A 55,149-nucleotide genomic window follows, 5' to 3' on the forward strand; every position below is an offset into this window, starting at 1 on the left:
AATCCAGCCTCGCCGGCGTTTGAGGCGCGGGGCGTGGGGCGGAGCCCCGATCTTTCAGCCCCGCCGGCGTTTGAGGCGCGGGGGTCCGGGGGCGGAGCCCCCGTCGCCGGAGCCCCCGGGCTGCTCGCACGCCTGCTCCGCCGCGCCAAGCCGAGCCCCGCCCCCGGCACGGCCCCCGGCTCGGCCCCGGCCGAGGTCCGCGACCTCAGCGTCCGCCGCGGCCGCGTCCAGGCCCTGCACGGCATCACCCTCACCGTGGCCCCCGGCGAGACCATCGCCCTCATGGGCCGCAACGGCGCCGGCAAGTCCACCCTCCTGTCCACCCTCGTCGGTACGGTCGCCCCCACCACCGGCGAGGTGACCGTCGGCGGCCGCACCCCCCACCGCACGGCACCACCCGAGATGGTGCGCCGCGTCGGCCTCGTCCCGCAGGAACCCCGCGACCTCCTCTACGCCGACACGGTCGCCGCCGAGTGCGCCGCCGCCGACTCCGACGCCGGCGCGCTCCCCGGCACCTGCCGGGACCTCGTCTCAGCGCTGCTTCCGGACGTCCCCGACGACGTCCACCCGCGTGATCTCTCCGAGGGCCAGCGTCTGGCCCTCGCCCTGGCGCTGGTCCTCACCGGTCGCCCCGCCCTGCTGCTCCTCGACGAGCCCACCCGTGGCCTGGACTACGCCGCCAAGGTCCGCCTGATCGAGATCCTGCGCGGGCTGGCCGCCGACGGCCACGCCATCGTCCTGGCCACCCATGACGTGGAGCTGGCCGCCGAGCTGGCCCACCGCGTCGTGATCCTGGCCGGCGGGGAGGTCGTCGCGGACGGTCCGACCGCCGAGGTCGTCGTCTCCTCGCCCGCCTTCGCGCCGCAGGTCGCGAAGGTCCTGGCCCCGGACCCCTGGCTCACCGTGCGCCAGGTCGCCGAGGCCCTCGACGCGGCGGAGGCTCGGTGAACAGGCCCGCCCGCCCCGCCGGCCCCGTACGCCCCGTACGCCCCGTACGCCCCGCCCGCCCCGTACGCATCGGCCCCCGTGCCGCCGTCGCCCTGGTCCTCGTCACCCTCATCGGCATCGCCGCCTTCGGCTGGCCGCTGCTCGCCGACCGCCAGTCGGGCCTCGCCCACTCGCAGGACGCCCCCTGGCTCTTCGCCGCGCTCCTCCCGCTGCTGGTGGCGGTGGTCGTCGCGACCATCGCCGACAACGGCATGGACGCGAAGGCGGTGGCGATGCTCGGTGTGCTCGCCGCCGTCGGGGCGGCGCTGAGACCGCTGGGCGCGGGTACGGCCGGGCTGGAGCCGATGTTCTTCCTGCTGGTGCTCAGCGGGCGCGTCCTCGGCCCCGGCTTCGGCTTCGTCCTGGGCTCGGTGACGATGTTCGCCTCCGCCCTGCTGACGGGCGGGGTCGGGCCGTGGATGCCGTTCCAGATGCTGGCGATGGGCTGGTTCGCGCTGGGGGCCGGGTTGCTGCCGGGCCCGGAGCGGATCCGGGGCCGGGCGGAGCTGCTGATGCTGGCGGCGTACGGCTTCGCGGGCGCGTTCGCGTACGGCACGATCATGAATCTGCAGGGCTGGGTGCTGCTGCAGGGCATGGGGCAGGGCATCTCCTTCCATCCGGGGGAGCCGGTGACCGCGAACCTGGCACGGTTCGCCGCGTACTGCCTGGCGACCTCGGTGGGCTGGGACCTGGGCCGGGCCGTGCTGACGGTCGTACTGACCCTCACGCTCGGGGCGACCCTACTGAAGGCTCTGCGCCGGGCGACCCGTAGAGCCGCCTTCGACGCCGCCGTCTCCTTCGATCCAGGGACCGGAACGGAGCCCGAACCCGCCCTCGAAAGGGGTACGAACGGCAGCGGAGGGTGACATTCGGGCCCTCCCCCGGTGACCCGCCCCATAGGGCCCAGGTCACATACGAGGGCGGCTAGTAGGCCCCCGGCCCGGTCCGCTGCGGGGGTGCGGCGCGCACGGCAGGCCCCTTGCTGCGAGGAGCGCTAGTAGGAGCGACCTTTGCCAGGTCGTCGGGACGTCGGTAGAACTGGATGAGTCGCAAGGCGGCAGGGGTACTTCAGGTACTTCATCCGCCGCCGACGAACCCCTCTCCTTTGCGTGAGTGGCTCACGCATGTCTTCGGCATGCGTGCGACCGCCCTTGTCCCCGTCGAAAGGTCAATCCGTGTCCAACACCGTCATCCGCCGCATCGCCGCTTCCAAGAAGGCCCTCGCGGGCACCGTCGTCGCCCTGGGTGTCGCCGGTTCCATGCTCGCCACGGTTCCCGCCCAGGCGGCCCCGACGAGCGCCAAGGCGATCGCGCAGCAGATGATCAAGGACCCGGCCCAGTTCGCCGCCTTCGACAAGATCATCTCGCACGAGAGCGGCTGGGACCACACCGCGACGAACGCCTCCTCCGGCGCGTACGGCCTGGCCCAGGCCCTGCCGGCGTCGAAGATGGCCTCCGCCGGCGCGGACTGGAAGACCAACCCCGCCACCCAGATCAAGTGGGGCCTGGACTACATGAACGACCGCTACGGCAGCCCGGTCGGCGCCTGGAACTTCTGGTCCGCCAACCACTGGTACTGAGCCACCACCAGCAGACGCGCGCAGACGCACGCACACGCTCGGCAGCGGCACGGCGCAGCAGACATACGAAGGCCCCGGTGGCCGGCCTCCCCAGGTCCGGCCCCCGGGGCCTTCCGCATCCCATCCCACGGGTCTCAGTGGCGCCTCACAGGCGCTGGATGATCGTGCCGGTCGCCAGCGCGCCTCCCGCGCACATGGTGATCAGCGCGAACTCCTTGTCGCGGCGCTCCAGCTCGTGCAGCGCGGTGGTGATCAGCCGGGCGCCGGTGGCGCCGACGGGGTGGCCGAGCGCGATCCCTCCGCCGTTGACGTTGACCTTCTCCAGGTCCTGGTCGAAGACCTGCGCCCAGGACAGGACCACGGAGGCGAAGGCCTCGTTGATCTCGACGAGGTCGATGTCCCGCAGTGACATCCCGGCCTTGCCGAGCACGGCCCGCGTCGCGTCGATGGGCCCGTCCAGGTGGTAGTGGGGGTCGGCGCCGACGAGGGTCTGGGCGACGATCCGGGCGCGCGGCTTGAGCTTGAGGGCGCGGGCCATCTTGCGCGAGGCCCACATCACCGCGGCGGCGCCGTCGGATATCTGCGAGGAGTTCCCGGCGGTGTGCACGGCGGTGGGCATGACCGGCTTGAGCCGGGCCAGCGCCTCCATGCTGGTGTCGCGCAGGCCCTCGTCCCGGTCGACCAGGCGCCACATGCCCTGCCCGGCGGCCTGCTCCTCCTCGGTCGTCGGGACCTGCACGGCGAAGGTCTCGCGCTTGAACCGCTCCTCGGCCCATGCGGCCGCGGCCCGCTCCTGGGAGAGGAGTCCGAGCCGGTCGACGTCCTCGCGGGACAGGCCCCGGTGGCGGGCGATCCGCTCGGCGGCCTCGAACTGGTTGGGGAGGTCGACGTTCCACTCGTCCGGGAAGGGCTTCCCGGGGCCGTGCTTGGATCCGGAGCCGAGCGGCACACGGCTCATGGCCTCGACGCCGCAGGCGATGCCGATGTCCATGACCCCGCCGGAGATCATGTTGGCGACCATGTGGTTGGCCTGCTGCGAGCTGCCGCACTGACAGTCCACGGTCGTCGCGGCGGTCTCGTACGGGAGCCCCATGGCGAGCCAGGCGTTGCGGGCGGGGTTCATCGACTGCTCGCCGGCGTGCGTCACGGTGCCGCCGACGATCTGTTCCACGCAGTCGGGCTGGATTCCGGTACGGGCCAGCAGTTCGCGGTAGGTCTCACCGAGCAGGTAGGCGGGATGGAGGTTGGCGAGAGCGCCCCCGCGCTTACCGATGGGGGTGCGTACGGCTTCGACAATGACGGGTTCCGCGGCCATGAGCTCGTCCTCTCCTGCACTGCGTCAGCACGGCGGGCCGTCCCGGCGCCCCGCCCCGAACTAGTACGCGTTCTAGTTCTCCCCGCAGTCTTATGACCTGAGGCCCCGGCACGCAAGGGTCTTGCACGCGCCCTGCACGGATTCCACACGCAACAGTTGGCGCCACGGCCCTTGTCACTTCTGGAACTCGTTACTACCTTCAAGCCAACTTCTGATGGTCCGTCAGACTTTGGAGTTGCCCGATGTCCTGCCCCGCACTGCCCGAAGGCTTCGACGCCACCGACCCAGACCTGCTCCAAAGCCGCGTCCCCTTCCCGGAGTTCGCGCAGCTGCGGCAGACCGCACCCGTGTGGTGGTGCCCGCAGCGGCGGGGCGTCACCGGCTTCGACGACGAGGGCTACTGGGCCGTGACCCGGCACGCGGACGTCAAGTACGTCTCCACGCACCCGGAACTGTTCTCCTCGACGACCAACACCGCGATCATCCGCTTCAACGAGCACATTCCGCGTGATGCGATAGATGCCCAGCGCCTGATCATGCTGAACATGGATCCGCCGGAACACACGCGCGTACGCCAGATCGTGCAGCGCGGCTTCACCCCGCGAGCCATCCGCGGCCTGGAGCAGGCCCTGCGCGACCGCGCCCGGAAGATCGTCGAGGAGGCGTCGGCCGCGGCCGATGACGGCAGCTTCGACTTCGTGACGCAGGTGGCGTGCGAGCTCCCGCTGCAGGCCATCGCCGAACTGATCGGCGTACCGCAGAAGGACCGCGCGAAGATCTTCGACTGGTCGAACAAGATGATCGCCTACGACGACCCGGAGTACGCGATCACCGAGGAGGTCGGCTCCAACGCGGCCATGGAGCTCATCGGTTACGCGATGAACCTCTCCGCCCAGCGCAAGGAATGCCCGGCCAAGGACATCGTCACCCAGCTGGTGGCGGCCGAGGGCCAGGGCAACCTCGGCTCCGACGAGTTCGGCTTCTTCGTCCTGCTGCTGGCGGTCGCGGGCAACGAGACCACGCGCAACGCCATCAGCCACGGCATGCACGCCTTCCTCACCCACCCCGAGCAGTGGGAGCTCTACAAGGCGACCCGGCCGTCGACCGCCGCCGAGGAGATCGTGCGCTGGGCCACCCCGGTGGTGTCCTTCCAGCGCACCGCTACGCAGGACACCGAACTGGGCGGCGCGAAGATCAAGGCGGGCGACCGGGTGGGGATGTTCTACTCCTCCGCCAACCACGACCCCGAGGTCTTCACGAACCCGGACGTCTTCGACATCACCCGCGACCCCAACCCCCACCTGGGCTTCGGCGGCGGCGGGCCGCACTTCTGCCTCGGCAAGTCCCTCGCCGTGATGGAGATCGACCTGATCTTCAACGCCCTGGCCGACACCCTCCCGAACCTCCACCTCACGGACGCTCCCCCGCGCCGCCTCCGCGCGGCCTGGCTCAACGGCATCAAGGAACTCCGCGTCACCCACCCCTGACCGCCGGACCCCAGCCCCGAGCCGCCCATGCCGGCCCGGGGCGAACCCCCGCTCTTCCAGCCTCGCCGGCGTTTGAGGCGCGGGGTCCGGGGCGGCGCCCCCGGCAACGGCGCCGCACCCGTTCGAGTGGCGGCCCGGCCCGAACGGAGTGATCCTGGCAAGCAGCGGCGATCCAGCCGAAGGGGCGCCGGGGCAGCGTATACCCCGGCGCCCCTTCGGCCTCCCCCGACCCGGCCAGGGCTACGGAAACGCAAACGGCCCGGCCAGGGCTACGGCTGGGACGGCCGCCCCGCAACCGCGTCGTACACCCGCACCCGCACCCGCCGCTGCCACCCCTCCCTCTCCTCCCGCACCCGCGCCCGCCGCTCCTTCCGCCCCCCGGCGGGATACCGCGCCCGCGCCCACGGCGACCCCGGCCGGGCCAGCCGCACCGCCCCCACCAGCGCGAAGACCGGTACGAGGATCCCCAGCAGCCCCGTGAACACCTTCCCCTTGGCCAGCGTCACCAGCGCGAAGCCCGCGTTCACCGCGACCACCACCACGTACGTCCAGCCTGAGGCCTTCGCTCCGCTCTCCGCGGCGTCGTCGACGCCGAAGGGCGACGCCCCCAGCAACAGCAGCCCGCACGCCGCGGCCCCGACCACCACCGCGTCCACGGAGAGCCGCCCCTCCTCGGACCAGTACACGTCCTTCAGGTGCAGGATCAGCGCGAACTCGTCGAGCACCAGCGCCGTCCCGATGCCGAACACCGCCGCGTCGATCTCGGCCCACGGAGACCTGTTCCCGGTCGGGGAGGCCAGCCCCAACCCACCCACGATCATCAGGACCACGCCGAACACCACGTGGTGGATGTGCAGCCCGCCCGGCGTGACGTTCTTCGGCCACCAGGAGACCTGCGCCCGGATCAACCGCACGCTGATCCGGATGAAGAGGAACGCGCCGAGGAAGCCCAGCAGCAGGCAGAGCAGCGGCTGCTTGCCCGGCTCGACGATCTGACGCTGGTACCAGTCGCCCACGTCTCAGCCCGCCCGCGTCCGGGCACGCCCGTCGGGTCCGGCACCGTACGCGCCCCCCGGCGGCCGCATCGGCTTCGCAGTCATGACCCGATGCTGGCACCGGCCCGGCCGCCGCGCCCGGCGGAAACGGACCGGGACGGGACCGCGACCGGCCCCGGCGCGCCGCTACGAGGAGGCCCGCGCCCCGGCCCGCAGCTTCCTCTCCCCCTCGCTCGGCTCCCCCTCGCTCGACTCGTCCTCGCTCGACTCCGCCCCGGCGCCCTGCCGCTGCCCCGGCAGGTCCAGCTGCAGCCCCCGCGGCCCGGACAACACGTACACGAGCCCGAAGCCGGCGGACACGACCGCGGCCCCGCCCACGGCGTCCAGGACCCAGTGGTTGGCGGTGGCCACGATCGCGCACACCGTGATCAGCGGGTGCAGCGCCCCGAGCAGCTTCTGCCAGCCCTTCGGAGCCAGCACCACGATCACGATCCCGCACCACAGCGACCAGCCGAAGTGCAGCGAGGGCATCGCCGCGTACTGGTTGGAGATCGCGGTCATGGCCCCGTACGAGGGGTTGGCCAGGTCCTGCGGCCCGTGCACGGTGTCGATGAAGCCGAGGCCCGGCATCAGGCGCGGCGGCGCGAGCGGGTAGAGCCAGAAACCGACGAGCGCCAGGACGGTGGCCAGGCCCAGGGAGGCTCGGGCCCAGCGGTAGTCGCCGGGGCGCCGCCAGTACAGGACCGCCAGGATCGTCAGCGGGACGACGAAGTGGAAGGAGGTGTAGTAGAAGTTGAAGAACGCCTCCAGCCAGGGCGTGTTCACCACGGCGTGGTTCACGGCGTGCTCGATGTCGATGCCGAGCGCCTTCTCGATGCCGTGGATCTGGCTGCCGTTGCCCTCGGCGAGGCTGCGGCTGGTGGGCGCGGCGGCCCGGATGTGCGAGTAGAGCGAGTAGCCGACCCGTATCAGCAGGAGTTCCAGCAGGAGGTTCGGGCGGGACAGCACGCGCCGCCAGAACGGCAGCAGCGGCACCCGCGCCCAGCGGGCCGCCGCGGGCTGCCCGTAGTCGGTGGGTACGGGCTCGCGCCAGTACGCCGACGAGCGCTGCAGGAACGGTACCGCGCAGGCCGCGGCCACGGCGGTGAGCAGCGGCACGTTGTCGCGTACGGGGGCCAGCGCGGCCAGGTTCGGCAGCAGCATCGTGCTCGGCAGGGTCATGGCGAGGACCACGGCCACCGGCCACACGCTCCGGTCGGCGGCCCGCTTGCCCACCTTGCCGGCAACGGCGAGCAGCACCCAGAGCAGCTGGTGGCGCCAGCCGGTCGGGGACACGGCGACGGCCACGCAGCCGGTGACGGCGACGGCGAGCAGCAACTGGCCGTCGCGGGCGTAGCGGACCGCGCGGCGCAGGCCGATCCAGACGATGGCGGCCGCGAGGGCGCCGTAGAGCAGGATCTCGGCGGGCCCGGTCAGGCCGAGGCGCAGCAGCGCGCCGTGCACGGACTGGTTGACGAGGCCGTCGGGGGCGCCGCCGAGGCCGGTACCGGCCAGGTGCTCGACCCAGTACGTCCACGAGTCGCGCGGCATGGCCGCCCAGGACAGCGCGGTGGCTCCGGCGAAGGTCACGGCGGCGGTGCGCGCGGTGGGGCGGCGTCCGGTCAGCCACAGCAGCGGGGCGAACAGCAGCAGTGCGGGCTGGAGCGCGGCGGCGAGGCCGACGAGGAAACCGGCGGGCCGGTCGCCGGGCACACGGAACACGGCGAGCAGCACCAACAGCACGGGCAGGACGGCGGTCCGGCCGGGCGAGGCGGCCTCGCGGACGGGCAGCGAGACCATCATCAGCGCCGTGAGGACGGGCGCGGCGAGCAGCGCGGTGCGCCGCGGCACCGGGTCGGGCAGGCCGCGGGCGGCGACGAGTCCGATGGCGGCGACGCACAGCAGCGTCACGCAGGTCCAGGCGATCTCCAGCGACGGGGCGGCGAGGCCGACCAGCGGCTTGAGGACGAGCCCGGCGAAGGGGGTGTCGGAGAACCGGCCGGTGTCGTAGACCGATCCGGGCAGGCTGCCGGGGAGGTGGAAGCCGCTCAGCCACTCGCCCGGTGGCATCCGTAGCACTGCGGCGGCCTGTCTGACGGCGAGAGCACCGGCCAGCGCCCACAGGAGGAGCCGGGCCGCCCCGAGCCTGCCGTGATCGCTTATGACTCCGGCATGTCCGTTCGCACCGCTGTGCTCTGCCGCGTTAGCCACGCCTCGCCGGCCTCCCGCCATGTTGACCGCAACCCTGACTTCGCCTGGCTGCCGCGCTCCATTACCCGCACGACGATATCCCCCACGGGATGCGTTGGACGGCTCTCACGGGCATCGCGCGGACCGACGGGCCCGCCGACCTGCAGAGCCCGCTCCTCGACCCGGGCCCCGGGGTGGAGCCGGGGACCGACGGGCTCTCCAGGTGCGGACACCGGACTTCGTGGCGAAGCTGAGGTGGACAGACATTCCGTGGAGAGGACGGCTCATGTCCATGCTCGACAAGCTCAAGGACCTCATGAAGGGACACCCTGACCAGGCCCGTCAAGGCGTCGAGAAGGCCGGAGACGCCTTCGACGCGAAGACTCAGAACAAGTACCAGAGCCAGGTCGACACGGCACAGCAGAAGCTCAACGAGCAGATCGGCAAGGAGCCGCCCACGCCCGGGCAGACCCGTCCGCCGCAGCCCTGAATCGGGCTTCCGGACCGGTAGGGCGCAAGGACCACGGCGCAGGGACCGCACCACGGTGCGGTCCCTGCGGGCGGATGTGCGGGCGGATGTGCGGGCGGATGTAGGAAACTGCACGCATGTCGTCGAGGCCGGGCATACCGCCCGGCCTGTGTTCCATGAGAGGTGTCCTGTGCCCAGCGTCGTAAAGATCAACGCACTGACGGTTCCCGCCGAGCAGCGGGAGATCCTGGAGAAGCGCTTCGCCTCCCGGGCCGGGGCGGTGGAGAGCTCGGACGGCTTCGAGTGGTTCGAGCTGCTGCGCCCGGTGGAGGGCACGGACCAGTACCTGGTCTACACGCGCTGGCGTTCGGAGGAGGACTTCCAGGCGTGGATGGAGGGCCCGATGAAGGCCGCCCACCAGGGCGGCGGTGAGGGTGGCGGCGAGCGGCCGAAGCCGGCGGCTTCCGCGTCCACGGTGTGGTCGTTCGAGGTCGTGCAGCAGGCGGCGCCGAAGCAGGCCTGACGCGATTCGGGCCCGGGTCGGGGCCCGGCCCGACACCCGGGCCGGGCCCCGACTCGGGCCCGTCGCGCGGCGGCCCCACGAGGGCCGGACGCACGAAGGCCTGACGCACGAAGGCCTGACGCACGAGGGCCGGACCCGGACGCATCGGATTCCAGGAAGGTCGGACGTCGGACAGGTCAGCTCCAGAAGACGTCTTCCTCGTCGATGTCCGCGGTGCACTGGTCGATATCGGTGATCTTGTTGCCGATGATCGTGAAGAAGAGCCCCTGGCGGATCTCGATGCCGCGGTCACCGCGGTCGGCGCGCACCGTGTGGAAACTCATCACGTGCCCGCGCCCGTCCGCCAACACCGATTCCAGATCCACCTGGAAGGTGCCGTCCGTCTCCGTGCCGAGGCGACGGAAGAGGTCCAGGACGTTCTCCCGCCCCTTGTGGTGCCCGGACAACGGGTTGCTGCCCGGCACGTGGTGGATGACATCGGCCGTCAGCAACGTGCTCATCGTCTCCATGTCGCCTTTGCCGAAGGCCTCGTAGCCGCGGCGGACCAGGGCACAGTCGGGATGCTCTGACATGGCGTTCCCACCCTCCGGGTACGCAGGGAAGTCCTTTTTCCTATCATCAGCCCGGCCTTGTGGATATTCCACGCGGGACCTCCCCCGCGAGCTCCACAATGACGCCATGACCACTCACAGCGAACACCACACCCCCACCCTGTCGTGGACCGTGATCCCCGAACCGTTCACCACCGGGGACGCCACCGCCCTGCGCCGCGCGTACTACGCCGAGGTCGCCGGCCGGTACTGGAAACGGCAGGTCACCGAGACCGAGATCGACCAAGGGCTGCTGGACTTCCCGGACGACGGGCTCGTCCCGCCGACGGGGCAGTTCGTCGTCGGCAGACTCGACGGCGAGCCCCTGGCGTGCGGCGGGATCCGGCTGCTCGACCCCCTGACCGCCGAGCTCACCAGGGTGTACGTCGACCGGCGCGCCCGCGGCACCGGCGGCGGGGCGGCTCTGCTGAAGGTCCTCGAAGCGGAGGCCCGAGCGCTCGGCGCCGACCGGGTCCGCCTGGACACCCGGTCGGACCTCGTCGAGGCCCGGGCGTTGTACGCGCGGCACGGGTATGCGGAAATACCGGCCTACAGCTCCGGCCCGTACGCACAGCACTGGTTCGAGAAGCGCCTGACCTAGGGGCGGCCAGGGGGCGGCTAGGGGGCGGCGTGGTCGCGCCGCGGCAAGGCGTCGTAGGGCTCCTCGGCGTCGGACCCGCACAACTCCGTGTTGATCTGCTTCACCAGCTTCACCAGGTCGGTCGGCCGGTCCGGGCCCCACCAGTCGCCGAGCAGCTCGGCGAGCGACTCCTCCCGGGCCTCGGCCAGCTTCGCGGCGCTCACGCGCCCCTGGTCCGTCAGGACCAACGGCAGCCCGTCCCGGACGGCGAGCCCACGCTCCTCGATCTGGCGCGCGGCGTCCGTGACGACCTTCAGCGGCACATTGGTGCGCTCGGCGAGCATCGCGGGCTCCACGGAGCCGTACCTCTTGATCCGCAGCAGCAGCCAGCTGGAGGCGGGCAGCAGGTCGTAGCCCGCCTTCTCGGTGATCTTCTCGTAGACGTGCCGGCGGCCCTCACGGGTTCCGAGGACCGACAGCGCACGGGCGACCTCGTCGTGGGAGGAGCGTTGGACGGGGTTGGAGGCCAGGGTCTCCGTCACATCGGGGGCGGTGACCGAGCCGCGGAGCTTGTCCTCCTTCAGGAACCAGGCGATCACGAAGGCGATCAGCACGATCGGCACCGCGTAGAGGAACACGTCGGTGATGGCGGTGGCGTAGGCGTCGAGCACCCGGGGTTGGATATCGGCGGGAAGCTCGGCGATGGCCCGCGGGTCCGCCTCCAGCTGCGCGACGCTCGCACCGGCCGGCAGCGTGACGCCCGCGAGGGAGGCGGCCAGCTTGTCGTCGAGCTGATGGGTGAAGACCGTACCGAAGATGGCGACGCCGAAGGAGGCGCCGATGGAGCGGAAGAAGGTGGCACCGGAGGTGGCGACACCGAGGTCGGCGTAGCTGACCGCGTTCTGCACCACCAGGACGAGCACCTGCATGACCAGGCCGAGTCCGGCACCGAAGACGAAGAAGTAGACGCTCATCTCCCAGGTGGAGCTGGTGCGGTGCAATTGGTGCAGGAGGAGCAGGCCGAGCGCGGTCACCGCCGTGCCCAAGATCGGGAAGACCTTCCAGCGCCCGGTCCGGCTGACGATCTGACCGGAGACGGTGGAGGTGATCAGCATGCCGATCACCATCGGCAGCATGTGGACGCCCGACATGGTCGGTGAGACGCCCTGGACGACCTGGAGGAAGGTCGGCAGGTAGACCATCGCGCCGAACATCGCGAAGCCGACGACGAAGCTGATCGCCGAACAGAGGGTGAAGGTGCGGATGCGGAACAGACCGAGCGGCAGGACGGGTTCGGGGGCCTTGCGCTCCACGAGGAGGAAGGCCGCGAGCAGGACGGCGCCGAGGACGGCGACGCCGATGATCCGGGCCGAGCCCCAGCCCCAGGTACCGCCGAGGGAGGCGATGAGCACGAGACAGGTGGCGACGCAGGCGATGAGGAAGGTGCCGAGGTAGTCGATGGTGTGCTTCGAGGAGCGCGCCGGGATGTGCAGGACGGCGGCGATCACGACGAGCGCGACGAGACCGATGGGGAGGTTGATGTAGAAGACCCAGCGCCACGACAGGTTGTCCACGAACAGGCCGCCCAACAGTGGGCCCAGCACGCTGGTCGCACCGAAGACTCCACCGAAGAGGCCCTGGTACTTGCCTCGTTCGCGCGGCGGGACGATGTCGCCGACGATCGCCATCGACAGGACGATCAGCCCTCCGCCACCCAGGCCCTGCAGGGCGCGGAAGCCGATGAGCTGGGGCATGTCCTGGGCGATCCCGCACAGTGCCGACCCGATGAGGAAGAGGACGATGGCGTACTGGAAGAGCTTCTTGCGTCCGTACTGGTCGCCGAGCTTGCCCCACAGGGGGGTGGCGGCGGTGGAGGCGAGCATGTAGGCGGTGACGACCCAGGACAGGTGCGCCATGCCGCCGAGGTCGCTGACGATGGTCGGCAGGGCGGTGGAGACGATGGTCTGGTCGAGCGCGGCGATCAGCAGGCCCAGCAGCAGTGCTCCGATGGAGACGAGTACCTCGCGGGAGGCGTGCTCGGTGGCGGGGCCGGTCTTGTCCGGGTCGGGAACGGGGCCCGGGCCCTTCGCGGTCACATCCTGAGCCATCGATACCTCCTCAGGCCGGATCAACATCTCCATCCTGAGCGGTGTGTCCGGTTATGGCCTCTCGGGCGGTTGGGAGGGCTCCTGCGGGTCTGCATAATCGCAGGCAATAGCCAGGGAGGGAGTCCAGTGAGCCGTCAGCACTGTCCAGAATGCGGCGCCGCCGGCGCAGGCTGCGGGTGCGTGCCGGGTGTGGGTTTCAACCCCCTGCGCATCCGCCCGTACGTGACGTTGCCCGACCCTGGCGAGCCGGACACGCCCGTGCCCCCTCAGCCGGTGTCCGGCGTGGTGACCCCGGACCCGCACCCGGCGCCCGTGCCGGCGCCTGCGCCGGCTCAGGACGACACCCCGGCCTACGGGATACCCGTGCCGCCGCAGGACGGGCCGTGGCCTGCGGAGCCCGCCGGGCCCGCGTACGCGGGCAACCGGGCCGAGACGGTCCAGCTCCGGGCGATCCCGGCAGCGGAGCACACGTACGGCAGCCAAACGGGAGGGGGTGGGGGCGGGGGCGGGGGCCCGGAGAAGCGAACCGGCCCGGCCTCCCGAAAGCCGCTCGCGCTGCTGATCGGCGCCGCGGCGGCGGTCGCCCTCAGTGGGACGGCGGTGGCGGTGTGGGCGCTCCCGAGTTCCGCCGAGAGCGACACCACGCTGGTGGAGGCGAAGGCCTCGGCGCCCGTGACGAGCGCCGCCCCGGCCGCGCCCTCCGCGAGCGCGTCCCCGACCAAGGGCAGCCCGTCCCGCTCGGCCTCCCCGTCGCCGAGCGCCTCGAAGTCGGCGTCCCCGTCGCCGAGCGCGTCCCGCACCTCGGCGCCCCCGTCCCCCAGCCCGTCGCCGAGCGCGAGCCGCTCCACCGCCCCGCCACCCGCGCAGGCCCCGACCCTGCGCCACGGGGACTCGGGTGCGGAGGTGGAGAAGCTCCAGCGGCTGCTGGCGGCGCAGGGCCTGTACCGGGGCCGGATCAACGGCCGGTTCGACTGGCGGGTGGAGGATGCCGTGTCGGAGTTCCAGTACGACAGAGGCATCGACGATCAGGAGTGGGGCTTCTACGGGCCGGTGACCCGCAAGGCCCTGGAGGGATAAGCGTCACATGTCCGCTGGTGGCGCGGACCGCCCTTTGTTTTGTATCGTGAAGGAACAAAGTGGTTCCGTCCTCATTCCCTGACCGGTGGACGGAACCACTTGTTCTCTTTCCCGCCCCGTCTGGAGCCCCGCCGATGCCGGCCAGCACCACCACCGCACCCGTCGCCCTCACCGCCAAGGCCCTGCTCCTGGACATGGACGGCACGATCGTCAACTCCGACGCGGTGGTCGAACGCTGCTGGCGCGAATGGGCGGTCTCCCACGGGCTGGACCCGCAGGCGGCCATGAAGGTGGTCCACGGCCGCCAGGGCTACGCCACCATGGCGGTACTGCTGCCGGACCGCCCCATGGAGCTCAACCACGCCGAGAACGCGGTGATGCTGGCCCGCGAAACGGCCGACACCGACGGCGTGGTCCCGGTCGCGGGCGCCCCGGAGTTCATGGCGGCGCTCGACGGTCTGCCGCACGCCCTGGTCACCTCCGCCGACACCGCCCTCGCCGCGGCCCGGATGACCGCCGCCGCTCTGCCCATGCCCGAGATACGGGTCACGGCCGAGTCCGTCAAGGCCAGCAAGCCCGACCCCGAGGGCTTCCTCATGGGCGCCGCCGCACTGGGCGTGGACCCGGCCGACTGCATCGTCTTCGAGGACTCGGCCGCGGGCATCACCGCGGGCCGGGCAGCGGGCATGCGCGTGATCGGCGTAGGCCCCCGCGCAGCCGCCCACGCCCCGACGGCCCACGTCCCGGACCTGACGGCACTCCAGGTCACGACCACCCCGGACGGCTCGATCACCATCACGCTCCACCCGGCGGCCTGACCCCGAACGGCACCTACGACGGCGAGGCGGAAGCCGGGGGCGGGGGCTCGGGAGCCGACCGGGCGGCGCCGTGAAACGGGGCGGTGCTTCGGGGAGCGGGAGCTGCTCGGGCGGCATCAGAGCTGCGTATGGGGGTTTCCCGTCAGTCCCGTCGTCCCTCCGGGTCGGATCGAGTGGCTCCCGCCCCCCGAACCCCCCGCCCCACCACCCGACCCCGCCCGCCCGGCTTCCACCGCCCGCAGGGCGCCGCCCGCAGGCCGCCGCCCCCAGGCCCCGCCTCTACTGCCCCACTCGCCCGTCGATGCGTTCGCGCAGGAAGTCCGCGTGGCCGTTGTGGCGGGCGTACTCCTCGATCATGTGGACCAGGACCTCGCGGAGTTCCATCGGTTCGTCGTCGTGTCCACCGTTGCCCGTGACGTCCAGGCCGGGGGCCTCCGCCACGAGTCGTTCCGCGAAGGCGACCTCGGCGCGCCAGGTGGCCCACGCGTCCGCGACCACCGCCAGGTCGGCCACCGCGCCGGTGAAATCCCCCGCGCGGTCCTCCTCCGAGCGGTAGTGCCGACGTATCTCCTGGCCCGCCATGACCTGCCGGAACCAGTATTGCTCGACGCCGGCGAGGTGGCGTACGAGACCCAGTAGGGACAGGTTGGACGGTTCCACCGAGCGCCGCGCCAGGGCCTCCGCGTCGAGGCCCGCGCACTTGAGTTCCAGCGTCAGGCGCTGGTCGCGCAGGTACCCGGCGAGTACGGCGTGCTCGCCCTGGAATCCGCCGTCGGTCCGGGTGTCCTCGTCGGGGTGGACGAACATGTTGGACCAGCCGAACTGCCGGTCCTCGGCGGACACAGCCGTCGTCACCGGCGCGGGCGCGGGTGCCGGCACCGCCGGAGGCGCGGGCTCGATGAAGGGGCTGATGGAGGGGCGGACCGAAGGGCGGGCGGAGGGGCCGGTGAAGGAAGCGGTGTGGGTCACGCGCACGAGCCTGACCTGTACGTTCTCCGCCCGCAAGGAAATATCCGCCTTCTCGGCCCCAGCCGCGGCCCGTCGGCTCAGCCCGCGATCGCCTCGTACAGCGAGAACGCGGCCAGCGCGGCCATCACGGCAGCGGCGATCTTGGTGATCAGCCGCAGCGGCACGTACTTCATCAGGGTGCGCCCGCCCAGGATGCCGATGCCCGCGACCGCCCAGAGGGCGAGTACGGCGCCGATGCCGACCGAGACGGGGTCGTCGTACCGGGCGGCGAGGTTGGCGGTCATGATCTGGGTCAGGTCGCCGAACTCCGCCACCAGGATCAGCATGAAGCCCGCCCCGGAGACCTTCCAGAAGGACTGGTCGGCGGGCGGCTTGACCTCCTCGTCCCCGTCGTCCTTCTTCAGGAGCAGCATGGCCGCACCCAGGAGGAAGAGGATGCCGACGACGGCCTGGACGAGCCGGTGCGGGAGCAGCGTGAGGACGCTGCCTGCGGCGATGGCGAGCGCGACGTGTACGGCGAAGGCGGCGGCGACGCCCGCGAAGACGTAGGAGGCGCGGTAGCGGGTGCCGAGCATCAGGCCGGCGAGGGCCGTCTTGTCGGGGAGTTCGGCAAGGAAGACGACGCCGAAGGCGATCGCCGTGATGCTGAAGCTGAACACGGGGGTGAAACCTCGATCGGTCGGGCAGGGCGCCATCGGGACCGAGAGACCTGGGGTGTGTCAGGCGTCGCTTCGGCTCGGCGGCGCCCTGGCTTGCGCGTGCGCGTACGAAACGCGCCTGCGCTGAACAGGACACTGCGGCCGAAGGTCTCGCTGGCCGGCCGCTGTCGCGACCTGCCTCCGGGCGCCGGCTGGGGTGACCCAGCAGTATGTCGACGGTCCGGCGAAGAGCTACTCCCCTTCTGCTCCGAACAGAATACGCGACGCCCACGGTCGGCCGTGATGGGCCTTTGGTCCCGCACCTGCCCAGTCCCGACCCACCCAGACCTGCCCTGACCTGCCCCGATCCACCCTTGCCCGCCTTGGCCTGCCCTTGCCCGCCCTGGCCTGCCTTGGCCCGCGCCGCCTCGTCGTGTCGCGCCGGGAACCGCCCTGAACCGCGCCCGGCGGCCCCTTTCCCCCTCCCACGGCTGCGGAATGTCAACTTCCGATTAAATCCGGGGCGTTGAGCGACTTGATGTGACGTGCTCATGTCGCCAGGCTGTCACCTGGCGCCCATCCCCGCGATACCCGGCGCCGCCACGATGGCCACGCCCCGCCGGGGCCGCACGGCCACACCCCCCGCACCCAGGGAGCCCCTCATGGCACTCATACCCAGCATCTACGCGCGTCGAATTGGCGTGCTCGCGTCAGCGGCTGCTCTCGCCGCGCTGACCGGACTGCTCAACGCCCCCGCCGCCCAGGCCGCGCCGCCCGCCCCCATCAGCGCCTCGGCCGCCCGCGCCTACCTGGCGACGGTCACCCCGAAGACCGAGGGGTCCACCAGCGGCTACAGCCGCGACCTCTTCCCCCACTGGAGCACCGTCTCCGGCAGCTGCAACACCCGTGAGACCGTCCTCAAGCGGGACGGCGTCAATGTCGTCCAGGACTCCGCCTGCGCCGCGGTGAGCGGAAGCTGGTACTCCGAGTACGACGGCGCCACCTGGACCGCCGCCTCCGACCTCGACATCGACCACGTCGTCCCGCTCGCCGAGGCCTGGCGTTCCGGCGCCAATTCCTGGACCACGAGCAAGCGCCAGCAGTTCGCCAACGACCTCACCCGCCCGCAGCTCATCGCGGTCACCGACAACGTCAACCAGGCCAAGGGCGACCTCGACCCCGGCAAGTGGCTGCCCTCGCGGACGGCCTACCGTTGTACGTACGCACGGATGTGGGTCAACGTGAAGCAGTACTACGGCCTGAGCATGGACTCCGGCGAGAAGACGGCCCTGGTCGACATCCTGAACGGCTGCTGACCAAGCCGGCCGATCTTTCCCCCGCCAGGGGGAGGCGTGGCTCCCCCCACCCGTCGTACCGTGATCGAAGGGGCTACGGAGGAGGGGGAGTTGCATGGCCGGACTGCGTCTGGGGCCGCTGCTGCGCCACGTCGACTGGGACACGGGGCGGTCGGCCACGATATGGGTCGAGGCGGATCGCCCGTGCACGGCCGAGGTGCGGTGCGCGGACGGGGCGGGCGGTAGTGCGCGCACCTTCCAGATAGCCGGTCACCACTATGCGCTGGTGACGGTGACCGGCCTGACCCCGGGCGCGACCACGACCTATGAGGTGCTGCTCGATGACCGGCCGGTGTGGCCGCTGCCGGAGAGCGGTTTCCCGCCGAGCACGATCACCGCTCCGGCCGTGTCGGGGCCCGGCCGGCCCGGGCCCGGGCTGCGCGTGACCTTCGGTTCCTGCCGGCAGGCCGCGCCGCCCGCGGGCCGGCACGGGCCGCACGGCGCGGACGCGCTCGACACCCTCGCGGCGCGGCTGGCCGCGGACCCGGAGGCGGTTCGCCCGGACGTCCTGCTGTTGCTCGGCGACCAGGTGTACGCGGACGCGCTGTCGCGGGAGACGCGGGCGTGGCTCGCGGCCCGGCGGGATCTGCGGGAGCCGCCGGGTGCCCAGGTCGCGGACTACGAGGAGTACACGCGGCTCTACTACGAGTCCTGGCTCGACCCGGAGATCCGCTGGCTGCTGTCGACCGTCCCCAGCCTGCACATATTCGACGACCACGACGTCATCGACGACTGGAACACGAGCGCGGCGTGGCTGGCGGAGATGCGGGCGACGCCGTGGTGGCGCGAGCGTGTCCTCAGTGGACTGATGTCGTACTGGGTGTACCAGCACCTGGGCAATCTCTCTCCCGCCGAGCTGGCGGCCGACGCGGTGTACGAGGCGGTACGGCGGACCCCTGACGGTACGGACGTATTGCAGGCCTTCGCGTCCGCGGCGGATGCCGATCCGGGGACGGTGCGCTGGAGCTACCGGCGCGACTTCGGCCGGACCCGACTGCTGATGGTGGACACCCGGGCCGCGCGGGTGCTGGCCGAGGACGGGCGGGCGATGCTCGATCCGGCGGAGCAGGAGTGGCTGCGGGAGAACGCCTTGGCCGGGCACGGTGGTTACGACCATCTGCTGATCGGGTCCTCGCTGCCCTGGCTGATGCCGCCGCTGATCCACGATGCCGAGACGTGGAACGCCGCGTTGTGCCGCGGGGAGCGGGGGCCTCGGTGGGCGCGGATCGGGGAGGATCTGCGCCGGCGCAGCGATCTGGAGCACTGGGCGGCGTTCCCGGCCTCGTTCGCGGCGCTGACGGATCTGATCGAGGAGGTCGGGACGGGGCCGCGGGCGCCGTCGACGGTGTGTGTGTTGTCCGGGGACGTGCATCACGCGTATGTGGCCGAGCCTCGAATACCGAGTACGGCGCGGGTGTTCCAGCTGACGTGCTCGCCGGTTCACAATTCCATCCATACCGCGGTGAAGTGGGGTTTCCGGCTGGGTTGGTCCCGGACGGGGCGGTGGCTGGGGCGCGGTTTCTCCCTGCACGGGCGTACGGGGCGGCCGCCGCTGAACTGGCGGCGTACGGGTGGGCCCTGGTTCGGGAACCAGCTGATGACGCTGGCTCTGTCGGGGCGGACGGCTCGGCTGCGACTGGACCAGGCGCGCAAGAAGCGGGAGGGGGCCGTGCTGGTGACGGTGCTGGACCGGGAGCTCACGGCGGCCGAGTAGGGGATGCGGCGGGCTCCGGCGGTGTGGGAGTCGTCTTGGCGAGGGGCCCTGGGGAGGCGTCCGTCCTTGGCCGACGTCCGTCCCCGGCGCGCGCACCGGGCGGGCGCCCCGGGCATCCGGGATGCGGGCACCGGGCGTACGCTGTCTGGCTGTCAAGCCGCTCCTGCCGCTCCCCGCGACGTCGCGGCGCTTCGTGTCGCTTCATGTCGTTTCGTGTCGCAGCACGTCAACCGGACTGGGGAGTCCCGCTTTGTTTGAGACGCTGGGATCGCTGACCGCGAGCCCATGGATCTACGCCCTCGTGGCGCTGTCCATCGTGCTCGACGTCTTCCTCCCGGTGCTCCCGAGCGGGGTCCTCGTGATCACCGCGGCGGCGGCCGCGGCGGCCGCCGGGGCGGCGGGTCCGGTACCGGTGCCGGTGCCGGAACAGGTGCCGGACATCCTGCTCCTGCTCGTGATCGCGACGACCGCGTCGGTACTGGGAGACATGGCGGCCTTCCGGCTGGGCCGGCGCGGCGGAGCCCGGCTGGACCGGGCCATCGCCCGTTCCCGCCGACTGACCCGGGCCCATGAGCGGCTCGGCACCGCCCTGGCCCGCGGTGGCGGCGCCCTGGTGGTCATCGCCCGCTTCGCCCCGGCGGGGCGCTCGGTGGTGTCCTTGGGTGCGGGCAAGACCCAGCGCAAGGTGGCGGAGTTCCTGCCCTGGTCGGTCCTGGCGGGTATGGCCTGGGCCGGTTACAGCGTGGCCCTCGGGTACTTCGGCACGCAGTGGCTGGGCACCCAGTGGCTCGGCACCGCCCTCTCGGTGGTCGCCCTCTTCGCCGCGGGCGCCCTGGCGGCCTTCCTCGTCCGCCGTCCGCCGCCGGCCGCGGCGACGGCCGCGTAGGCGGGCTCCGCTGCCCGGTCCCTCCCCCGGGCGGAGCAGTGGCTCACCCGTTCACCCGGCCCCGATCGCCGCGCCCGGGCTGGGCTCCTAGCGTCCACAGGACGGTGCGCAACCGAATGCGCGTCACATCCGTGGCCCGGCCGCGCCGTTTCGACGAGCCGAGGAGTCCTCTCCATGCCCGCCAAACCGCCCGCCGCACCGCCCGCAGCAGCACGTCGCCTGATGACCGTCGCGGCCGTGACCCTCATCGCCGCTGCCGCCGCCCCCGCCACGGTCGCGTACGCCTTCCCCTCCGCCACCGTCTCCCCCACCGCCGTCGCCCCGGGCGGCCGGGTCGCGCTCAATGTCGCGGGATGCGGGACGCAGGTCGCCCGCGTCACCTCGACCGCCTTCGGCGAGGCCCGACTGACCCCGGGCAACCAGGCGGCCGCCAGCCTCATCGGCAGCGCCACCGTCTACGACAACGCCACCCCGGGCGCGCACCGCGTCGTCTTCGAGTGCGGTGGCCCCGGCGGCGAGCGTGTCACCCTGTCGCTGCAGGTCACCACGGGTGCGGCGCGGGGTGGGACGGGTGGCAGCATCGGTTCGATGAGCCCGGGGCAGATCGCCCTCGGCAGCGCCCTCACCGCGGGCGCGCTGGGCGCCGGAGTGTGGGTGATGCGCCGCCGCGCCGCAGCCTCGTAGGCCTGGCCCGGGTCATGCCGGGGCGGCCTGCCCCCGTACGTGCACCCCGTCGAGCAGCGCCGCGGTGGCTTCGGCGACGGCGTCCACCGCCGCCTCGAACACCTCGCGGTTGTGCGCGGCGGGCGCCCGGAACCCGGACACCTTCCGTACGTACTGCAGGGCGGCGGCGCGGATCTCTTCCTCGGTCGCCTTCTCGGGGATGGCGGGCGGGCGCAGAGTCTTAATGGAACGGCACATACCCCTACTATCCCGCTACCGGGGCAGCTCGGCCCCGGAAAGTTTCATGATCAAACCGGCTTGGAGGCGGGCCCTCAGCCCCGGGTCCTCGACCGCGTCCAGCAGCTCGATGGCCTGCTGGGTCGTCTCGGCGGCCCGCCGGTCGTCGCGCAGCGAGGCGGTCTGGTCGGCCATGTGCCTGAGCGCGATGTCGGCCCGCCGGTGGAAGAGCTGCCCGATCAGGGTGATGACCAGCCCCGCCGAGCTCGTGACGATCCCCAGGTACAGCTCCCCGCCGCCCTCGGCCTTCCAGACGGCCAGGCCGACCCCGAAGAGCAGGATCGCCGCTCCGACCCCGGCGAACCGCTGGCTGGTCGCGAAGCTGCTGCGCGCCTGGGTCAGCCCGTAGGCGTAGTACTCCACGAGAATCGGCGTGAAGTCGTCCCGTCGCTCTCCGGTCTGCGCCGCGGGGTGCTGCACCCCGCCGACGTCCTGGAACTTCCCCCCGCCGGGCAGGGCGGTGGGCCGTTGCTCCGGCTCGGCGAGGCTCGCCAGCAGTCGCGCCCGCTCCTCTTCCCGCTTCCGCTCGAACCGCACCCCCCGGGACCGCTCCATCAGCGCCAGCGCCACGGCGACCACGGCCACGACCAACCCACCCCACGCGAGCTCGCCCATGCCCCGACGATCCCACGCCGGGAACCGCCGGCCAAGGGAGCATCCATCTCCCCAAATGCGAATGAACCGCACCGAACCTAGACTGACCGAGGCATGAAGAGTCACCGACGAGGGAGACCAGCATGGCTAAGCGAGGCAACAAGCGCCGGGCCCGCAAGAAGAAGAAGGCGAACCACGGCAAGCGCCCCAACGCCTGACCCGAAAGACCCCCGACCTCACCGGCCGGGGGTCTTCGCGGTTCACGACGGGCCCGCAGCAGCCCGTCAACTCCGGCGGGTCAGATCGACGGTGGCGCCACCGCTGAACATCGAGTCGTGCAACTCGATGCGCGCGGGATCCGCACCCTTCGGAATGTCGAAGACGACGATCCCGTCGAGGACGCTGCCGGGGTTGATCTGCTCGAGGAACGACTCGCTGCCGTCGAGATGGATCGCCGCGGCGGTGTCCGCCAACCCGCCTGGACCCCCGCGGCCTGCCCGTCTTCCGACGAGACCCGCAGCCATGCCGTGCACCGGTCGGAGAAGTCGAAGGGCAGGTAGGCGGTGCCGCCGACCTTCCTGAGTCCCGCGATCCGAGAACTCCACCGGTCCAACAGGCGCGCGAGCCTGGCCCCGAGTCCGCCCGGCGCCGTGGGTGCTTCGTCCGGGCCGATGTAGGCCGATGTAGTAGGAGTCGCATTTCTGCCGGTACGAGCCGATGCGCAGCCTGAGGTCGTTGTGCGACCGCTTGGTGGACACGCGATCGAAACGCAGAGCGATTCCTGCGGGCACAGCGGGCATCCTTCAGCGCGAACTTGCGGTGAGGCGTCGGCCGTCGCGGCTACGGACGTGGGGCTCGCGGCGTGCGGTACTCCTGGCCGTTCTCGTCACGCTTTCGAGCCCAGCAGGTCCAGCTCGCTTCCGATCGCCTCGCGCAGCCGGTCGTGCTGCGGGCCGAGTGCGTGCTGCTCGTCGCTCCAATTGGTGCGGGGATAGAGCCACACGGGCATGCGCACCAGGTCGGAGGGCTCCCATTCGAAGCGCGGCCATACGTGCGCGTGCAGGAAGCCGTCGGTGTTGCCGAGGATCTCCAGGTTCACGCGACGGAAAGCCCCGTCCAGTCGGCGGCAGGCCCGTTCGACCGCTTCTCCCAGTTGGTCCATGTCGGACAGGAACGCCAGCCGCTTGTCCCGGGGCAGGTCCGACAACCTCTCCACCGCCGGGTCGTCCACCAGCAGCACCGAGTAGCCCGGCAGGAACTGCACATCGCCGATCGCCGCGAACCCGGCGTCCAAGCGCCTGAGCACCGTGGGGTTTTGCCCCCGCAGCGCAGTTCCGATCCGGTCCTTCCGCCAGTCACCAGTCATGGCCAGAACCTACCCACCGGTGATCATGAAACCCGCCACGGCACGCCGGTGCACGTCGACATCACCCAGGTCAGGCCGCCCGATGCCCCCAGAACCGCACCTGTAGGTGTCGTATCTGGACGCAAGTCGATCGTGGATGTCATGTGGCGTCGATGTGGCACGCGAAAGCCCCCAACCAAGATCGATCGGGAGCCTTTTCGCTGGTGGGCGCGGACGGTTTCGAACGGCCGACATCTGCTTCGCAGCTCGCCCAAGAACAACGACTCACGCGCCTACCCCAGGCTGCAGAGTCTGTCCTCGGCCGCTCGCGAGTGCCACGATCCACCGATGTTGATGTCAGCTGTGGATGTCAGCAGCGCTTACCACCAGGACCACTTCTTCCTCCGAAGCGCCTGCTTCTTCGCCTTGGCTTCCGCCTCCTCGCGGTCTGCCGCCCCGCGGGCTGTCCACTTGCCCTGATGCTGGTAGCACTGGCCGCTGCCTACGATGGCCGGCCTCGTGCACCGGCCACCACCCTTCTTCGGAGCTCCACACCTCGGCTGAGTCACTCCCTACCGCCTCCCTCTCGAGCAGCCAAATGACGCCGGCAGCGTCTCGCCGTTTACGCAGGCCGGGAAGGGGCCGGGAAGACGCGCACGAGAGCACGGCAGGGCACACGGGAGCAATAGTCAAGACTGTGGATGAGGCGCTGAGGCATACGCCGACTTCTCGGTCGTCCGGGCGACGCCGGCTCACACGGAGTTGGTGGGCTTGGATGCTGCCGGCTGGAAGGTGAAGTCCATCGGGAACGGGTTCGGAACGATGTCGTCGGACCAGAGGCAGGCGACTTCGACGCCGTCTTCGATGGCGTCCAGCATGTCCAGCGCTTCCACCTCGACCATGGCGATCCTGGCCGTGCCGCCCTCCGCATTGGTGTAGATCTTCTCTTCCCGGCGCCCTCGGGCCAGCGCCTTCTGCAGGCCGGCCGCGTAGTCGTCGGCTTGGAACAGGAACACCGATACCGAATAGAGAAGGACGTTACTGCCGCTCGACATATGTGCGAAGCGGATGCGGCAACTGAACCAACTGAGCCCGAAGGCAGGGTCTGTAGAGATCACGAGCGCACCCTAGTTCGCGCCCTCCCAGACCGTGCTGCCCTCGGGATCAGGACCGCGGTGCCGGCGGGCAGCCGCCACACTGGCTCCCCAATCCACGGCCTGAACCTGGTCGTGGTCCCGCAGCCCCACCCCCACACCCACCGCACGTGAATCCCAGGTCCTCCAGCCATCGCCCGAGCGGGTCATGGAGCACTTGGGCGGTTCCTCCAGAGGCCGGCCCCGCTGCCCCTGACGGCCCTCCCACCGGCGCCACGTCCGCGGTGAGACAGTGAAATGGGCATCCTTGAGAAGCCTGTGCCCGTGCGCCTGGAGCGCGGCGGCCGCTGCGTCAACGGTGCGCCAAGCCACGCGGAGCCGAGCAGTGCGGAGCGCGTCGATTCCGATGGCTCATCGCCCCGGTGTGGGGTGCCATCGCGCCCGTGCGCCGCCTTGGCCGCTACGTGGCCGCAGATGGCCATGTGCTGGTCTGTCCGCCCCCGCAGGTGCCCGCACATGCTCTTCCTGTGACGATGAACAGCACAGATGAGCAGCACCACTTACTCCCGTCGTTGCCACAGCCGTCGCCAGGTCCGAGCCCTGAGTTGACGGCTCGTGCGGCCGCAGGCTGGGAGCGGTTCCTGCGCTCCGCCGGGAAGGGAGTGGGACGCACCCGATGAGTGAGCAGTGCGAGTACGTACCCATCGCCTGCTCCGCAAGCGCGTCCGGGACGTCGCATCGGGCCTTGAGGGCGAGTTGATGGCTGTCGTCAACGAGAACGTGTCGGCGTCCGTGCTCCACGAATACTGGGTGGAACTCGCCTACATCCGAGGGCCGTCCGGTCGGGAAATCTCGACCGCCGTCGACAATATCGAAGCCGTCCGAGGCACGAGGAGGACGCCGATGCCTTCGAGCCCGCATCGACACGCCGGTGTCCGGCCCAGCCATTGGATGTCGATCACGGACGTCACGCAGCGTCGATGTGGCATGCGAAAGGCCCCCAACCATGATCGGTTGGGGGCCTTTCGACTGGTGGGCGCGGACGGTTTCGAACCGCCGACATCTGCTTTGTAAGAGCAGCGCTCTACCCCTGAGCTACGCACCCGTGGATGAGTGGACAGCCTACATGGCGGGCACACCCCCCACGCAAACCCGTTCGCGTGGGGGAGAATGGACCGGGGCACGGCGGACGCGGCACGGGAGAGGGATTGTGACGACGGCATCCCGGCGGTGGTTCGGCGGGCGGGACGAGAGTCGGCGGGCGGATGCGCAGGCGGCGAAGGATGCCGCCGCGGCGGCGTTCTACGAGCTGGACACGGCGCAGCGGGATCTGCGGATCTCGATCGAGACGATCGCGGCGGCGGACGGGTCGCCCGCCGCGCGGCAGGCGACCGAGGGGTTCGCCGCGCTGGGGCGGCGGATCGACGAGGTCAGTCACGTCTACATCGAGGCGGTCGACGCGCACGACCTGGACCGGGCGGAGTTGGAGGCCTCGGTCGCCACGCGCGCGCGGGAGCAGCTGACCCGGGCCCGGGACGAGCTGGTGCGGGTCCAGGGGGAGCTGGAGCGGTTCGCGCAGGGGCTGCAGCCGCTGTTGGACAAGGCCGAGACGCAGTTGGCGCGGGTGGCTCCGGCCCGGGAGCGGGCCAGGGCTGCGCTGCTCGGGGCGAGTGACGCGCTGGACGCCGTACGGGCCAAGGGGATACGGGCCGATGACCTGGCGGCGCGGTTGGCGGCGCTCGGCCCGGAGCTGACGAAGCTGAACCAGGGCGCGGCCCAGCACGGCGTGCAGGAAACGGTGCAGCGTGCCGACCGGATCCTGCGGGACGCGGAGGCCGTACGCGCCGAGGCGGCGCGGCTGCCCGAGCGGGCGGCGGAGATCGACCGGCGGCTGGTGAGTCTGCGGACGCGGGCGCAGGCGTTGCGCAACCGGGCGGACCGGGTGGATCCGGTGCTCAGTGAGCTGCGGCGGCGGTTCAGTGCGGCCTGCTGGCAGGATCTGCAGCACGTGCCGGACGAGGCGGTACGGGACGTGGCGCGGGCCGAGGAGCAGTTGCGGGAGGCCGGGCAGGCCCGGGACGAGCAGCGGTGGGCCGACGTCGGGGCGCTGATCGATGCGGTTCGGGGCTCGCTGGACGCGACGGACGAGGCGGTGTCGGCGGCGCAGGACCGGCTGACGCGGCTGGAGGCGGTGGCGCGGGATCCGCAGGCGGAGGTGGACCGGACCCGTTTCGCGATCCGGGATGCGCAGCGGCTGGCGATGGCGGGGCGCAGTGTGCCGGATCCGCGGCACGCGCGGCCGCTGGACGATGCGGTGGCGCGGGTGACCCGGGCGCTTTCGGCGCTGGAGGGGCGGCATCCGGACTACTGGGCGTTCCTGCTGGAGATGGCGGACGTACGGGCTTCCGTGAACCGGGTGGTGACCGGGATCCGGGCCGAGCGCGGGCACGGCTAGGCCGTCCGTCCCGTTCGGTACTTGCCCGCTGAGCGCGGGTCGTCCGGGGCCTCCGGCCGCGGTGCCTCGTCGCGGCCGCGGCGCCCCCTGGCGGGCACCCGGTTGTTTCCGGGCGGCCGGCGGCGGATGCTGGGAGGTGCCGGGAACGGAGCAGAGGAGGGCACCATGGCTGCCCACACCTACAAGAAGCCTCCTGTGACCCATGAGCCCTATGTGGCTCATGCGGCGTACGGGTGCACGGAACCGCACGAGCACTACGCGCCCTACGTCGCCCATGAGCCCGATCCGGACGCGCCCGCCCCGCCACGTCTGGCGGACACGGTCTCCCGGCGCATGGGACGCGTACTGCATCCCGTCAACGCGCAGCTCGACGATCATCTGCCGACCGATCACAAGCTCGGCCAGGTGTACCGGGTCGGGGCGGGGCTGATGGGCCTGCTCCTGGTCGTGTTCGGGATCCTGGGGCTGGTCGACCAGATCGGGTTCTTCGACACCGGCGGGGACACGGTGCTGGCCCTGAACACCAACGGGGCGCTGAGCGTCCTGTCGATCTGCATCGGCGCCCTGCTGATCTACGGGATGGTGGTGGGCGGAACCTTCGCCTCGACCCTGAACATCGTGCTGGGCGTGCTCTTCATCGCGAGCGGGTTCGTGAATCTCGCGCTGCTGGACACGGAGCTGAACTTCCTGGCCTTCAAGATCCAGAACGTGCTGTTCAGTTTCGTCGTCGGCGTGATGCTGATGTGGTTCGGGATGTACGGGCGGGTGGGCAGCGCCCTGCCGCACGACAATCCGTACTGGCGGGCCCGCCACCCCGAGCAGGCGGCCCGGGAGGACCGGGTGCGGCGCGTTCAGGGGCGGCCCCCCGTGACCCCCGTCATGCACGGCCGCTGCCCGTAGCCGCGCCGTCGTGCCGTAGCCGCGCCGTACGTGCCGTAGCCGCGCCGTACGTGCCTCAGCCGCGCCGTACGTGGTCGTAGCCGCGCCGTACGTAGCGCCCGGGCGCCGGGCGCGCTTAGCCTGTGCGCATGCCTCGATACGATTACCGCTGCCGGACCTGCGACGACACCTTTGAGGTCAGCCGGCCCATGGCCGAGTCCTCCGCGCCCGCCGACTGCCCGGCGGGGCACTCCGACACCGTGAAGCTGCTGTCCGCCGTCGCCGTGGGCGGGACGAGCAGTGCCCCCGCGCCCGCGATGGGCGGCGGGGGCGGCGGCTGCTGCGGTGGCGGCGGCGGCTGCGGCTGAGCCCGGTCGGGGCCGTCAGCGCTTGCGCGACAGGGTCAGGCCGTCCGAGATCGCGAGCAGGACGGATTCCATGCGCGGGTCCGCCGACACGTGGTCGTTGAAGGCGCGGACGCCTGCCGCGGCGCCGGTGGCCGACTCGTCGAGGACCGTGCCGTGGTACAGCGTGTTGTCGGTGACGATCAGGCCGCCCGGACGCAGTCGCGGCACGAGCTCCTCCCAGTAGGAGATCTGGCTCTGCTTGTCCGCGTCCACGTAGGCCATGTCGATGTGCGGTTCGGTCGGCATCGCGCGCAGGGTCTCCAGCGCCGGTGCGATGCGCAGCTCGATGCGGTCCGCGACGCCCGCGTCCTCCCAGGCCTGCCGGCCGTACCGGGTCCACTCCTCGGAGACGTCGCAGGCGATGAGGCGGCCGTCGGCGGGCAGCGCCTGGGCCATCGACAGGGCCGAGAAGCCGGTGAAGGTGCCGACCTCCACGATGTGGCGAGCGCCGGTCAGGCGCACCAGGAAAGCCAGCAGCGGCCCCTGCTCCTCCGCCGACTGCATCCCTGCCACGTCCGGGAACTTCGTGTACGTCGTCGCCACCAGCCCCCGCTGGACCTGGTCCAGCGGGGGGTTGTGGTCGAGCATGTACCGGTAGAGCTCGTCTGTGATCTTGGTGCTGTTGCCCTTGGTCATGCGTCCAGTCTGCCCAGTCGGGCCGCCTCCTGGGCGAATGCGCGCACGATTTCCTCGCCCGCCAGGACGCCCGCCGTGGCCAGCGCGGTCACCGACGGCGCCGTCCAGGCCGCGTCGGCCAGTTCGCCGTGTCCCGGGCGCCAGCCGGCGTCCGCCGCCAGCAGCAGGTCCGCGTCCAGCAGCGAGTCGCCGGCCGCGAGGGTGGTGGTGGCTCCGGTACGGCGGGCGACCTCGCGCATCGCCGCGCTCTTGGTGAGCGGGCGCGGGACCGCGTAGATCTTCCGGCCCTGGAGGGAGACCGTCCAGCCGCGGGCCTCGGCCCATGCCGTCAGGGACTTGAGCCATTCGTCCGGGACCAGGTCCCGCTCCACGACGAGGTACGCGAAGAGGTCCTCCGCGAGGCGTGCCTTGCGCAGCCACGCCGGGTCGGCCACGGCCAGCAGGTGCTGGTGCACCTCCTCCAGGGGGGCGCACTCCTCGGCCAGGCGCGCCGCGACCTGCCGCCGCCAGTCCCGGTCCGGTACCCCGTCGACGAGGAGCTGCCCGCCGTTGGCGCAGATGGCGTACGGGGCCGGGCGGCCGGGGAAGCGGATGCGCTGGTACTGCTTGCGGGTCCGGGTGGTGGTGGGGACGAAGACCACCGAAGGATCGGCCGTCAGCTCCGCCAGCAGTCCCGCCGCCGTCTCCGTCATGTAGGACAGCGGCTTGCTCTCGTGGACCTCCACGCACAGCAGCCGCGGGGCCACCGGGTCGGGCATGGTCAGGCCGAGGGCGGCCGTCGAGTAGATGAGCGTACGGTCGAGATCACTGGCTACGAGGACTGTCACTTCGAGGCCACAGCCTTTCCGTCGGCGCCGGTGGCGCCGCGCGTGTATCGGGGGTGGATGAGTCCTACGCACGTGTAGGGCAGCCCGTCGACCTCTTCCACCGGGACGCCGCGCTGCTCGGCGAGCAGCCGTACGTGGTCCAGGTCGGCCCCGGCGCCGCGCTGCGCCAGGATCTTCCACGGGACCCGGCGCAGCAGGACGCGGGTGGTCTCGCCGACGCCGGGCTTGACGAGGTTCACGTCGTGGATGCCGTACTCCTCGCTGATCCGCTCGACGGCCGCCCAGCCCTCCCAGGTGGGGGTGCGGTCGGCCGCGAGGAGCTCCTTGACCTCCTCGTCGACGGCGTCGGCCACCTCGTCGAAGTGGGCGGCGACGGTGTCGACGAAGGCGACGGAGACGTCGGCTCCGGCGAGCTCGCGGTAGAACTTCGCGCCGTGGAAGTCGGCGGGACCGACCAGGTCGGACCTCAGAACCGTACGCGAGACGAGACCGGAGACGGTGGAATTGAGACAGGCGGAGGGGATCAGGAAGTCCTCCCGGGTGCCGTACGTGGGCACGCAGGAGCCGGGGTCGGCGAGGACGACGATCTCCGGGTCGAAGCCCGGGAACTCCTGCAGGGCGATCTTCAGCTCGCGGGTGATGGCGCCCTTGCCGGTCCAGCCGTCGACGAAGACGACGTCGGCCGGGTCGTGGTGGGCGGCCAGCCAGCGCAGGGCGTTGGCGTCGATGCCGCGGCCGCGCACGATGGAGACGGCGTAGTGCGGCAGGTCCAGTCCGTGGCGGGCGCGGGCCCAGCGGCGCATCAGGACGCCCACGGGGGTGCCGGCGCGGGCCAGGGAGACCAGGACCGGGGACGGGGAGCGTTCGGCGAGGACGGTCTCGGTGACCGTGCCGACGGCTCGGGCCACGCGGACGGCGGAGGCGGCCAGCGCGCTCGCGTACAGCTCCTGGTACTGGGGGGAGGGCTGGTACTCGACGGGCAGGGACTCGGCGTAGTGCGCCCCGCCCGCCTGTATCGCCTCCTCGCGCTCCTCCGTCGGCGCCTCCAGTTCGACGTCGGAGAAGTCCTGGAGCAGCCAGCCGACGTCCTCGGCGGCGTACGAGGAGAAGGCGGGGCCGCGCAGGGGCTCGCGCAGGGTCGCCGGCGTCGACTCGGTCCGCAGGGTCTGCTGGGGCTGCTCGGGCGACCCGGTCGACTCGGTCTGCTCGGTCTGCTCGGTCGGTGCGGTCTGCTCGGTCGGTGCGGTCGGTGCGGTCATGATCGGCTTCGGCTCCCGCCGGTCGGGTGTGTAGGACGGGACGACGGCCAGGACGACGTGGCCGGTGTGCGGGGCGAGGGCCGCCAGCAGTCCGGTGTGCAGCTCGGGGGTGTCCCCGACCGAGTCCACGACGGCGACGACGGCGTCGAAACCGGCGCCGTCCGTTCCGCGGACGTTGTAGGCGTAGCGGTCGCCGGGGCCGTCGGCCGGGGCGTCGTGGGCCGGGAAGACCAGCCGGGTGCGGATGGCGTAGCCGGGGTCGTCGACGGCGAGGACGGGCGAGCGGGTGGTGGTGGAGAAGCGGACCTCTCGGACCGCCCCCGCCTCCTCCAGGGCCTTGGCGAGGCGCAGCGGTGCGTACATCAGCTCCTCGTTGCCGAGTACGAGAACCCGCCCGGGTTCGGTGCCGAGCGCGGCGGTGACCCGGCCGGCCAGCGCGGGGAGCGCGGCCTCCAGCGCCGTGCGGTGGGCGGGGGTGAAGCCGTGGCGTCCGCCGTCGGGAACCCCCGCCGGCCAGTCCAGGTCGACGCGTGTGATCGGCCGCGGGCCGTCCGCCGGGGCTTCGCCGGGGCCGTCCGCCGGGGCTTCGCCGTGGGCCCCGCTGCTCGAACGCCGGAGGGGCTGATGTTGCTCGACCCGTGCCTCGTACTCCTCGACCAGCGCCTGGCCCTTGGCCAGGACGCCGTCCGGGAGGGAGACGGTGCCCGAGGCGAGGGCGATCAGGTCCACGCGCGCGCCCAGCTCGGCGGCGAAGGCGGTGAGCCGGTCGCGGTCGGCGGCCGAGCGCATGTCGACGAGGGCGACGACGACGTAGTGCGAGCGCGGGTGGCGGGCGTGCAGGTCGCGGATGGTGTTCAGGACCGTGTTGCCGGTGGAGAACTCGTCGTCGACGAGGACCAGCGGTCCGGTGCCGGCGAGCAGCCGCGGGTCCTCGGGCAGCAGCAGGTGCGAGGTGGCGTGCGAGTGCGCCTCCTCGAAGCCGCCGGCCTGCTCCACGCCGACCACGGGGCGGCGGGTGGAGTGCAGGTAGGGGGCCGGGCCGAGGCCGTCGGCGACGCAGTGGCCGAGGCCGGTGGCGGTCTCGGCGTAGCCGAGGACCACGGCAGCGGCGGCGCCCTCCTCGCCGAGCAGCTCCCGTACGCGTTCACCGAGGCCGAAGCCCGCCCCGTACACGAGCTCCGGGGACTGCGGGACGTGCTTGCCGAGGACCTGCGAGACCAGCAGGTGGGCGCGCTTGGGGTTGCGCCGCAGGGCCAGTCCGAGCAGCTCCGTCAGCCGCGGGCCGTCGCCGGAGTCCTGCAGGCTCACGCCCAGCCGGTCCGCGACCCAGGTACCCGACCACACCGCTTCGATCGTCTTGCCTTTCCTCGTCATCGTCATTGTCCGCGCCCGGGCCCGCGTCCGCGCGGGCGTACCGGCAGGGGTGCCGGCAGGGGTACCGGCGGGCGTGCTCACACCTGGAGCCCGGCCGTGAGCAGGTCGACGAAGCCGACCTCCTCCTTCGCCACACCGAAGACCTCGGCGCGCAGCATGGTGCGCTCGGCCCAGGCCCGGTGGGGCTTCACCTCGTTCATCTTGTTCGTGTAGGCGCTGCGCATCACTCCGCCGCCGCCGCGCTCGGGCCGCAGGATGTCCTGCGCGTCGCAGAACTCCTCGTGCGAGACCACCGACAGCGCGTGCACGGGCGTGACGTGGGCGGGGTGGATGCAGGTCTTGCCGAGCAGTCCGTTGGCCCGGTCCAGCTCGATCTCGCGCAGCAGTCCGTCCAGGTCGTGCTCGATCAGGGCGGTACGCAGTTCCTCCACGCCCTCCTCCAGGAAGGGGCTGCGGCGCAGCTGGGGCTTGAAGAGGCGCTGCTGGCTGCGGAAGTACTCCCAGACGGGCCCGGTCACCGTGAAGCCGGTGCCGTCGGCACGGCTGAGGACGTTGACGACGTCCGCGATGACGCCCGCCACGATCTGGACGTCGTAGGCGGTCATGTCGGGCGTGCGCCGCAGGCCGTAGGCCGAGCAGAAGTCGGTCACGCCGAGCCGCAGCGCCAGGACGCGCTCGCGGTGGCTGTTGACCGTGCGGGAGATGCCAGCGAGGGCTTCGACGCGGGTTTCGAGGTGGAGGAGGTCCGGGGTCTCCAGGACGGGCATGGCGTACAGGCGGGGGACCCCGGCGACGGCCTCCGCCTCCGCGACGGCCTCCAGGAAGGCGATACCCCGCGTCTCGTCGAACTTCGGGAGTACGAATCCGGCCAGGCGCCGTACGGAGCCGCCGAGCCGGCGCACCAGGTCGGGTATCTGCTCGGCCGTGCGGACACGGATGAAGAGCAGCGGGAGCGCCGCGCCATCGGCGTCGAGCTCGGAGAAGTGCCGGACGAGGTTCTCCTCGGCCCCGGCGACATCGCCGTCGCTGATGGAATCCTCCAGGCAGAGGACCATCGAGACGACCCCGCGGCCGGCCTGCTTGCGGATGTCGGCGGCGAGCGTGGGCCGGGTGGCCGGGCTGTAGAGCGTGGCTCCCAGTGCCGCCGCGAGGACGCGGGAGGGTGAGGCTCCGGTGAATTCCGCCGGTTCCTGGTGGAAGAGGTCCTTACGGACGGTGGGCGTTATGTGCCCAAAGTGACGCATGTGCTTCCCCCGTACTGCCTCGGCGGCCCAACTGGCATGGCCGGTAATAGTACGTACGAACGTGAGTCAAGAGTTCCTCAAGCACATGAAGTTCAGGTAACCCTCTTGCACCATGCCCAGGTCTCGCGTTCGAGACAAGGCCCTACGGGGGGCCGCATTGTCCCTGTCCACCCCGGGAGGGCAGGATGACGTGCATGACGCACGCGATGCAGAAGGGCTCGAACATCCCGGTGGCCGCCGTGGCGGTCCGGGCGGTGCTGCGCTGGACCGGCGGCCCCGAGGTGCCGGACGTGGACGCCTCGGCGCTGCTCGTCGGCCCGGACGGCCGGGTGCGTTCGGACGAGGACTTCGTCTTCTACAACCAGCCCCGGCACCCCTCGGGGGCCGTCTGGCGACTCGGCAAGAAGCAGATCGGTGACGCGATCACCGACGCCGTCCAGGCGGACCTGCGCACGGTGACGCCGACGGTGGACCGGATCCTGGTGGTCGCCTCCGCCGAGGACGTCCCGTTCCAGCGGGTCAGCGACCTGCGGATCCTCCTCTACGACGCCACCTCGACCGGCGGCTCCGAACCGCTGGCCTACTTCGACGTACGGCCCGAGACCGGCGCCGAGACGGCGCTGATCTGCGGGGAGCTGTACCGGCGGGGCGAGGGGTGGAAGTTCCGGGCCCTCGGCGAGGGCTACTCCGACGGACTGGTGGGGCTGGCGACCGACCACGGGATCTCGGTCGACGAGAACGCCGCCGCCGAGCCGGACGCGAGCCCCGCGGCCGGCGTCGGTGCCGGCCCCGGCGCCGGGCCCGCCTCCGAGCAGACGGCGATGATGGCTCCGCCCACGCAGGCCCCGCCGCCCGTCGAGCCCGCCTACGGGTACCCGCAGCCCGTGTCCCCGGCCCCGGTGCCGGGTCCGGGCGGCGATCCGTCCTTCCGGCTGCCGGTGCAGGGCCCGCAGTTCATCCGCCGCTGACGCAGCGGCGGTCCGACAGGGCCGCCGACGACCCCGCCGAGGGCCCCGCGACGCTCCCGCGTCCCGGGGCCCCGGTCAGCTCTTGGTGCTCTTGTAGCCCCGCCCCCACTGGAGCCCCCAGCCGTAGAGCCGGTCCAGCTCGGCCTGGAACCCGTACACGAACTTCACCTCGCGCCGCACCACGAGCTCGCCCTTGACCTTCTCCAGGGAGACGACCGCGCAGGACCGGGCCTGCGGGTGCCGCTCGTCCAGCGGGATCTCGATCCGCGGCCCCGTGACGGGGTAGAGCGTCACCATGGCGTGCGTCCGGTCGAAGGCCGGCGTCTGGTCGTAGATGTAGACGAAGACCAGCAGCCGCTTGATCTCGTCGGCGTGGTCGAGGTTGACGTAGAGGGTCTCCCCCGACGCCGAGCCGAACCGGTCGTCCCCGCTGAGCTTCACGTACGGCGGGTCGTTGAGGTCGCCCAGCAGGTTCCCCAGCGGCTGTACGGCGCCGCGCGTGCCGTCCTCCAGCTCGTACAGGCAGCCCATGTCGAGGTCGACATTGACCATGCCCTGGGTGTGCGCCTGCACCATGTCCGGCTTGAACAGCTTGAACGGGTGCCGGAAGAGCTGGCCGCTCTGCCCCGAGCGGCCGCCGATGTCCGAGGTGCGCATGCGCCAGGACAGATTGACGCGCAGATTGCCGTGGACGGCCCCCTGTTTGGTGAGCGACACCGTCGAATGTCGCTTGGTCAGCTCGATCGCGTTCGACGAGGCACTGCCCGACTGGAACTGCACGGCCCGGCTGCCCATGATGCCGTCGAAGAAGCCCATCCCCTACCCCCTGGTCCCCTGATCCCCTGAAACGCCCTGAGCCTACGGAAGCGGGGCGGCCCGCCGGGTCCGTGGACCCGGTGGACCGCCCCGCAGATGGAGCGTTCCGCATTACCGCCACGGTCATGCCTCGGCGGTGGAACCCTCCAGTTCCAGGCGCTTGTTGCGGCGCACGGAGGACCAGAAGGACCATCCGATGAGCAGCACGCCGACGAGACCGGTGATGATCTCGTTGATCTCGTACTGGATGGTGACGAGCAGGATCACGGCGAGCGCGCCGATGGCGTAGTGCGCGCCGTGCTCCAGGTACACGTAGTCGTCGAGGGTGCCCTGGCGGACCAGGTAGACCGTCAGCGAACGGACGTACATGGCACCGATGCCGAGGCCGAGGGCCATGAGCACGATGTCGTTGGTGATGGCGAAGGCGCCGATGACTCCGTCGAAGGAGAAGGAGGCGTCGAGGACCTCGAGGTAGAGGAACATGAAGAAGGCGGCCTTGCCGGCCATGGCGACGGCCGTGACGGGCTTGCCGGACTTCTTGGCCTCTTCCTCGGCCTCGTGCTCGGCTTCCTCCTCTTCCTCCAGCTTGTTCTCGAAGTAGCCGGAGAGGCCGCCGACGATCATGTAGGTGATCAGGCCGAGGATGCCGGAGATCAGGACGGTCTGGGCCTTGTCCACGTGGACGCCACCGTGCTGGTGGGCGTTGGCCCCGACGGTCATCGAGGCGATGACGAGGACGATCAGCGCGAGGCAGGCGGACAGCATGTCGACCTTGCCGAGCTTGGCGAGCGGGCGCTCCAGCCAGGCGAGCCACTTGATGTCACGGTCCTCGAAGATGAAGTCGAGGAAGATCATCAGGAGGAACATGCCACCGAAGGCGGCGATGGACGGGTGGGCGTCCGTCACCAGCTGCTCGTACATCTCCTTGTCGGAGAGGGCGAGGTCCACGGCCTCCAAGGGCCCGATCTTGGCGCTGATCGCGACGATCACAACGGGGAAGACCAGTCGCATACCGAAGACCGCGATGAGTACGCCGATGGTGAGGAAGATCTTCTGCCAGAAGGCATTCATCTTCTTCAGGATCCCGGCGTTGACCACCGCGTTGTCGAAAGACAGCGAGATCTCGAGGACCGACAGGATCGCCACGATACCGAAGGCCTGCCACCCCCCGTAGAACACCGCTGCGACCAGACCGAGCGCAGTGATTGCGAACGACCAGCCGAAGGTTTTGAGAACCACTGGCACCCCATCGTCTTGTACGGCTTTACGAAACGTTGACCCCGAAGTCTAGAGCGATGCCTCGGAGCCCCGACGCGTACCCCTGCCCCACCGCACGGAACTTCCATTCACCCCCGTACCGGTAGACCTCGCCGAAGATCATCGCGGTTTCGCTGGACGCGTCCTCGGACAGGTCGTAGCGGGCCAGTTCCTGGCCGTCGGCCTGGTTCACCACGCGGATGAAGGCGTTGCTGACCTGGCCGAAGCTCTGCCGGCGGGAGTCCGCGTCGTGGATCGAGACCGGGAAGACGATCTTGTCCACGGCCGCCGGCACCTTGGTGAGGTCGATGATGATCGACTCGTCGTCGCCTTCACCCTCGCCGGTGAGGTTGTCCCCTGTGTGTTCGACGGAGCCGTCGGGGCTCTTCAGGTTGTTGTAGAAGACGAAGTACTCGTCCCCCAGCACCCGACCGCTGTTGCACAGCAGTGCGCTGGCGTCGAGGTCGAAGTCGGCTCCCGTGGTCGAGCGCGCGTCCCATCCGAGACCGATCAGAACCCTGGTGAGGTTCGGTGCGGCCTTGGAGAGGGAGACATTGCCCCCCTTGGCGAGTGTGACGCCCATGTTGTGGTCCTCCCCGGACGACGGTGTGGCGGTATGGCGATGTGCCGGTGGTGCGAGTGGTGTGGTGCCGGTGGTGCGGTGTGGCCGGTGGTGCGGGTGGCCGGTGGTGCCGGTGATGCGGTGTGCCGCCCGCGGTGGCGTCCACGGGGTAAAGCCGGTCCGGCGCCGTACACACAGTGCACGGCGCCGGACGGACGGACTGCTCTCGGACTCAGACGTTGACGCCGAAGTCCTGCGCGATGCCGCGCAGGCCCGATGCGTAACCCTGGCCGATGGCGCGGAACTTCCACTCCGCACCGTTGCGGTACAGCTCGCCGAAGACCATGGCGGTCTCGGTCGAGGCGTCCTCGGAGAGGTCGTAACGAGCGAGCTCGCTGTTGTCGGCCTGGTTCACCACGCGGATGTACGCGTTGCGGACCTGGCCGAAGCTCTGCTGGCGGCTCTCGGCCTCGTAGATCGAGACCGGGAAGACGATCTTGGCGACGTCGGCCGGGACGCCGGCCAGGTTGACCTTGATCGCCTCGTCGTCGCCCTCGCCCTCACCGGTGGTGTTGTCACCGGTGTGCTCCACCGAGCCGTCGGGGCTCTTCAGGTTGTTGAAGAAGACGAAGTTCGCGTCGCTGGTGACCTTGCCCTGGTCGCTGGTCAGGATCGCGCTGGCGTCGAGGTCGAAGTCGACACCGGTGGTGGTGCGAGCATCCCAGCCCAGACCGACGATGACCGCCGTCAGGTTAGGCGCGGCCTTGGTCAGCGAGACGTTGCCGCCCTTGCTGAGGCTGACTCCCACGGGTCCTCCATTGGGTTCTGTGTGTGGGGCGGTGCCCCGTCGTGCAGGGGTCCTCCCGGTTGTGACCGGGGGAGCTACCGGATCAACGTTTCGATCCTAGTGACGGGTTCCCGCCTGTAAGCGGTTTTCGCAGGGAAAATGCGTGTACGGCCCATGCCGGCGCGCTCAGAGGCTGTCGAGTGCCTTGATGTACTCGTTCAGGTCACGCGCGTCGGGCAGTCCGTTGACGACAGTCCAGCGCACGACGCCGTCCTTGTCGATGATGAAGGTGCCGCGGACCGCACATCCCTTGTCCTCGTCGAAGACGCCGTAGGCGCGCGAGGTCTCCCCGTGCGGCCAGAAGTCCGACAGCAGCGGGTACTCCAGGCCCTCCTGCTCACCGAAGACCCGCAGGGTGGGCACGGAGTCGTTGGAGACGGCGAGGAGCTGCACGTCGTCGTTCTGGAAGCGCGGGAGCTGGTCGCGCAGCTCGCACAGCTCGCCGGTGCAGACGCCGGTGAAGGCGAACGGGTAGAAGAGCAGCACCACTGCCTTCTCGCCCCGGAAGTCGGAGAGCCGCACGGTCCGGCCGTGGTTGTCCTTGAGCTCGAAGTCCGGGGCCTTGTCGCCGACCTCGATCGCCATCTCTCGCATCCCTTCGTTCCCGCATCCCCGCATTGGGCTGTTCGGGTGGTCCCACCTTATGGGCCCGGCTCCGGGCCGTGAACGCACACGCCCCGCCGACCGGGATGACCCGGTGCGGCGGGGCGTGTGTCCGCATCACTGCGGGGCTCGGCTCAGCGCTTGGCCTTGGCCGCCTTGGGCGTCACCAGCTTGGTGGAGGTCCACTCCTTGCCGACGGGCAGGCCCTTGGCGAGGGAGAGGCCGGCCGTCTCGGCCGCCTCGCTGATGTCGCTGGCCTCGACGTAGCCGTCACGGCCCGTCTTGGGGGTCAGCAGCAGGATCAGTGCGCCGTCCTCGACCAGCTCGGTCGCGTCGACCAGGGCGTCCGTCAGATCGCCGTCCTCGTCGCGGAACCACAACAGCACCGCGTCGGCGACGTCGTCGTAGTCTTCGTCGGCGAGCTCGCTGACGACCTTTTCGACGCTGTCACGGAATTCCTGATCGACGTCGTCGTCGTAGCCGATCTCCTGGACCACCTGTTCGGACTGGAAACCCAGCCGGGCGGCCAGGCTCTCCGCGTGGTCCGCGGTCGCGCTCACGGGGTGCCTCCTGCTCATGTTCGGTGAATGTCTTCGGCGGCGCGCGTACGCGCAGCATTGGGCGTAGTCCACACGGGCGCGGCGGATCGCGCAAGTACCCGGCCGCCGAGACCGTCGAAACGGTGACGATTACGGCCGTCTCGCCGCAACTTTCAGCCTTCCCGTGTGCACCTCTCGTGATTCATCCCACACCATTCCAGCTCATTCGGCATCATCGTCGACGGTTGGGTCTTTCCTACCTGTTTGAGGGACGAACGGCCTTGCGAAGTCGGCGCCCGCCCTGGGCGTAAGGTGCGGTTCGCCGGACTCGCGACGGATCCCCGCCGATCCTTCCCTCCCGGGTTCCCTGCGGTTTCCAGGGATTACCCGGTGGTAAAGATGAAGATTTCGGCCCAGCGTAAGAGCATGGGAGGCGGCGAACCCCAGGCACGACTCCCCCGACAGCGAAGGAACAGCGTGGCTTCCGCATCCGATCGCAATCCGATCATCATTGGCGGCCTGCCGAGTCAGGTCCCGGACTTCGATCCGGAGGAGACGCAGGAGTGGCTCGACTCCCTCGACGCCGCAGTCGACGAGCGGGGCCGTGAGCGGGCCCGCTACCTGATGCTGCGGCTGATCGAACGGGCCCGTGAGAAGCGCGTGGCCGTGCCGGAGATGCGCAGCACGGACTACGTCAACACGATCGCCACCCGGGACGAGCCGTTCTTCCCGGGCAACGAGGAGATCGAGCGCAAGGTCCTCAACGCCACCCGTTGGAACGCGGCCGTCATGGTCTCGCGTGCCCAGCGTCCCGGTATCGGCGTCGGCGGCCACATCGCCACGTTCGCCTCCTCCGCCTCCCTCTACGACGTGGGCTTCAACCACTTCTTCCGGGGCAAGGACGAGGGCGACGGCGGCGACCAGATCTTCTTCCAGGGGCACGCCTCCCCCGGTATCTACGCCCGCGCGTACCTGCTGGACCGGCTCACCGAGCAGCAGCTCGACTCCTTCCGGCAGGAGAAGTCGAAGGCCCCGTACGGCCTGTCGAGCTACCCGCACCCGCGGCTGATGCCGGACTTCTGGGAGTTCCCGACCGTCTCGATGGGCCTCGGTCCGCTGGGTGCGATCTACCAGGCGCGGATGAACCGGTACATGGAGGCGCGCGGGATCGCCGACACCTCCAAGTCCCACGTTTGGGCGTATCTCGGCGACGGCGAGATGGACGAGCCGGAGTCGCTGGGCCAGCTGTCGATCGCCGCCCGTGAGGGTCTGGACAACCTGACCTTCGTGGTCAACTGCAATCTGCAGCGCCTCGACGGCCCGGTGCGCGGCAACGGCAAGATCATCCAGGAGCTGGAGTCGATCTTCCGCGGTGCCGGCTGGAACGTCATCAAGCTGATCTGGGACCGCTCCTGGGACCCGCTGCTGGCGCAGGACCGCGACGGCATCCTCGTCAACAAGATGAACTCCACGCCCGACGGGCAGTTCCAGACGTACGCCACCGAGTCGGGCGCGTACATCCGTGAGCACTTCTTCGGTGGTGACCAGCGGCTGCGGGCGATGGTCGAGAACATGTCCGACCAGCAGATCCAGCACTTGGGCCGCGGTGGTCACGACCACAAGAAGGTCTACGCGGCCTACGCGGCGGCCAAGGCCCACAAGGGCCAGCCGACGGTGATCCTGGCGCAGACGGTCAAGGGCTGGACGCTCGGCCCGAACTTCGAGGGCCGCAACGCGACGCACCAGATGAAGAAGCTGACGGTCGACGACCTCAAGCGCTTCCGCGACCGCCTGCACATCCCGATCACGGACGCGCAGCTGGAGGGTGGGGCCCCGCCGTACTACCACCCGGGCCCGAGCTCCCCCGAGATCCAGTACATGCACGACCAGCGCAGCGCGCTGGGCGGGTACGTGCCGACCCGTGTGGTGCGCGCGAAGCCGCTGCAGCTGCCGGACGACACGACGTACGCGGCCGCCAGGAAGGGCTCCGGGCAGCAGTCGATCGCCACGACCATGGCCTTCGTCCGCATCCTGAAGGACCTGATGCGGGACAAGGAGATCGGCAAGCGTTTCGTGCTGATCGCGCCCGACGAGTACCGCACCTTCGGTATGGACGCCTTCTTCCCGAGCGCCAAGATCTACAACCCGCTGGGCCAGCAGTACGAGGCGGTCGACCGCGACCTGCTGCTCGCGTACAAGGAGTCCCCGACCGGCCAGATGCTGCACGACGGCATCTCGGAGGCGGGCTGCACGGCCTCGCTGATCGCCGCCGGTTCGGCGTACGCGACGCACGGCGAGCCGCTGATCCCGGTCTACGTCTTCTACTCGATGTTCGGTTTCCAGCGCACGGGTGATCAGTTCTGGCAGATGGCCGACCAGCTGGCGCGCGGTTTCGTCCTCGGCGCGACCGCCGGGCGGACCACCCTCACGGGTGAGGGCCTCCAGCACGCGGACGGCCACTCCCAGCTGCTGGCCTCGACGAACCCGGGCTGCGTGGCGTACGACCCGGCCTACGGCTACGAGATCGCGCACATCGTCAAGGACGGTCTGCGGCGGATGTACGGCCCGGAGGCGGAGGACGTCTTCTACTACCTGACCGTCTACAACGAGCCGATCCAGCACCCTGCCGAGCCGGCGGACGTCGACGTGGACGGCATCCTCAACGGCATCCACCGGGTGTCGCGGGGCACCGAGGGCACGATCGGGGCGCAGCTGATGGCCTCGGGCGTGGCGGTGCCGTGGGCGCTGGAGGCGCAGCGGATCCTGGCGGCCGACTGGGGCGTCCGGGCGGACGTCTGGTCGGCGACCTCCTGGAACGAGCTGCGGCGCGAGGCGGTCGAGGTCGAGGAGCACAACCTGCTCCACCCGGAGGAGGAGCAGCGCGTCCCGTACGTGACGCGGAAGCTGTCGGGTGCGGAGGGGCCGTTCGTGGCCGTCTCGGACTGGATGCGGTCGGTTCCGGACCAGATCTCGCGGTGGGTGCCGGGCGCGTACACCTCGCTGGGCGCGGACGGCTTCGGTTTCGCGGACACGCGCGGCGCGGCGCGGCGCTTCTTCCACATCGACGCGCAGTCGGTGGTCCTGGCGACGCTCACCGAGCTGGCCCGGGCGGGGAAGGTCGACCGTTCGGTGCTGAAGCAGGCGGTCGACCGGTACCAGCTGCTGAACGTGGCGGCGGCGGACCCGGGCGCGGCGGGCGGCGACGCGTAGCGCCTGTGGTGGGCTCGGCGAGCGGGTCCCGGCTTCGGCCGGGGCCCGCTCCCCTTTACGGGTTCCTTACGATGCTCGGCATGAAGGAACCCTCCCGCCAGCTGCTGTGGGAGCGGCGGAGCCAGACCCCGCTGCTCCTGCTCGCCGTGGCGTTCGCCGTGGCGTACGCCGTGCCCATCGTCGCCCCCGACGCGCGTGCGGAGGTGCACGGGGCCTGCACCTACGTCGAATGGGTGGTGTGGGGGGCCTTCGCCGTGGACTACGTGGTCCGCCTCGCCCTCGCGGCGGACCGCGGGCACTTCGTCCGGACCCACTGGCTGGACCTGGCCGCCGTGGTGCTGCCGCTCGTACAGCCGCTGCGGCTGCTGCGGCTGGTCGCCACCTTGATGCTGGTGGGCCGGCGGGCCCGGATGGCTCCGCAGATCCAGCTGACGACGTACGTGGCCGGTGCCGTGGTGGGGCTGCTGATGTTCGGCTCGCTGGCGGTGCTCAGCGTGGAGCGGGACGCCCCCGACGGGAACATCAAGAACCTGGGCGACGCCGTGTGGTGGTCCTTCACCACGATGACGACGGTCGGGTACGGGGACCACTCGCCCACCACCGGCCTCGGCCGGGTCCTGGCCGTGGGTCTGATGCTGTCCGGGATCGCCCTGCTCGGTGTGGTGACCGCCAACATCGCCGCGTGGTTCATCTCCCGCTTCGAGCGCGACGACCGGGCGGACATGCTCCAGCTGGCGGCCATCCGGGAGCTGCAGGACGAGGTACGGGCGCTGCGCGGCGAGGTCGCCCGGCTGGGCGGCGCGGCGGCCGCGACCACGGGCCCGGCTGCGACCGGGGTCGCGGCCATGCCGGTGGCCGACCCGCCGAACGCCCCGGCGCAGCGGGAGGTCACCTCTCCCACACCTTGAACGCCCGCACCTGGTAGGGCGACTGGGGGAGCCAGACCCCGTCGCCCGGGTAGGTCTGGAACTCGCCGGTCTCCGCGCATTCGGCCGACTGGTAGGTGGTCACCGGGCGCCCGGTGCGGTTGGTGAGCGACTGGGCGCTGGTGCCGGCCGGCAGCGCGGTGCAGCTGTTGATGTCCAGGGTGCTGAGCTCGTGCGTCTGCCGCGCTCCCTTGAAGTCCGGTTTCGCCCACAGGCACAGCTGCCCGCTCGCGCAGGCCCCGAGCGTCGGCGGGCCCGCGGCGTGCGCCGTGCCGGCCGTACTCGGGATGAGGGCGGTGAGGGCCAGGACGGTCGCGGCGAGGGTGGTCGTGGTGGTGGCGCGGGTGCTTCGACACGTACGCATGACGGGTCAACTCCTTGTGGACGGCGGGCGCCCGGACCGTTTCCGGAGCTCCGCCGACACCACGCTGACCTGCGCGGACAGGCCGGCGGAAGAGGCCCCGGGCGGGTCCACCCGGATAGGCGACAGCCCCGCCGGAACCCTCCGACAGGGCCCTCGTAGGTGCGGAGTTGACGCTTCCGGGAGCCTGCGGGCCGGGCCCGTGGCCGCCTGGGCCCGGGTGCGGACCCGGCCGGACCCGACCCCGAACGTGTCATGCGCGGGCGCTGCGGCGGGCACCCCCAGGAGCTCGGGCGGCACGTCGCAAACGGCTTAACGCTGCGGTCGCCACCCCACCCGCCACCGGTACGCTGACCGCCCACTGGGCGTCAGAAGGGAGCCCCGCGGTGATGATCGACGAGCGGTCGGCGACGGCCGCGCCGGTGACCGGACTGCGCGAACGCAAGAAACGGCGCACCCGGAACGCGTTGCTGCGCGCCGCCCTCGTGCTGTTCCTCTCCCAGGGGTACGAGCGCACCACCGTCGACGAGATCACCGACGCCGTGCACGTGTCCCAGCGCACCTTCTTCCGGTACTTCGCCAACAAGGAGGAGGTCGTCTTCGCCCTCCAGGAGCTGGTCGAGGCGCGGTTCGTCGCCGAGCTGCACGCCCGGCCGGCCGCCGAGGGCCCCTTCGAGGCCCTGCGGGGCGCGGCGCTCGCGGCCTGGGACACCGTGGAGGTGACCCTGTCCGAGGTGGTCCCGGTCGATCTCTACATGCGCAGCTACCGGCTGATCGAGTCCACCCCGGCCCTGCTCGCCGTGCACCTGCGGCGCTCCACGGAGCTCGAGGAACGGATCTCCCGGCTGATCGGCGCCCGCGAGGGCCTGGACGTGGACGCCGATCCGAGGCCTCGGGTCGCCGTCGCCGCGTTCTGTGGCGTGACGCGCGTCACAGGGCGGCTCTGGGGGCGGGGCGAGGACACCAGCGTGGAGTCGATCCGCAGGCTGACGGAGACGTACCTCGACCGGATCGGCCCGGCGCTGACCTCCAGTTGGCGCGGGTCCGCGTAGCCCCCTGACCCGCGCCGTCCGGCTCCGCCGGCGCGTCGGCGGGTCGCCCGCTCGGAGCTCACGCGGTCCCACGGTCGGCCGTGAGTCCGGTCACCCGGCACGTCTGTGGCGTAAGACGTCTCATAGGCTGGTCACAGTGAACGTGCCCGGCTTTGCCCACCCCACCGCCCTCGGCGCCGACCCGCGCCCTGCCGCTTTGCGTGCCCTGCTCGCGCTGGCGGTGGTCTTCATCATGCTGGCGACCACCGGCTGGACGGCCGTTCACCGGCCGGAGGAGGGCACCCCGATGCGGGTCGCCGCCCTCGGCGCCTGGGCCAAGGCCCGGGTCGACGGCCGGCCGGTGCCGCCCGCGGACGCCCCCGCCCGGACGGTGGCCCGTTTCTTCGCCGGCCTCGACGGTGCCGAGCGCGCCCGGCTCGCCGACGATTACCCGCTCGTCGTGGGCAACCTCGACGGGGCCCCCGCCGCGGTCCGCTACCGGGCCAACCTGGAGGGCCTGGAGCAGGCGCGCCGGGTCGAGGAGGCCCGCAGTCAGGACGTCGCGCTGACCCCGGCCGACCGGTCGACGGCCACCCGGCGTTCCCACCGCTTCGCCTCGCTCACCGAGCCCGGCCGGCAGATCCTCGCCTTCGACCCGACGGGCGACGGCCGCGTGGCCGAGGTCTTCGGTGACCTCTCCGGGGCCGAGCGGGTCTCGGTGATCGTCCCGGGTGTCGACACCGACGTCCTCACCTTCGAGCGCACCCAGCGCCGCCTGACCTCCCCGGTCGGCATGGCCGAGTCCCTGTACGAGGCCCAGCGCGCGGCCGATCCGGACAGCCGGACGGCGGTCATCGCCTGGGCCGGCTACACCGCGCCCACCGGGGTCGGTGTGGACGCCGCCACGGGCCGGATGGCGGTCGACGGCGCCGTCCTGCTGAAGGCCCTGACCGCGGCCCTGCCCGGGGACGCGAGCGTGGCGCTGTTCTGCCACAGCTACGGATCGGTGGTCTGCGGGGTCGCGGCGCACGAGCTGCCGCGCCGGGTGACCGACGTGGTGGTCGCGGGCAGTCCCGGGATGCGCGCGGAGAACGTCGCCGGGCTGCACACCTCGGCGCGGGTCTGGGCGACGCGCGACGAGGGCGACTGGATCGCGGACGTTCCGCACCTGGAGGTCGGCGGCCTCGGCCACGGCGCCGATCCGGTGTCCCCGGCGTTCGGCGCGCGGCTGCTGTCCTCGGCTCGGGCCAAGAGCCACACCGGCTATTTCGCGCCAGGTACGGACTCGATGGACAACTTCGCCAAGATCGGAACCGGCGCGTTCGGTTCCGTTGTCTGTGCGACCGGGAACGATGCGTGCCGACGCGGGATTTCCGGGACAGAGCAGGACTGACGCGCGTAGAGGCGCGGAAATCGGCTCCCGCAACCGGGGGGACGCGCGGGGGCGCCGCCGTTTACGATGTGCCGCATGGGTGACGTACTGGCCGGAAATCATGCCGTCTGGGAGTTCGAATCGGACTCGGTGCTCATCCGCTTCGCACGGGGGATCAGAACGCCGAGGCTGCCAAGACTCTGGCATGCCCTGGGCTCGCGCCGGATCCCCCTCGAAGCGGTGTCCGCCGTGGAGGTGACCGTGACCGGCGGCAAGCGGGACACGGTGGTCCTGCGCGCCCTGCCGCGGCCGGGCGCGGACCCGCTGATGGAGGTCGCCGCCGGGCAGCTCAAGGAGGCCTGCGACCCGTACCGGCTGGTGCTGCCCGCCGACAAGGCACCGGCCGCCGCCGCGTTCGCCGACGCGCTACGGTCCCGGCTCGGGCCGGATGCCGCCGAGCCGTCCGCACGCTTCCTCGTCGACGTACCGCAGCCGCCGCTGCACCTGAAGGCGTACGACGCCCGGGTGGGCTTCGACGGCGCGGCGATCACCTTCCACTGGTCCCGTACGGGCGCCTCCAGCACCAAGTGGAAGGCGGGCGACCAGCGCTTCCCGCTGGCCGCCCTCACCGGCGTCGAGTGGTCCTCCCCGGAGGGCCCCGGCGGGCACCTGCGGCTGCTGCTGCGGGACACCACCGGTGACCCCCGCCCGGACCACGACCTGGCGGCGGCCGTCTTCGGCACCGGCTACGGGGCGGTGCACGAGTCGCTGCCGTTCGCCGCGGCCGTGCTCGCCGCCCTGCGCGCCCGTACCCCGGTCGCCTCCGTGCCGCGGGCCCGCTCCGGCGACGACCGGCTGCGGCACCTGAGCGAGCTGCACACGGCGGGGCTGCTCACGGACGCGGAGTACGCGGCGCTGCGGGACCGGTTCGCCGCCGAGTCGCTCTGAGCGGGGGCCCGGCGGCTCAGCCCTCCCGTGCCACCGAGGTGGAGCTCATGTCCGGGTAGCGGTCCCCGGCCACCTGCGCGGCGATCGGCTCCAGCAGGTCCAGCTCGGCCTGCGTGAGGGTGATCCGGGTCGCCCCGGTGTTCTCGCGCAGCCGGCCGGGCTTGCGGGTGCCGGGGATCGGGACCACGGTCAGCCCGTGCACCTTCGCCCGCTGCTGCACCCAGGCCAGGGCGATCTGCGCCGGGGTCGCGCCGTGCTGCTCGGCGATCTCCCGGACCGGGACCAGCAGCTCCGCGTTGGCCTTGGCGTTGTCGCCGTTGAACCGCGGCTGGTGGCGCCGGAAGTCGTCCTGCGACAGCTCCGCGGACGCGTCGGCGAAGGATCCGGTCAAAAAGCCCCGACCGAGCGGGGAGTACGCGGCGACGGCCACGCCCAGCTCCGCCGCCGCGCCCACCGCGCTGCGCTCCACGTCCCGGCTGAACAGCGACCACTCCGACTGGAGCGCCGCGATCGGGTGCACGGCGTGTGCCTCGCGCAGCTCCGCCCCGGTGACCTCGCTGAGGCCGAGGTGGCGCACCTTGCCCTCGCCGACCAGCTCCGCCATGGCGCCGACCGACTCGGCGAAGGGAACGGCCGGGTCGCGCCGGTGCATGTAGTACAGGTCGATGACGTCGACGCCGAGCCGGCGCAGGCTGGCCTCCACGGCCGTGCGGATGTAGTCGCGGTCGTTGCGGATGCCCCGGTGGTGCGGGTCGTCGGTGCGCTCTATCGCGAACTTCGTCGCCAGGGTGATCTCGTCGCGGTGCGCGGCCACGAAGGGCGCCAGGAACTCCTCGTTGCGCCCCCGCCCGTAGACGTCGGCGGTGTCGAAGAGGGTGACCCCGGCGGCCAGCGCCGCGTCGAGGGTCTCCCGGGCCGCGGTCTCGTCGGTGTCGCCGTAGAACTCGCTCATGCCCATGCAGCCGAGGCCCTGGACGCCGACCAGCGGGCCGCCCTTGCCGAGCTCGACCTGTTCGAGGGTGGTGCCGTGCTCCGTCATTGCTGTGCCTTCCCCGATACCGTTTTCATGGCGTACATATCGATCTTGTAATCCAGTACGGCGAGCGCGTCCGTGAGCTCCGTGATGCGCGAGCGCACCTCGCGGCGCGTGCGTTCCAGCAGCTCCCGGCGGTCGTCCATGGTGTGCTCGCCCTCGCGGACCAGTTCGGCGTACCGCACCATGTCCGCCACCGACATCCCCGTGGCCCGCAGCTTGCCCACGAAGGCAAGCCAGTCGAGGTCCTTGTCGGTGAAGCGCCGCTGCCCCGAGTGGGAGCGGTCCACGTGCGGCATCAGGCCGATCCGCTCGTACCAGCGCAGGGTGTGCTGGGTCAGACCGGTCCGGGCCTCGACCTCGCTGATCGTGTACCGCGTCTGCGTCAGGCTCTGGCTCATGGCTCCACGCTAAAACCCTTGAGTGCACTCCAAGCAAGTAGGCTCGGCGGCATGGACAGCGTGGAGGCCGAGAACGGCATGGAAAGCCTGCGGATCATCGAGACCTGGCCGGTGCCGACCGCCGCGGCGGCCGTCGTACGGGCCGACGGGAGCCTGGCGGGCTCCCACGGGCCCGTCGACCACCGGTTCGCCCTGGCTTCGGTCACCAAGCCGCTCGCCGCGTACGCCGCCCTCGTCGCGTACGAGGAAGGGGCGATCGAGCTGGACGAGCCGGCCGGGCCCGAGGGGTCGACGGTCCGTCACCTGCTCGCGCACACCAGCGGCCTGGCCTTCGACGAGCACCGGGTGTCGGCCCCCGCCGGGCAGCGCCGGCTGTACTCGAACGCCGGTTTCGAGGAGCTCGGCGACCACATCTCCAAGGCCACCGGCATCCCCTTCGCGGAGTACCTGCACCAGGCGGTCTTCGAGCCGCTGGGCATGACGCGGACCACCCTGGAGGGCTCGCCCGCCAAGGACGGCGTCTCCACCGTCGCCGACCTGCTGCGGTTCGCCGCCGAGCTGCAGGCGCCGCGGCTGCTGGACGTCCGTACCGTCGCCGAGGCCACCTCCGTCGTCCACCCCGGACTCAAGGGCGTCCTGCCGGGATACGGACACCAGTCCCCCAACGACTGGGGCCTCGGCCTGGAGATCCGCGACCACAAGTCCCCGCACTGGACGGGCGTTTCCTCCTCGCCGCGCACCTTCGGCCACTTCGGCCAGGCCGGCACCTTCCTGTGGGTGGACCCGGACGCGCGCGCCGCGTGCGTGGCGCTGACCGACCGCGCCTTCGGCCCGTGGGCTGCCGAGGCCTGGACCCCGTTCACCGACGCGGTACTGGCCGAGCTGCGCTCCCGTTAGGGGGTGTCTTGTCGGTCAGGGCGGATCAGGGAGCGGTGGTCGGTGCCGTGGATCGCAAGGCGGACGAGGGAGGCGACGCGGAGCGTCGCCGACCGAGGACAACGCGGCGAGGCGCGGTGCCGACCACCGCGAGCCCGCCTTGACCGGCAAGACACCCCCTAGGGGGCAGGCGGTGCAGGCGAGGCAGGCGGGTCGGGGAACTCCCAGATCAGCAGCTCCCCCGGGGACCCGGCGACGACCTCCAGGTCCCGTTCGGCGGTGATGCGCACCGAGTCCCCGGGGCCCAGCTCGGCCCCGTCCAGGCGCAGGTCCCCGCGCACCACGTGCAGGTACACCCGGTCGGCCGCGGGTACGGCGACCCGCTCGCCCGCGCCGGGCCGCCGGACGTGCAGGACGGCGCCGGCCGCGGGGACCTCGTAGGGCGCGGCGTCGGCGATCTCCCGGACGACCCCGTACGAGGGCTCGCCGCCCGCCGTGAGGGGCGCGAGCCACATCTGCACGAAGCGCAGCCGCCCGGTGCCGTCGTTGCGCTCCACGTGCCGGGCCCCGGATCCGGCGCTCAGCCGCTGTACGTCCCCGGACCGCACCACGCTCTTCTCGCCGGTGCTGTCCTGGTGGGTGAGTTCGCCCTCGATCACCCAGGTGACGATCTCGGTGTGGCTGTGCGGGTGCTCGTCGAAGCCGGCGCCCGGCGCGAGGGTCTCCTCGTTGCAGGCGAGCACCGGGCCGAAGCGCAGGTTGTCCGGGTCGTAGAAGGAGCCGAAGGAGAAGGCGTGCCGGGTGGTGATCCCGGAGGCCGGGTCCCCGCCCTCGTACCGGTCGGCGCCGGGGCGAACATCAATCATGGACGCCACGGTAGACCCCGTCGGGGGCCGGGGCGCGGGCCACGGGCGGGACCGGACTCCGCGTACCCGTCCCGATAAGGCAGTCTTGTCACGTGTCCCAACCCGAACGTGAGCATTCGCCCGCCACACATGCCGCGCATCCCGCTCCGGCCCATCCGCACACCGCGACGCTCCGCCGTCTGGAGAAGTCCGCGGGCCGGCTGGCCGCCAACGCGATCGCGCGCATGGACGAGACCCTGCCGTGGTACCGGGCCATGCCGCCCGAGAACCGGTCCTGGATCGGCCTGGTCGCCCAGGCCGGTATCGCCGCGTTCACGGAGTGGTTCAGGCACCCGGAGACCCCACAGGCCATCTCCACCGACGTCTTCGGTACGGCTCCGCGCGAGCTGACCCGGGCGATCACCCTGCGCCAGACCGTCGAGATGGTCCGCACCACGATCGAGGTCATGGAGGCCGCGATCGAGGAGGTGGCGGCCCCGGGCGACGAGTCGATCCTGCGCGAGGCGCTGCTGGTGTACGCCCGGGAGATCGCCTTCGCGACCGCCCAGGTGTACGCGCAGGCCGCGGAGGCGCGCGGGGCGTGGGACGCCCGGCTGGAGTCCTTGGTCGTCAACGCGGTGCTGTCCGGCGAGGCGGACGAGGGCGCGCTGTCCCGGGCGGCGGCGCTCGGTTGGAACTCCCCCGAGCACGTGTGCGTGGTGCTCGGCACCGCGCCGGAGGGCGACAGCGAGCTGACGGTCGAGGCGATCCGGCGGGCGGCCCGTCACCACAAGCTCCAGGTCCTCACGGGTGTGCTCGGGGACCGGCTGGTCGTCATCGCGGGCGGCAGCGACAACCCGATCCAGGTGGCGAAGTCGCTGATCGGACCGTTCGCGGCGGGCCCGGTGGTGGCCGGTCCGGTGGTGCCCGACCTGCTGAACGCGACGAAGTCGGCGCAGGCCGCGGCGGCCGGACTGAAGGCCTGTACGGCGTGGCAGGACGCTCCGCGGCCGGTCCTGGCGGATGATCTCCTGCCGGAACGCGCGATCGCCTCCGATCCGGCTGCCAGGGAACAGCTGGTGGAGGAGATCTACAGACCGCTCGAGGAGGCGGGGTCGGCACTGCTGGAGACCTTGAGCGTCTACCTGGAACAGGCGAGCAGCCTGGAAGGGGCGGCGCGCATGCTGTTCGTGCACCCCAATACGGTGCGCTACCGGCTGCGACGTGTGACCGACGTCACCGGATGGTCACCGTCCGATGTCCGCTCGGCGTTCACCCTGCGGATCGCCCTGATTCTGGGGCGTCTGGCCGACGGTGACCCCCAGTCCTAGACTTTTGTCGGACATCAACAATTACCCCGACGGTTCTTGGTCCCTGTCCCCACGGGCGGCAGGGACCATCCACAAGAGAGAGTGTGAGGGTGCTCGTACTCGTCGCTCCCGGCCAAGGCGCTCAGACGCCCGGCTTCTTGACTCCCTGGCTCGAACTTCCCGGTGCCGCAGACCGCGTCGCCGCGTGGTCGGACGCCATCGGGCTGGACCTTGCCCACTACGGCACGACCGCGGACGCCGACGCGATCCGCGACACGGCGGTGGCCCAGCCCCTGCTGGTCGCCGCGGGCCTGCTGTCCGCGTCCGCGCTGGGTTCCACCTCGGCCTTCGGTGCCGTCGCGGGCCACAGCGTCGGTGAGATCACCGCCGCGGCCATCGCCGACGTGCTGTCCGAGAAGGACGCGCTGTCGTTCGTCCGGACCCGCGGTCTGGGCATGGCCGAGGCCGCCGCCGTCACCGAGACCGGCATGGCCGCGGTCCTCGGCGGCGACCGTGACGTGGTCGTCGCACACCTGGAGAAGCTGGGTCTGACGCCCGCCAACATCAACGGCGCGGGCCAGATCGTGGCCGCCGGCACGATGGAGCAGATCGCGGCTCTGGAGGCCGACAAGCCCGAAGGCTCCATGAAGGTCGTCGCCCTCAAGGTCGCGGGCGCCTTCCACACGCACCACATGGCCCCCGCGGTCGCCACGCTGGAGAAGGCCGCCGAGGCCCTCACCCCGGCGGACCCGGCGCTGAAGTACGTCTCGAACAAGGACGGCCTTGTCGTCACCACGGGCGCCGACGTCGTCGCCCGCCTGGTCGGTCAGGTCGCCAACCCGGTCCGCTGGGACCTGTGCATGGAGACGTTCGCCGAGCTGGGCGTCACGGGAATCATCGAGCTCTGCCCCGGTGGCACCCTGACGGGTCTGGCCAAGCGCGCGCTGAAGGGCGTACCGAGCGTGGGTCTGAAGACCCCGGACGATCTCGACAAGGCCGCGGCGCTCATCGCCGAACTGACGGTCTGAGAGAAGGAGCCCACACAGCATGTCCAAGATCAAGCCGGCCAAGGGCTCCCCTTACGCCCGCATCCTCGGTGTCGGCGGCTACCGCCCGATCCGTGTGGTGCCCAACGAGGTCATCCTCGAGACCATCGACTCGTCCGACGAGTGGATCCGTTCCCGCTCCGGCATCGCGACCCGGCACTGGGCCTCGCCGCAGGAGACCGTCGCCGCGATGTCGGTGGAGGCCTCGGGGAAGGCGCTGGCCGACGCCGGTGTCGCCCCGGAGCAGATCGGTGCCGTGATCGTCTCGACGGTCTCGCACTTCAAGCAGACCCCGGCCGTCGCGACCGAGATCGCGCACCGGATCGGCGCGGGCAAGCCCGCGGCCTTCGACATCTCCGCGGGTTGTGCCGGTTTCGGCTACGGCCTGACCCTGGCCAAGGGGATGGTGGTGGAAGGCTCCGCCGAGTACGTCCTCGTCATCGGCGTGGAGCGGCTCTCGGACCTGACCGACCTGGAGGACCGCGCGACGGCCTTCCTGTTCGGTGACGGTGCCGGCGCCGTGATCGTCGGTCCCTCGGACGAGCCGGCCATCGGCCCCACGGTGTGGGGTTCGGAGGGCGACAAGTCCGAGACGATCAAGCAGACCGTGCCGTGGGACGAGTACCTCGGCAAGGACGGCGGCGAGAAGTTTCCGGCCATCACCCAGGAGGGTCAGGCGGTCTTCCGCTGGGCCGTCTTCGAGATGGCCAAGGTGGCCCAGCAGGCGCTCGACGCCGCCGGGATCACCGCGGACGACCTGGACGTCTTCATTCCGCACCAGGCGAACATGCGGATCATCGACTCGATGGTGAAGACTCTGAAGCTGCCGGAGCACGTCACGGTCGCCCGTGACGTGGAGACCACCGGCAACACCTCGGCCGCCTCGATCCCGCTCGCTATGGAGCGGCTCCTGGCGACCGGAGCGGCGAAGAGCGGCGACACCGCGCTCGTCATCGGCTTCGGGGCGGGACTCGTCTACGCCGCGACGGTCGTTACCCTCCCCTAGGGCCGGGATCCACATCCCACCCTGTTCCACATCAGTCAGCTAGAGAAGGAGCGCCACATGGCCGCCACGCAGGAAGAGATCGTCGAGGGTCTCGCGGAGATCGTCAACGAGATCGCCGGTATCCCCACCGAGGACGTCGCGATCGAGAAGTCCTTCACCGACGACCTGGACGTCGACTCGCTCTCCATGGTCGAGGTCGTCGTCGCCGCCGAAGAGCGCTTCGACGTCAAGATCCCGGACGAGGACGTCAAGAACCTCAAGACGGTCGGCGACGCCGCTGACTACATCCTGAAGCACCAGGCCTGAGCCTGACGAGCGTTTGTCGCCACCTGGCGGTGGCGCCGTGACAATTCAGCACCCCCTGAGACGTGGAGAAAGAATTCCTGTGAGCCCGACCAATCGCACCGTGGTCGTCACCGGTATCGGCGCAACCACTCCGCTGGGTGGCGACAGCGCTTCGACCTGGGAAGGTCTGCTTGCCGGCCGTTCCGGCGTCAAGCCCCTGGAGGGCGAGCGTTTCGCCGAACTCCCGGTACGCATCGCCGCTCGGGCCGCCGTCGACCCGAGTGAAGTCCTGCCCCGGCCGCTGGCCCGCAAGCTGGACCGCTCGGCGCAGTTCGCCATCATCGCGGCCCGTGAGGCTTGGGCCGACGCCGGTTACACCACCCCGGCCGGCGAGGAGACGGAAGAGGGCGCCTTCATCGCGCCCGAGCGTCTGGGCACCGTGATCGCCTCCGGCATCGGCGGTGTCACCACCCTGCTCGACCAGTACGACGTCCTGAAGGACAAGGGTGTGCGCCGGGTCTCCCCGCACACCGTTCCCATGCTCATGCCGAACGGCCCGTCGGCCAACGTCGGCCTGGAGGTCAACGCCCAGGCGGGCGTGCACACTCCGGTCAGCGCCTGCGCGTCCGGTGCCGAGGCCATCGGCTACGCCGTCGAGATGATCCGTTCCGGCCGCGCCGACGTGGTCGTCGCGGGCGGCACCGAGGCGGCGATCCACCCGCTGCCGATCGCCGCGTTCGCCAACATGATGGCGATGTCCAAGAACAACGAGAACCCCGAGCAGGCCTCCCGTCCGTACGACAAGGCCCGTGACGGCTTCGTACTGGGCGAGGGCGCGGGCGTCGTCGTCCTGGAGTCCGCCGAGCACGCCGCCGCGCGCGGTGCCCGGGTCTACTGCGAGGTGCTGGGCCAGGGTCTGTCCGCGGACAGCCACCACATCGCGCAGCCGGAGCCGACCGGCCGCGGTGTCGCGGCCGCGGTCCAGAACCTGCTCGACAACACGGGTCTCGACCCGGCCGAGCTGGTCCACCTGAACGCGCACGCCACGTCGACCCCGCAGGGTGACACGGCCGAGCTGAAGGCCCTGCGCAAGGTACTGGGCGACGACCTCGACCACATCGCGATCTCCGCGACCAAGTCGATGACGGGTCACCTGCTGGGTGGCGCCGGCGGTATCGAGACCGTCGCGACCGTGCTGGCGCTGTACAACCGGCTGGCCCCGCCGACGATCAACGTCGACGAGCTGGACGAGGACATCGACGCGGACATCGTCGTCGGCGAGCCGCGCAAGCTGCCGGCCGACGGCCCGATCTCCGCGATCAACAACTCCTTCGGCTTCGGCGGCCACAACGTGACCCTGGCATTCCGCACGGTCTAGTACGTCCGAGCTACGCGAAAGGCCCACCCGGTGAATCCGGGTGGGCCTTTCGCGTGCCCGGTGGTCAGACCACCTGGTGGAGCCAGCGGACCGGGGCGCCCTCGCCCGCGTAGCGGAAGGGCTCCAGTTCGTCGT

Annotated in this window: 56 protein-coding genes, 1 tRNA gene and 1 pseudogene (1 of these 58 running past the window's edge); 29 read left to right on the forward strand and 29 right to left on the reverse strand. The window is 71.2% G+C overall.

The features are described from left to right. The 3 genes from AB8A24_RS22415 to AB8A24_RS22425 all read left to right on the forward strand — a co-directional run. Positions 1-948: energy-coupling factor ABC transporter ATP-binding protein (locus AB8A24_RS22415; protein ID WP_369477311.1), on the forward strand; the 948-nt coding region annotated here is incomplete at its 5' end. Continuing rightward, on the forward strand, positions 945-1,853 hold the full coding sequence (locus AB8A24_RS22420; protein WP_369477313.1) for an ECF transporter S component: 909 nt from the start codon (positions 945-947) through the stop codon (positions 1,851-1,853). The genes AB8A24_RS22415 and AB8A24_RS22420, both read left to right, overlap by 4 nt. A gap of 258 nt (positions 1,854-2,111) precedes the next feature. Beyond that, on the forward strand, positions 2,112-2,567 hold the full coding sequence (locus AB8A24_RS22425) for a transglycosylase SLT domain-containing protein (protein WP_369477315.1): 456 nt from the start codon (positions 2,112-2,114) through the stop codon (positions 2,565-2,567). Positions 2,568-2,712: 145 nt separating this feature from the next. Here the strand turns inward: AB8A24_RS22425 and AB8A24_RS22430 are convergent, their stop codons facing one another. Continuing rightward, positions 2,713-3,882, reverse strand: a complete 1,170-nt coding sequence (locus AB8A24_RS22430) for a steroid 3-ketoacyl-CoA thiolase (RefSeq protein ID WP_030390693.1) — start codon at positions 3,880-3,882, stop codon at positions 2,713-2,715. A gap of 242 nt (positions 3,883-4,124) precedes the next feature. Here AB8A24_RS22430 and AB8A24_RS22435 point away from each other — a divergent pair, with 242 nt between their 5' ends. Then, the gene (locus AB8A24_RS22435) at positions 4,125-5,369 is read left to right on the forward strand and encodes a cytochrome P450 (protein ID WP_369477316.1); all 1,245 of its coding nucleotides are present in this window, start codon (positions 4,125-4,127) and stop codon (positions 5,367-5,369) included. A 269-nt stretch (positions 5,370-5,638) separates the two neighbouring features. Here the strand turns inward: AB8A24_RS22435 and AB8A24_RS22440 are convergent, their stop codons facing one another. Together AB8A24_RS22440 and AB8A24_RS22445 are read right to left on the reverse strand one after the other, a co-directional pair. Continuing rightward, positions 5,639-6,385 (reverse strand): hypothetical protein, encoded by a 747-nt coding sequence (locus AB8A24_RS22440; protein ID WP_328963505.1) that lies wholly within the window; start codon positions 6,383-6,385, stop codon positions 5,639-5,641. A 165-nt stretch (positions 6,386-6,550) separates the two neighbouring features. Further along, positions 6,551-8,614: a bifunctional glycosyltransferase 87/phosphatase PAP2 family protein gene (locus tag AB8A24_RS22445; protein WP_369477319.1), complete on the reverse strand. Its 2,064-nt coding sequence runs from the start codon at positions 8,612-8,614 to the stop codon at positions 6,551-6,553. A gap of 265 nt (positions 8,615-8,879) precedes the next feature. On the opposite strand from AB8A24_RS22445, the gene AB8A24_RS22450 reads away from it, so the two are divergent. Then, positions 8,880-9,083, forward strand: a complete 204-nt coding sequence (locus tag AB8A24_RS22450) for an antitoxin (protein ID WP_328963504.1) — start codon at positions 8,880-8,882, stop codon at positions 9,081-9,083. 169 nt (positions 9,084-9,252) lie between these two features. Next, positions 9,253-9,585 carry an antibiotic biosynthesis monooxygenase gene (locus AB8A24_RS22455; protein ID WP_030715302.1) on the forward strand — a complete coding sequence of 111 codons (333 nt, stop codon included), beginning with the start codon at positions 9,253-9,255 and terminating at the stop codon, positions 9,583-9,585. A 176-nt stretch (positions 9,586-9,761) separates the two neighbouring features. Here AB8A24_RS22455 and AB8A24_RS22460 read toward each other — a convergent pair whose 3' ends face one another. After that, the gene (locus AB8A24_RS22460) at positions 9,762-10,157 is read right to left on the reverse strand and encodes a nuclear transport factor 2 family protein (RefSeq protein ID WP_266357492.1); all 396 of its coding nucleotides are present in this window, start codon (positions 10,155-10,157) and stop codon (positions 9,762-9,764) included. 106 nt (positions 10,158-10,263) lie between these two features. Here AB8A24_RS22460 and AB8A24_RS22465 point away from each other — a divergent pair, with 106 nt between their 5' ends. Then, on the forward strand, positions 10,264-10,776 hold the full coding sequence (locus AB8A24_RS22465) for a GNAT family N-acetyltransferase (RefSeq protein ID WP_369477323.1): 513 nt from the start codon (positions 10,264-10,266) through the stop codon (positions 10,774-10,776). Between the two features lie 17 nt (positions 10,777-10,793). Here AB8A24_RS22465 and AB8A24_RS22470 read toward each other — a convergent pair whose 3' ends face one another. Both AB8A24_RS22470 and AB8A24_RS22475 read right to left on the reverse strand, forming a co-directional pair. Beyond that, positions 10,794-12,863: a DHA2 family efflux MFS transporter permease subunit gene (locus AB8A24_RS22470; protein WP_369477325.1), complete on the reverse strand. Its 2,070-nt coding sequence runs from the start codon at positions 12,861-12,863 to the stop codon at positions 10,794-10,796. 350 nt (positions 12,864-13,213) lie between these two features. Continuing rightward, positions 13,214-13,711 carry a hypothetical protein gene (locus AB8A24_RS22475; protein ID WP_328963501.1) on the reverse strand — a complete coding sequence of 166 codons (498 nt, stop codon included), beginning with the start codon at positions 13,709-13,711 and terminating at the stop codon, positions 13,214-13,216. 55 nt (positions 13,712-13,766) lie between these two features. On the opposite strand from AB8A24_RS22475, the gene AB8A24_RS22480 reads away from it, so the two are divergent. Together AB8A24_RS22480 and AB8A24_RS22485 are read left to right on the forward strand one after the other, a co-directional pair. Further along, a complete protein-coding gene (locus AB8A24_RS22480) occupies positions 13,767-13,940 on the forward strand; it encodes a peptidoglycan-binding protein (protein WP_158780840.1) in 174 nt (57 codons plus the stop codon). Between the two features lie 134 nt (positions 13,941-14,074). After that, positions 14,075-14,758 carry an HAD-IA family hydrolase gene (locus tag AB8A24_RS22485; protein WP_369477328.1) on the forward strand — a complete coding sequence of 228 codons (684 nt, stop codon included), beginning with the start codon at positions 14,075-14,077 and terminating at the stop codon, positions 14,756-14,758. Positions 14,759-15,037: 279 nt separating this feature from the next. Here the strand turns inward: AB8A24_RS22485 and AB8A24_RS22490 are convergent, their stop codons facing one another. Beyond that, complete coding sequence (locus tag AB8A24_RS22490; RefSeq protein WP_369477382.1) at positions 15,038-15,565, reverse strand: DinB family protein; 528 nt, start codon at positions 15,563-15,565, stop codon at positions 15,038-15,040. Positions 15,566-15,804: 239 nt separating this feature from the next. Further along, positions 15,805-16,386, reverse strand: coding sequence for a TMEM165/GDT1 family protein (locus tag AB8A24_RS22495; protein WP_030013166.1), 582 nt, complete (start codon positions 16,384-16,386; stop codon positions 15,805-15,807). A gap of 650 nt (positions 16,387-17,036) precedes the next feature. Between AB8A24_RS22495 and AB8A24_RS22500 the strand changes: the two genes are divergently transcribed. From AB8A24_RS22500 to AB8A24_RS22515, 4 genes are all read left to right on the forward strand, one after another. Then, entirely contained in the window at positions 17,037-17,681 is a 645-nt protein-coding gene (locus tag AB8A24_RS22500) for an HNH endonuclease family protein (RefSeq protein WP_328965990.1), read from the forward strand. 94 nt (positions 17,682-17,775) lie between these two features. After that, a complete protein-coding gene (locus tag AB8A24_RS22505; protein ID WP_369477330.1) occupies positions 17,776-19,434 on the forward strand; it encodes an alkaline phosphatase D family protein in 1,659 nt (552 codons plus the stop codon). 250 nt (positions 19,435-19,684) lie between these two features. Next, positions 19,685-20,320, forward strand: a complete 636-nt coding sequence (locus AB8A24_RS22510) for a DedA family protein (RefSeq protein WP_030757731.1) — start codon at positions 19,685-19,687, stop codon at positions 20,318-20,320. Positions 20,321-20,494: 174 nt separating this feature from the next. Then, positions 20,495-21,004, forward strand: a complete 510-nt coding sequence (locus tag AB8A24_RS22515; protein WP_369477333.1) for a hypothetical protein — start codon at positions 20,495-20,497, stop codon at positions 21,002-21,004. A gap of 12 nt (positions 21,005-21,016) precedes the next feature. Here the strand turns inward: AB8A24_RS22515 and AB8A24_RS22520 are convergent, their stop codons facing one another. The 5 genes from AB8A24_RS22520 to AB8A24_RS22540 form a co-directional block, all read right to left on the reverse strand. Next, positions 21,017-21,241: a DUF2277 domain-containing protein gene (locus tag AB8A24_RS22520; RefSeq protein WP_030389450.1), complete on the reverse strand. Its 225-nt coding sequence runs from the start codon at positions 21,239-21,241 to the stop codon at positions 21,017-21,019. Positions 21,242-21,256: 15 nt separating this feature from the next. Then, on the reverse strand, positions 21,257-21,895 hold the full coding sequence (locus AB8A24_RS22525) for a hypothetical protein (protein ID WP_369477335.1): 639 nt from the start codon (positions 21,893-21,895) through the stop codon (positions 21,257-21,259). Positions 21,896-22,158: 263 nt separating this feature from the next. Continuing rightward, complete coding sequence (locus tag AB8A24_RS22530) at positions 22,159-22,347, reverse strand: DUF4352 domain-containing protein (RefSeq protein WP_369477337.1); 189 nt, start codon at positions 22,345-22,347, stop codon at positions 22,159-22,161. Between the two features lie 413 nt (positions 22,348-22,760). Then, positions 22,761-23,240 (reverse strand): diadenosine tetraphosphate hydrolase, encoded by a 480-nt coding sequence (locus tag AB8A24_RS22535; protein WP_369477339.1) that lies wholly within the window; start codon positions 23,238-23,240, stop codon positions 22,761-22,763. A gap of 731 nt (positions 23,241-23,971) precedes the next feature. Beyond that, the gene (locus AB8A24_RS22540; RefSeq protein WP_369477341.1) at positions 23,972-24,337 is read right to left on the reverse strand and encodes a DUF4288 domain-containing protein; all 366 of its coding nucleotides are present in this window, start codon (positions 24,335-24,337) and stop codon (positions 23,972-23,974) included. A 652-nt stretch (positions 24,338-24,989) separates the two neighbouring features. Here AB8A24_RS22540 and AB8A24_RS22545 point away from each other — a divergent pair. Beyond that, a pseudogene (locus tag AB8A24_RS22545) lies at positions 24,990-25,189 on the forward strand (hypothetical protein); the annotation flags it as partial. Positions 25,190-25,343: 154 nt separating this feature from the next. Here AB8A24_RS22545 and AB8A24_RS22550 read toward each other — a convergent pair. Then, positions 25,344-25,418 (reverse strand) — tRNA-Val (locus tag AB8A24_RS22550). Positions 25,419-25,439: 21 nt separating this feature from the next. Here AB8A24_RS22550 and AB8A24_RS22555 point away from each other — a divergent pair. The 3 genes from AB8A24_RS22555 (at position 25,440) to AB8A24_RS22565 (ending at position 28,015) form a co-directional block, all read left to right on the forward strand. Next, on the forward strand, positions 25,440-26,768 hold the full coding sequence (locus AB8A24_RS22555; protein WP_328963493.1) for a hypothetical protein: 1,329 nt from the start codon (positions 25,440-25,442) through the stop codon (positions 26,766-26,768). 333 nt (positions 26,769-27,101) lie between these two features. Continuing rightward, complete coding sequence (locus tag AB8A24_RS22560; protein WP_328965989.1) at positions 27,102-27,668, forward strand: DUF4383 domain-containing protein; 567 nt, start codon at positions 27,102-27,104, stop codon at positions 27,666-27,668. A gap of 128 nt (positions 27,669-27,796) precedes the next feature. Further along, on the forward strand, positions 27,797-28,015 hold the full coding sequence (locus tag AB8A24_RS22565; RefSeq protein ID WP_369477343.1) for a zinc ribbon domain-containing protein: 219 nt from the start codon (positions 27,797-27,799) through the stop codon (positions 28,013-28,015). A gap of 15 nt (positions 28,016-28,030) precedes the next feature. Here AB8A24_RS22565 and AB8A24_RS22570 read toward each other — a convergent pair whose 3' ends face one another. From AB8A24_RS22570 to AB8A24_RS22585, 4 genes are all read right to left on the reverse strand, one after another. Continuing rightward, a complete protein-coding gene (locus tag AB8A24_RS22570; protein ID WP_328963491.1) occupies positions 28,031-28,690 on the reverse strand; it encodes an O-methyltransferase in 660 nt (219 codons plus the stop codon). Continuing rightward, positions 28,687-29,517: an HAD family hydrolase gene (locus AB8A24_RS22575; RefSeq protein WP_328963490.1), complete on the reverse strand. Its 831-nt coding sequence runs from the start codon at positions 29,515-29,517 to the stop codon at positions 28,687-28,689. The genes AB8A24_RS22570 and AB8A24_RS22575 overlap by 4 nt, the downstream gene beginning before the upstream one ends. After that, the gene (locus AB8A24_RS22580; protein WP_369477346.1) at positions 29,514-32,150 is read right to left on the reverse strand and encodes a phosphoribosyltransferase; all 2,637 of its coding nucleotides are present in this window, start codon (positions 32,148-32,150) and stop codon (positions 29,514-29,516) included. Before AB8A24_RS22580 ends, AB8A24_RS22575 begins: the two co-directional genes overlap by 4 nt. 77 nt (positions 32,151-32,227) lie before the next feature. After that, complete coding sequence (locus tag AB8A24_RS22585; RefSeq protein WP_369477348.1) at positions 32,228-33,394, reverse strand: HpcH/HpaI aldolase/citrate lyase family protein; 1,167 nt, start codon at positions 33,392-33,394, stop codon at positions 32,228-32,230. A 194-nt stretch (positions 33,395-33,588) separates the two neighbouring features. Between AB8A24_RS22585 and AB8A24_RS22590 the strand changes: the two genes are divergently transcribed. Then, positions 33,589-34,362, forward strand: a complete 774-nt coding sequence (locus AB8A24_RS22590; RefSeq protein WP_328963487.1) for a TerD family protein — start codon at positions 33,589-33,591, stop codon at positions 34,360-34,362. A gap of 75 nt (positions 34,363-34,437) precedes the next feature. Here the strand turns inward: AB8A24_RS22590 and AB8A24_RS22595 are convergent, their stop codons facing one another. The 6 genes from AB8A24_RS22595 to AB8A24_RS22620 form a co-directional block, all read right to left on the reverse strand. Then, the gene (locus AB8A24_RS22595) at positions 34,438-35,178 is read right to left on the reverse strand and encodes a Tellurium resistance (RefSeq protein WP_030715374.1); all 741 of its coding nucleotides are present in this window, start codon (positions 35,176-35,178) and stop codon (positions 34,438-34,440) included. A 123-nt stretch (positions 35,179-35,301) separates the two neighbouring features. Next, entirely contained in the window at positions 35,302-36,417 is a 1,116-nt protein-coding gene (locus tag AB8A24_RS22600; RefSeq protein WP_328963486.1) for a DUF475 domain-containing protein, read from the reverse strand. 25 nt (positions 36,418-36,442) lie between these two features. Continuing rightward, complete coding sequence (locus AB8A24_RS22605) at positions 36,443-37,018, reverse strand: TerD family protein (protein WP_030715379.1); 576 nt, start codon at positions 37,016-37,018, stop codon at positions 36,443-36,445. A 211-nt stretch (positions 37,019-37,229) separates the two neighbouring features. Then, positions 37,230-37,805: a TerD family protein gene (locus tag AB8A24_RS22610; RefSeq protein ID WP_030715382.1), complete on the reverse strand. Its 576-nt coding sequence runs from the start codon at positions 37,803-37,805 to the stop codon at positions 37,230-37,232. A gap of 165 nt (positions 37,806-37,970) precedes the next feature. Then, positions 37,971-38,429: a peroxiredoxin gene (locus tag AB8A24_RS22615; RefSeq protein WP_030715385.1), complete on the reverse strand. Its 459-nt coding sequence runs from the start codon at positions 38,427-38,429 to the stop codon at positions 37,971-37,973. Between the two features lie 152 nt (positions 38,430-38,581). Further along, positions 38,582-39,007, reverse strand: a complete 426-nt coding sequence (locus AB8A24_RS22620) for a DUF3052 domain-containing protein (RefSeq protein ID WP_030715388.1) — start codon at positions 39,005-39,007, stop codon at positions 38,582-38,584. A gap of 456 nt (positions 39,008-39,463) precedes the next feature. On the opposite strand from AB8A24_RS22620, the gene aceE reads away from it, so the two are divergent. Next, positions 39,464-42,196 (forward strand): pyruvate dehydrogenase (acetyl-transferring), homodimeric type, encoded by a 2,733-nt coding sequence (aceE, locus tag AB8A24_RS22625; RefSeq protein WP_328963484.1) that lies wholly within the window; start codon positions 39,464-39,466, stop codon positions 42,194-42,196. Positions 42,197-42,276: 80 nt separating this feature from the next. After that, complete coding sequence (locus tag AB8A24_RS22630; protein WP_328963483.1) at positions 42,277-43,104, forward strand: potassium channel family protein; 828 nt, start codon at positions 42,277-42,279, stop codon at positions 43,102-43,104. On the opposite strand, the gene AB8A24_RS22635 is transcribed toward AB8A24_RS22630, so the two are convergent. Beyond that, positions 43,085-43,486 carry a peptidase inhibitor family I36 protein gene (locus AB8A24_RS22635; protein WP_328963482.1) on the reverse strand — a complete coding sequence of 134 codons (402 nt, stop codon included), beginning with the start codon at positions 43,484-43,486 and terminating at the stop codon, positions 43,085-43,087. The two genes, AB8A24_RS22630 and AB8A24_RS22635, sit on opposite strands and share 20 nt — an antisense overlap. 386 nt (positions 43,487-43,872) lie before the next feature. On the opposite strand from AB8A24_RS22635, the gene AB8A24_RS22640 reads away from it, so the two are divergent. The 3 genes from AB8A24_RS22640 to AB8A24_RS22650 all read left to right on the forward strand — a co-directional run bounded on the left by AB8A24_RS22640 (position 43,873) and on the right by AB8A24_RS22650 (position 46,834). Continuing rightward, a complete protein-coding gene (locus tag AB8A24_RS22640; protein ID WP_328963481.1) occupies positions 43,873-44,535 on the forward strand; it encodes a TetR/AcrR family transcriptional regulator in 663 nt (220 codons plus the stop codon). Positions 44,536-44,767: 232 nt separating this feature from the next. Beyond that, the gene (locus AB8A24_RS22645; RefSeq protein WP_328965988.1) at positions 44,768-45,907 is read left to right on the forward strand and encodes an alpha/beta hydrolase; all 1,140 of its coding nucleotides are present in this window, start codon (positions 44,768-44,770) and stop codon (positions 45,905-45,907) included. 75 nt (positions 45,908-45,982) lie between these two features. Beyond that, a complete protein-coding gene (locus AB8A24_RS22650) occupies positions 45,983-46,834 on the forward strand; it encodes a DUF4429 domain-containing protein (RefSeq protein WP_328963480.1) in 852 nt (283 codons plus the stop codon). Positions 46,835-46,850: 16 nt separating this feature from the next. On the opposite strand, the gene AB8A24_RS22655 is transcribed toward AB8A24_RS22650, so the two are convergent. Both AB8A24_RS22655 and AB8A24_RS22660 read right to left on the reverse strand, forming a co-directional pair. Further along, on the reverse strand, positions 46,851-47,873 hold the full coding sequence (locus AB8A24_RS22655) for an aldo/keto reductase (protein WP_328963479.1): 1,023 nt from the start codon (positions 47,871-47,873) through the stop codon (positions 46,851-46,853). Further along, positions 47,870-48,268 carry a MerR family transcriptional regulator gene (locus AB8A24_RS22660; RefSeq protein ID WP_328963478.1) on the reverse strand — a complete coding sequence of 133 codons (399 nt, stop codon included), beginning with the start codon at positions 48,266-48,268 and terminating at the stop codon, positions 47,870-47,872. The genes AB8A24_RS22655 and AB8A24_RS22660 overlap by 4 nt, the downstream gene beginning before the upstream one ends. Positions 48,269-48,346: 78 nt before the next feature. Here AB8A24_RS22660 and AB8A24_RS22665 point away from each other — a divergent pair, with 78 nt between their 5' ends. Continuing rightward, the gene (locus AB8A24_RS22665) at positions 48,347-49,165 is read left to right on the forward strand and encodes a serine hydrolase (RefSeq protein ID WP_030715418.1); all 819 of its coding nucleotides are present in this window, start codon (positions 48,347-48,349) and stop codon (positions 49,163-49,165) included. Positions 49,166-49,323: 158 nt separating this feature from the next. On the opposite strand, the gene AB8A24_RS22670 is transcribed toward AB8A24_RS22665, so the two are convergent. Beyond that, on the reverse strand, positions 49,324-50,010 hold the full coding sequence (locus AB8A24_RS22670) for a pirin family protein (RefSeq protein WP_328963477.1): 687 nt from the start codon (positions 50,008-50,010) through the stop codon (positions 49,324-49,326). A 92-nt stretch (positions 50,011-50,102) separates the two neighbouring features. Between AB8A24_RS22670 and AB8A24_RS22675 the strand changes: the two genes are divergently transcribed. The 5 genes from AB8A24_RS22675 (at position 50,103) to AB8A24_RS22695 (ending at position 55,014) form a co-directional block, all read left to right on the forward strand. Beyond that, on the forward strand, positions 50,103-51,320 hold the full coding sequence (locus AB8A24_RS22675) for a helix-turn-helix domain-containing protein (RefSeq protein WP_328963476.1): 1,218 nt from the start codon (positions 50,103-50,105) through the stop codon (positions 51,318-51,320). Positions 51,321-51,409: 89 nt separating this feature from the next. Beyond that, complete coding sequence (locus tag AB8A24_RS22680) at positions 51,410-52,327, forward strand: ACP S-malonyltransferase (protein WP_030715424.1); 918 nt, start codon at positions 51,410-51,412, stop codon at positions 52,325-52,327. Between the two features lie 19 nt (positions 52,328-52,346). Beyond that, on the forward strand, positions 52,347-53,351 hold the full coding sequence (locus AB8A24_RS22685; protein ID WP_328963475.1) for a ketoacyl-ACP synthase III: 1,005 nt from the start codon (positions 52,347-52,349) through the stop codon (positions 53,349-53,351). 57 nt (positions 53,352-53,408) lie between these two features. Beyond that, positions 53,409-53,657, forward strand: a complete 249-nt coding sequence (locus tag AB8A24_RS22690) for an acyl carrier protein (protein WP_030009997.1) — start codon at positions 53,409-53,411, stop codon at positions 53,655-53,657. A 79-nt stretch (positions 53,658-53,736) separates the two neighbouring features. Then, positions 53,737-55,014, forward strand: coding sequence for a beta-ketoacyl synthase (locus AB8A24_RS22695; protein WP_030715428.1), 1,278 nt, complete (start codon positions 53,737-53,739; stop codon positions 55,012-55,014). A gap of 64 nt (positions 55,015-55,078) precedes the next feature. Here the strand turns inward: AB8A24_RS22695 and AB8A24_RS22700 are convergent, their stop codons facing one another. After that, on the reverse strand, positions 55,079-55,149 hold the 3' end of the coding sequence (locus AB8A24_RS22700) for a DUF3145 domain-containing protein (RefSeq protein ID WP_030160508.1). 424 nt of this gene lie beyond the right edge of the window; the window shows 71 of its 495 coding nt (coding positions 425-495); the start codon falls outside the window, past its right edge — the gene reads right to left on this strand; the stop codon is at positions 55,079-55,081.

It is taken from the genome of Streptomyces sp. BF23-19 (genome assembly GCF_041106355.1).
GTDB classification, from domain to species: domain Bacteria; phylum Actinomycetota; class Actinomycetes; order Streptomycetales; family Streptomycetaceae; genus Streptomyces; species Streptomyces virginiae_A.

Excerpts from the sequence above, each read along its gene's own strand:
- AB8A24_RS22425 (WP_369477315.1), top strand. The coding sequence starts at position 2,112 with ATGTCTTCGGCATGCGTGCGACCGCCCTTGTCCCCGTCGAAAGGTCAA.
- AB8A24_RS22430 (WP_030390693.1), bottom strand. The coding sequence starts at position 3,882 with ATGGCCGCGGAACCCGTCATTGTCGAAGCCGTACGCACCCCCATCGGT.
- AB8A24_RS22435 (WP_369477316.1), top strand. The coding sequence starts at position 4,125 with ATGTCCTGCCCCGCACTGCCCGAAGGCTTCGACGCCACCGACCCAGAC.
- AB8A24_RS22450 (WP_328963504.1), top strand. The coding sequence starts at position 8,880 with ATGTCCATGCTCGACAAGCTCAAGGACCTCATGAAGGGACACCCTGAC.
- AB8A24_RS22460 (WP_266357492.1), bottom strand. The coding sequence starts at position 10,157 with ATGTCAGAGCATCCCGACTGTGCCCTGGTCCGCCGCGGCTACGAGGCC.
- AB8A24_RS22465 (WP_369477323.1), top strand. The coding sequence starts at position 10,264 with ATGACCACTCACAGCGAACACCACACCCCCACCCTGTCGTGGACCGTG.
- AB8A24_RS22470 (WP_369477325.1), bottom strand. The coding sequence starts at position 12,863 with ATGGCTCAGGATGTGACCGCGAAGGGCCCGGGCCCCGTTCCCGACCCG.
- AB8A24_RS22485 (WP_369477328.1), top strand. The coding sequence starts at position 14,075 with ATGCCGGCCAGCACCACCACCGCACCCGTCGCCCTCACCGCCAAGGCC.
- AB8A24_RS22490 (WP_369477382.1), bottom strand. The coding sequence starts at position 15,565 with ATGTTCGTCCACCCCGACGAGGACACCCGGACCGACGGCGGATTCCAG.
- AB8A24_RS22505 (WP_369477330.1), top strand. The coding sequence starts at position 17,776 with ATGGCCGGACTGCGTCTGGGGCCGCTGCTGCGCCACGTCGACTGGGAC.
- AB8A24_RS22515 (WP_369477333.1), top strand. The coding sequence starts at position 20,495 with ATGCCCGCCAAACCGCCCGCCGCACCGCCCGCAGCAGCACGTCGCCTG.
- AB8A24_RS22520 (WP_030389450.1), bottom strand. The coding sequence starts at position 21,241 with ATGTGCCGTTCCATTAAGACTCTGCGCCCGCCCGCCATCCCCGAGAAG.
- AB8A24_RS22525 (WP_369477335.1), bottom strand. The coding sequence starts at position 21,895 with ATGGGCGAGCTCGCGTGGGGTGGGTTGGTCGTGGCCGTGGTCGCCGTG.
- AB8A24_RS22535 (WP_369477339.1), bottom strand. The coding sequence starts at position 23,240 with ATGACTGGTGACTGGCGGAAGGACCGGATCGGAACTGCGCTGCGGGGG.
- AB8A24_RS22555 (WP_328963493.1), top strand. The coding sequence starts at position 25,440 with ATGGCGGGCACACCCCCCACGCAAACCCGTTCGCGTGGGGGAGAATGG.
- AB8A24_RS22560 (WP_328965989.1), top strand. The coding sequence starts at position 27,102 with ATGGGACGCGTACTGCATCCCGTCAACGCGCAGCTCGACGATCATCTG.
- AB8A24_RS22565 (WP_369477343.1), top strand. The coding sequence starts at position 27,797 with ATGCCTCGATACGATTACCGCTGCCGGACCTGCGACGACACCTTTGAG.
- AB8A24_RS22570 (WP_328963491.1), bottom strand. The coding sequence starts at position 28,690 with ATGACCAAGGGCAACAGCACCAAGATCACAGACGAGCTCTACCGGTAC.
- AB8A24_RS22580 (WP_369477346.1), bottom strand. The coding sequence starts at position 32,150 with ATGACGAGGAAAGGCAAGACGATCGAAGCGGTGTGGTCGGGTACCTGG.
- AB8A24_RS22585 (WP_369477348.1), bottom strand. The coding sequence starts at position 33,394 with ATGCGTCACTTTGGGCACATAACGCCCACCGTCCGTAAGGACCTCTTC.
- AB8A24_RS22590 (WP_328963487.1), top strand. The coding sequence starts at position 33,589 with ATGACGCACGCGATGCAGAAGGGCTCGAACATCCCGGTGGCCGCCGTG.
- AB8A24_RS22595 (WP_030715374.1), bottom strand. The coding sequence starts at position 35,178 with ATGGGCTTCTTCGACGGCATCATGGGCAGCCGGGCCGTGCAGTTCCAG.
- AB8A24_RS22605 (WP_030715379.1), bottom strand. The coding sequence starts at position 37,018 with ATGGGCGTCACACTCGCCAAGGGGGGCAATGTCTCCCTCTCCAAGGCC.
- AB8A24_RS22615 (WP_030715385.1), bottom strand. The coding sequence starts at position 38,429 with ATGGCGATCGAGGTCGGCGACAAGGCCCCGGACTTCGAGCTCAAGGAC.
- AB8A24_RS22630 (WP_328963483.1), top strand. The coding sequence starts at position 42,277 with ATGAAGGAACCCTCCCGCCAGCTGCTGTGGGAGCGGCGGAGCCAGACC.
- AB8A24_RS22635 (WP_328963482.1), bottom strand. The coding sequence starts at position 43,486 with ATGCGTACGTGTCGAAGCACCCGCGCCACCACCACGACCACCCTCGCC.
- AB8A24_RS22640 (WP_328963481.1), top strand. The coding sequence starts at position 43,873 with ATGATCGACGAGCGGTCGGCGACGGCCGCGCCGGTGACCGGACTGCGC.
- AB8A24_RS22645 (WP_328965988.1), top strand. The coding sequence starts at position 44,768 with ATGCTGGCGACCACCGGCTGGACGGCCGTTCACCGGCCGGAGGAGGGC.
- AB8A24_RS22650 (WP_328963480.1), top strand. The coding sequence starts at position 45,983 with ATGGGTGACGTACTGGCCGGAAATCATGCCGTCTGGGAGTTCGAATCG.
- AB8A24_RS22655 (WP_328963479.1), bottom strand. The coding sequence starts at position 47,873 with ATGACGGAGCACGGCACCACCCTCGAACAGGTCGAGCTCGGCAAGGGC.
- AB8A24_RS22660 (WP_328963478.1), bottom strand. The coding sequence starts at position 48,268 with ATGAGCCAGAGCCTGACGCAGACGCGGTACACGATCAGCGAGGTCGAG.
- AB8A24_RS22665 (WP_030715418.1), top strand. The coding sequence starts at position 48,347 with ATGGAAAGCCTGCGGATCATCGAGACCTGGCCGGTGCCGACCGCCGCG.
- AB8A24_RS22670 (WP_328963477.1), bottom strand. The coding sequence starts at position 50,010 with ATGATTGATGTTCGCCCCGGCGCCGACCGGTACGAGGGCGGGGACCCG.
- AB8A24_RS22685 (WP_328963475.1), top strand. The coding sequence starts at position 52,347 with ATGTCCAAGATCAAGCCGGCCAAGGGCTCCCCTTACGCCCGCATCCTC.
- AB8A24_RS22690 (WP_030009997.1), top strand. The coding sequence starts at position 53,409 with ATGGCCGCCACGCAGGAAGAGATCGTCGAGGGTCTCGCGGAGATCGTC.